We start from the raw sequence: 57671 nt of genomic DNA on the forward strand, positions 1-57671 counted from the left end.
CGATCGCGGAAAATCAAGATCGGTTTCACAATTCAGGCGAATGACTTCACATCCTAATGATTCCAGCAAATGAGGAATTGCTTCTGAACCTGCGCCATTTACCGCATCTACAACAATTTTATAATTCCGACTACGAATCGCTTTTGTATTAATACATTTGAGACTTACTATGTGAATAATATGACGTTGAATTGAATTTTGATCAGGAAGGTGTAAACCTCTGTCTTGTGCCTTAGGAATTGAAATTCCAGTATCCATTAATTGAAATAATCTACCGCACAATTCTGAATCAAAAAATGTACCGTCTTTGGTTATAAATTTTAGGCCATTCCATTCAGATGGATTGTGACTTGCGGTAACAACAATTCCGCCGGCAGCATCCGTGGAAGCTGTCATAAACTGAATAGTGGGTGTGGGTGCAATACCAACTTCAATTACATCCCTTCCGAAAGATAATAATGTCTGGATGAAGTAATCAGAAATATCCGATCCGGAAGGTCTTGGATCTCGGCCAACAAATATCACTCCCGGATTCAGGAGTTGGTGAGCGCCAGAGGCTGCGGATTTAATAAATTCGCGGGACAGATCTGAATCTGCGAGCCCTCGAATTCCTGATATACTTCGATTTATCATAAGGTTAAAATAAAAAAGGCTCGTAAAATACTACGAGCCTTTTCGGAAAAATGTTTCGTTCGATTTATCGTCTTTTAAGCCGATTAAGCCGAGAAATTCTTCGGATACTTTTTTTCCGGATTTCCCTTTTTTCATCACTCGGTTTAACGAAAAACGCTTTGCGTCTAACCTCTCTGAGAACACCTGCGCGTTCCCATTTTTTCTTAAAACGTCTCAGCGCACGTTCCAGCGGTTCTCCATCTCTTACTTGAATTTCAACCAATTCATTCACCTCCTGTCAATTGGTTTACCCTAAATAGGTTCTTAGTGATTTACTGCGGGATCGATGACGAAGGCGTCTTATTGCCTTCTCCTTGATCTGGCGGACCCGTTCGCGAGTGAGACTGAATTCTTCTCCAATCTCATTCAGAGTCAGCGCATAATCCCGATCAATTCCAAAATACATTTTTATAACCATCTTCTCCCTGTCCTTTAACGTAGCTAGGGATTGACGGATTTCATCTTTGAGCGATTCGCTCATCAATAAATCATCTGGCGGTGTTTCGCCATCATCTTCAATTACATCTAGAAGTGAATTTTTTTCTCCATCGCGAAAAGGTTCATTTAGCGATTGATGACGCCGGGAAATTCGCATTGCATCTACAACTTCATCACTCGTCATTTCCAGCATTCGCCCAATTTCATTATCACGTGGTGCACGCTCAACCTCTGCTTCAAGCTTCTCTGCGGTCTTAGTAATCTTAGAAATAGTTCCTACACGGTTAAGCGGAAGACGTACAATTCTTGAATGTTCAGCAAGTGCCTGCAAAATAGATTGGCGGATCCACCATACAGCGTAAGAAATAAATTTAAATCCTCTTGTTTCATCGAATCTTCCGGCAGCTTTAATTAGACCCAGATTCCCTTCATTAATAAGGTCAGTTAATGGGAGACCCTGCCCCTGATAATCTTTTGCAACTGACACGACAAATCGCAGGTTCGATTCAACCATTTCTTTGAGCGCAAGGCGATCATCCTTTTTGATTCGAATTGCCAATTCCACTTCGCGATCCGGATGAAGCGGTTCGTATTTTCCAATCTCTTCCAAATATTGACTGAGACTGCGATTTGATTCGTTAATAGATCTTCCAGCTTTTGCCATTATTATTCCTATATTTATTTCGTTTCGAGCTAAGAAATATACACTAAATAATAATACCACTCAAGCTATCCAATGAAAAAAATTTCTTGGAGTTTTCTTCATATGCTGAGGTTCTACAAAAACTACCATGAATTCATACTAATCCGACTATATTAGTCGTAAATAAGTCTTGGTCTATATTTTTTTGATTGGGTAAATTGCTAACCTTGAATAAATAGGAAAAATTATGCTTAAAATTACACGAAAAATTGAATACGCTCTTTTAGCTCTGAGACACATGCAAGCAAAAGAATTTGGCACAGTAACATCTGCATCAGATATTGCCGATCGGTACGCTATTCCAAATGAAATTCTAGCAAAAACTATGCAGCTTATGGCACGAGAAAAAATTGTAGATGCGGTGAAAGGCCCTCATGGCGGTTATCGCATTAAAGCAGATTTAAATAAAATCACCCTAACTGAATTTTTCGAAAAGGTTGAAGGGCCATTAGGATTAATGGATTGCTATTTTGATTCAGGGTGTGTTCAAATAGATTGTTGTACAATCCGTTCTCCCATTCAAAAAATTAATGACAGCCTACGAAAAATGTTTTCAAACATGACCGTAAGGGAAATTACATCCGTCTAATTTAAAAGGAAGACATCATGGCCAAAATCACAAAAGAGAATGTAATTGAAGTATTAAAACAATGTTACGATCCTGAAATTCCCGTGGACCTATGGAGTCTTGGACTTATTTATGAAATCGACATTCAGGATAATTACGAAGGTGCTCAATCTGACGTAAATATTGTTATGTCGCTTACCACTCCCGGATGTTCAATGGGGCAGCATATGGCGGAAGATATTCGCACCAAACTCGAAGCAAACGACGGTATTAATCAAGCATTTGTCCGAGTAACATTTGATCCGCCATGGGAACCGAAGATGATGAGTGAGGAAGCAAAAAATAAACTTGGATTTTCGCCTAGTCCTTCGACGGGACAAACTGGTGAAACATCTAACATTAATACGGAGTGGGAATAATGGAAAAAACAAAAAATCAAATTGCCAAAAATTATACTAATGCAGAGATTGTTATAACCGACAAAGCGGCAAAGCGACTAAAAGCAGTGATGGAATCAGAAGAAAAACCCGGGCACGCGCTTAGGCTCTCTGTGGTTGGCGGCGGGTGTTCCGGGATGAGCTACAATATGTCTTTCGAATCAGAGCAAAAAGAATTCGACAAGGTATTTGAAAGCAACGGCGTAACCATTTACTGTGATTTAAAAAGCTACCTCTACCTTAAAGGGGTTGTAATAGATTTTTCAAACGATATGCTTTCTGGCGGTTTTCAGATTAAAAATCCAAATGCAGAAAGAACTTGTGGTTGCGGAACGAGTTTCTCTGCATAAAAACATGACAATGAATCAAAACATATTAGATAAAGCCGTCAACCAAGACTATCAATACGGTTTTACGACAGAAATCGAGCAAGATACTTTTCTGCCTGGGTTAGATGAAAATGTCATTAAAAAAATATCTGATATTAAACAAGAACCGGAATTTTTGCTCGAATGGAGACTAAAAGCATTTCGCCATTGGATGAAAATGGAAGAACCAAATTGGGCTAAAGTGACCTATAATCCCATTGATTATCAGGCAATCAGTTATTATTCCGCGCCAAAAGATAAGCCCAAATACGAAAGTTTGGATGATGTGGATCCCGAACTTCTTAAAACGTATGAAAAACTCGGTATTCCTTTAGAAGAGCAAAAACAACTTGCCGGTGTTGCGGTAGATGCCGTATTCGATTCTGTTTCTGTCGCCACTACTTTCAAATCAGAATTAAAAAAACATGGAGTCATTTTCTGTCCTTTTTCCGAAGCAGTACGACAGCATCCTGAATTGATAAAAAAATATTTAGGGTCTGTTGTTCCGCATACCGATAATTTTTTCGCGGCTCTTAACTCGGCGGTATTTTCTGATGGAAGTTTTGTTTACATCCCAAAAGGCGTCAAATGCCCTATGGAACTCAGTACCTACTTTCGTATCAACGCATTAAATACAGGGCAATTTGAACGCACACTCATTATTGCCGATGAAGGGAGCCAGGTTAGTTATCTTGAAGGATGCACAGCGCCGATGCGAGACGAAAATCAGCTTCACGCTGCTGTTGTGGAACTCATCGCCCACAAAGATGCAACCATCAAATATTCGACAGTTCAAAACTGGTACCCCGGAGATCCAAAAACAGGCAAGGGTGGTATTTATAATTTTGTGACAAAGCGCGGTACTTGTCTCGAAGATAATGCAAGAATCACATGGACACAGGTAGAAACCGGATCTGCCATTACTTGGAAATATCCAAGTGTCATTTTAAAGGGCAATAATGCAGTCGGCGAATTTTATTCTGTAGCTTTGGCAAATAATTTTCAGCAAGCAGACACCGGAACTAAAATGATCCATATAGGAAAGAATACCAAAAGCACCATTATTTCAAAAGGTATTTCCGCAGGTCAGGGACAAAACACTTATCGCGGTTCAGTGAAAATTATGAAGAATGCAGAGAACGCTCGCAATTATTCTCAATGCGATTCTATTTTAATCGGAGATAAATGCGGAGCACATACTTTTCCCTATATAGATGTTCGTAATCCGACCGCCCAAATGGAACACGAAGCATCCACATCAACCATTGGCGAGGACCAACTTTTTTATGCAAACCAACGCGGAATTTCCACAGAAGATGCGGTTTCGATGATTGTAAACGGATTCTGTAAAGAAGTCTTTAGAGAATTGCCAATGGAATTTGCCGTAGAAGCACAAAAACTTATGGAAGTTAGTCTTGAAGGATCGGTGGGATAAAATTCCTCCAAGATTGAATACAATAATAATAACAAGAAAGGATACTAAAAATAATGTTTCGAATTAAATCGTTTATCTTTTTCAGTTTTGCAGTGCTGATACAATTTTATTGTGCAGGGCCTTCCCTTGCAATTACATCCAATGAACTTGAATCTCATGTTCAATTTTTAGCATCGGATAATCTCGAAGGACGCTTCCCCGGCACAGACGGAGGAATGTTGGCAGCAAATTATGTCAAAAACAAATTCATCAAATCGGGATTAACATTATTAGGTGAAGCTGGTTTCCAATATTTTGAAGTCACAACTGATGTTTCTTTGGGGGAATCAAACTCAATGCAAATTGGGGAATCATCTTACGAAGTGGAAAAAGATTTTATTCCTATTTCATATTCGCAAAGCAGCTCTCTTCAAGCACCGGTAACGTTTGTTGGTTACGGTTTTGATTTTAATACCGACAGTCTATCCCGGAATGATTATTCGAACATGGATGTCTCAGGGAAATGGGTTTTAATCTTGAGGGGGTCACCCGATGGAAATAACCCGCATGGAGAATACAACGCTTATAGTTCAATTCGACAAAAAATTACCGTGGCAAAAGATCATCAAGCAGCCGGAGTTATATTTGTTTCCGGAGTAGAGTTTGATGAAAAAGATGAACTGATTCCAATGCAATATGAACAAGGTTCCTCGGCGATTAGCCTTCCAATAATTCATGTACGAAGACACCTTGTAGATTCAGTATTAAAAGAATCTCATAAAACAATTGCATCATTAGAGGTCGAACTGAATTCTGATGAAAACATAATTAATGCCATTGAAGTCAATCAACTTGTTTCTGTAACAACTGATGTGGTTTATACTAACGTTCAAACACAAAATGTCATTGGATTTCTACCCGGAACTGATGAGTTATTGCAGGATGAATATATTGTTCTTGGCGCTCATTATGACCATCTCGGCTATGGCGGTCACCATTCCGGATCTCGCAGGCCTGATGAAAATGAAATTCACAATGGAGCGGATGATAATGCGTCTGGGACTTCTGTTTTAATCGAATTGGCTGAAAAATTTTCAAAAGAAAAACTTAATAAACGAAGTGTGATATTTATAGCATTCGGATCGGAAGAAATGGGGCTTTTGGGATCAAAATATTTTGTGAAAAGTAATTTGATTGATAAAAGTAAAATTCAAATTATGATAAATATGGATATGGTTGGGCGTTTAGATGAAACAGAACAAAAAATTAGTATAAGCGGAACCCAAACCGCCATCGATCTGGAGAAATCTCTTGAAGAAATTCTCAAGTCTCAACATATCCAACATTCATTTTCACCCGAAGGATATGGACCTTCTGATCATTCCAGCTTTTATGTAAACGATGTACCTGTATTGTTCTTCTTTACCGGGTCTCACAGTGATTATCACACTCCAACAGATGATGCCGATAAAATTAATTATATCGGCATGCAATCCGTTTTAGAATTAGTCTTTTCAGTAGCAATTCAATATGCAACTATGAATGATCGTTTTGTTTTTCAAGAAGCGGGGCCGAAAAAAAGAGAAGAACGTCAACGATTTAAAGTTTCACTGGGAATTATGCCGGATTATACCTATTCGGAAACAAAAGGATTGCGTATCGATGCCATTCTAAAAGATAAACCTGCCGAAAAAGGTGGATTGCTGGACGGAGATATTATTATTGAAATGAATGGTAAATCCGTTGATGATATTTATGAATATATGCAGAGGCTGACGGAGATTAAACAAGGTGATGAAATTGATGTAAAAGTCTTACGAGGTAAACACGAAATAATACAAAAGGTGCCATTTTAATATGAAAAAAGAAATAACCAACAATCAAACATGGTATCCGAATTTTTTGAGCGGGTACCTTGGGATAATATTGCTCATTTCCGGGTGCTCCAATTCCGATACTTTCACGCTTGGGGAAATCACACAGTTGACTTTTTCCGGAGACAATGGAGAAGCCTATTTTTCAACGGATGGTTCACATTTGGTATTTCAATCCAAGCGCAATGGAAATGAATGTGATAAAATTTATACAATGACATCTACCGGAGAAAATATTGTCCCATTAGTTCAAACGGATGGCGCATTTACATGTGCATATTATTCTCTGGATGATCAAACGATATTCTTTTCTTCTACTCTTGCAGATGGCCCTGACTGCCCCGATGTTTATAAACATCCAAATCCACATAAATATATTTGGCCGTTACGCAATTTTGAGATTTTCAGCTATAATACTAATGAAGGATTGAAACAACTCACACACGTCCCTGGTTACAACGCGGAATCAACTGTACATCCAACCGAAGAAAAAATCATATTTACATCTATGAGAAATGGTGACATCGATTTATACGAAATAAATTATGATGGATCAGAACTTACGCGCATTACTCATGATTTTGGATATGACGGTGGCGCATTCTACTCACCGAATGGGGAACAAATAGTATGGCGAGGATGGTATCCATCTACTCCAAAAGAAACTGAACAATGGAGTGAAAATTTGAGTAAGAAATATATCGATGCCGTTCCATTAGATATTTATGTTGCGAATAGAGACGGTTCTAATAAAGTAAGACTCACAAACAATGATGCAACCAATTGGGCGCCTTCTTGGCATCCCGATGGAAACCACATTGTGTTCTCTTCTAACATGGACGATTGGAATACCGAGTACAACACATTTGGTCATAATTTTGAAATTTATATTATAAATATTCGCACAAAAAAATTAGAACGTTTGACTACCAATACTACATTTGATTCATTCCCAGTCTTTTCAAATGATGGAAAGCAGCTCGTGTTTGCGTCTAACCGAAATGTAGAAAACCCTAGACAAACTAACATTTTTAAAGCAGATATAAATAACTAAGGAATTTTTCTTCGATGCTTGAAATAAAAAATCTACATGCCAGTGTAGATGAAAAAGAAATTCTCAAAGGAATCAACCTATCGGTAAATGCCGGTGAGTTACACGCCATTATGGGCAGAAACGGTTCCGGGAAAAGCACCCTTTCGCAAGTGATTGCTGGACGTGATACTTATACAATTACCCAAGGGAAAATTCTGTACAAAGGCGAGGACATAGCAGATTGGTCACCGGAACACCGCGCCTTGGAAGGAGTTTTCCTTTCTTTTCAATATCCCGTTGTCATTCCCGGCGTCAATACAACATACTTTTTGAAAGCGGCGCTTAATGCAAAATTAAAGTACCTTGGGAAACCCGAATTAGACGCAATGGAATTTTTAACACTCATCCGTGAAAAACTAAAACTAGTTGGAATGGATGAAAATTATTTATCGCGGGCGGTGAATGATGGATTTTCAGGCGGTGAAAAAAAGCGGAATGAAATTCTCCAAATGCTGACGCTGGATCCAACCCTTTCCATTTTAGATGAAACAGATTCTGGACTTGATATAGACGCGCTGAAAATTGTTGCTGAAGGTGTAAATAATTACCGAAACAAAGATCGAGCAATTGTGGTCATTACACATTACCAACGTATTCTGGAATATATGGATATTGACAAAATTCATGTATTAATGGATGGGGAAATTGTTAGATCGGGTGGAGCAAACTTGGCGCAAAAACTAGAGGAAAAAGGATATTCCTGGTTGGAGGAAAAATCTGCATGAATTCCTTTTTATCTGAATTTGAATTTTTTGCAAACCACCGAGAAAATGAAACGGCAGAATCGAAAGCGCTTCGACAAAAAGGCTTAGATCAATTCAATGAACTTGGTCTGCCAAAACGCTCTTGGGAAGCTTGGCAATATTCTGATTTTTCCAAACTTGAATCCGCTCATTTTCGTTTGCCAAAAGAAAATGCTTTTCCATCAACCATCCCAGAGTCCATCCCAATTACCAGCGATTTCAATAAAATCGTGTTTGTAAACGACTTCTTTCAAAAACAAATGTCATCCTTCCCGGATAGCATAATTGTACGGACAATAATGGATATATCGGCTGAGGAATCATCAGAAATATTGAGCAAGTTGAATACAAATGAGAATCCGTTTCACGCATTGAATACAGCATTAATGAGTTCTAAAATCTTAATTGAAATTCCCAAAGGGATCATTTTAGAAAAACCCATCCACATTCTATTCCAAACTACAGATATTTCAGATTTGCAAATGACTCATCCTAGAGTAAGAGTAAAAACAGGAAGCAATTCTGAAGCTACCATAATCGAACATTATATTGGAAAATGCAAAACCGAATATTTTCAAAATATCGTTACAGAATTTTCTCTAGCAAATAATGCTCGGCTAAATCATATCCGTATCCAAGAGGACGGGATTAACGCCACACATGTTGCATCAACCCACTACCAGTTAGAATCAGATGCGAGTTTACATGGAATGCATTTTGCTTCAGGTTCTAAATTATACCGTCAGGATATTTCCGTAAGCCTTAACGGCGAAGGATCAGAAGCCAATTTGAACGGGCTTTGTTTATCCAATGAAATGCAACATTTAGATCATTTTGTCACTATGGATCATGATCAGCCTCAATGCGTAAGCCGTCAGCTTTTCAAATATATTTTATCGGATTCATCCTCCGGCGCATTTAATGGACGAATTGTTGTGAGCCCGGATTCTCAAAAAACAGACGCAATTCAAACCAATAAAAATCTACTTTTATCCGAATCAGCTTTGATGAATTCAAATCCACAGTTAGAAATCTATGCAAATGATGTCAAATGCGCCCACGGTTCTACTTCCGGACAAATGGACCCTGAGGCAATTTTTTATCTTCAAAGCCGTGGATTAAATAAAAATGAAGCTCGATTACTTTTGATAAATGGATTCGCTCGTGAGGTCATCCAAAATATCCAAGACAAGGCAACACAGGAATATCTGGATAACCTTTTGAATGATTGGTTAGATAAACAGAAAAATAAAATGTGATGGAAGATATTCGTGAACTATATCAGGAAGTCATTTTGGATCATAATCAGAGTCCCAGAAACTTTGGTCCTTTGGAAACCACAACCCACGAACTTGAAGGGATCAATCCTCTTTGTGGTGACCGATTGAAACTGTATGCACATTTGGAAAGTGACAGGATTGTGGACATTCATTTTGAAGGATCGGGATGCGCCATTTTCAAAGCGTCTTCATCCATTATGACAGAGATTATTAAAGACAAAACGACGCAGGAAGCTGAAAAATTATTTCACCAGTTTCATGAATTGGTCACAACCGGCAAAGGCGAAATTGAATCTATGGGAAAACTAGCCGTAATGGCTGGCGTTCATCAATATCCTGCGCGGGTGAAATGCGCAAGCCTCGCATGGCATACTTTGAAAAATATTCTTGATAAATCCAACGAAACAGTTACTACTGAATAAATAATGTTTAATGACAAAAACGAATATGTAACTCTACTTCGCGATGTTGATGCCACTCAAGTCCCTATGGGAACGAAGGCTACCTTAAAAAAGGGAGACCGGGGACAAATCACCCAAGCGCTTGGAGGAAATTTCACAATCCTGTATCACGGAAACCTATTCCAAATTGATAAAAAAGATGCCGAGGCCATTGGAAAAAAAATAGAGGAAGAGGCCGCACCGCTTCCCATTAATCCGAATGGTAATGTAAATGAAGATAGTATTTGGGATGTAATGAAAACTTGCTACGATCCGGAAATTCCGGTTAATATTGTTGAACTTGGGCTTATTTATTCCTGTGAAATATCCAGCTTAGATGATGGTGGCACTGAGGTGAATATAAAAATGACACTGACGGCTCCCGGTTGTGGAATGGGACACATTATTGCAGAGGAAGTCAACCAAAAAATAATGAACATCTCGGGCGTGTCAGAAGTACATGTAGAACTAGTTTGGGATCCGCCATGGAATCAAATGATGATGTCGGAGTCAGCTCGTCTTCATCTTGGAATGTTATGAGTTCGAATTTCGATCCCACATCTATTCGAGAAGATTTCCCGATTTTTTCTGTGCATCCGGACCTCGTTTATCTGGACAACGCTGCTACAAGCCAAACGCCCAAACATGTCACAAATGCTGTCTTAAAATATTATGAAACATTCAATGCAAATGTTCACCGTACTATTTATTCTATTGGGAATAAAGCAACACAAGCTTTTGAACATGCTAGAGAAAATGTAGCGGACTTTATTAACTCAAAAGAACATCGCTCAATTGTTTTTACCAAGAGTGCCACGGAGGCTATTAATTTGGTCGCCAATGCATGGGGAAGGAAAAATCTAGCTAACGGTGACGAAATTCTAATCACTGAAATGGAGCACCATAGTAATATCGTTCCATGGCAATTGATTGCGAAAGAAACCGACGCAAATCTCAAATATATTCCGATTACAAAAAATGGCGAACTTGAAAATTGGGAATCTTGCATTTCGGACAAAACGAAAATTGTTGCAATTACACACCAGTCAAATGTATTTGGCACTATTAATCCAATTGAAAAAATTGTAGAAAAAGCACATTCTTTCGGTGCTGTTGTTTTGGTGGATGCCGCTCAAAGCGTTCCACACTCAAAAGTGGACGTACAAAAACTGGGGTGCGACTTTCTTGTTTTTTCCGGACATAAAATGCTAGGGCCAACCGGCGTGGGTGTGCTCTATGGAAAACCCGATTTATTAGAAGGAATGGATCCATTCCTTGGCGGCGGTGAAATGATTAAAACCGTATCCATGGAATCTTCCACTTGGAATGACATTCCGCATAAATTTGAAGCCGGAACACCCAATATTGCTCAAACAATCGGGCTTGGGACAGCCATTGATTATCTTAATGAAATTGGTATGGGTACTATTCACGACTACGAGCAGGAATTGCTCATTTATACTTTGAGCATTTTTGAAAATAATCCTGCCATTACTGTATATGGAAAATCTAAAAAAAGAGCTGGTGCCTTGAGTTTTAATCTTGAAAACATTCATCCACACGATGTAGCACAATTTCTCGATAACGACGGAATTGCAATCCGTGCGGGGCATCATTGCGCACAACCGATTATGAAAAAGATCGGCGTATCAGCAACCTGCAGGGCGAGTTTTTATATGTACACCACAAAGGAAGATATTCATCAGTTAGCAGAAAGTCTCGAAAAAATTGAATCTATTTTTGCTTGAAACAGGCTAAATGCATAGAGCGCTGAGAAAAAAGTTTTACATAAGGGCACAAAGTTTCAATTTCCCCTTTTCATCCTAAGCGGTTCCCTCGGCGGGCTTTGCGGTTACTGCTTTTTTTTTACCATAAAATTTGTAAACTTGCGCGGTTCACAATTTGAGTAAATGACAGGGAGCATCAAATGGCTAAGAAAAAATCTGAAGACATAAATAAAAATAAATATCTTGTTACGCTTCGCTGGTACATCGAGACTGACGAAGATCTGGTCGCAGGTGCAAAAGAATCCGATGATAAAATCCTCGACATTCTGCGGCATCGGACAGACGGAAGAAAAACGTGTTCAACTTGTCCAACGCGCCATCAAGAAGGATATGCTATTTTAGATTATCATTATTTTATGGGTAATAAGCCAACTTATATGTCTGTGGATAAAATTTTGGAAGATCCTAAGTAATGCAAAGGCGCTACGGATTTAAAAAGTTATGGTAACTATCAGTATGGATAATTTCCTCGACGGCGGGATTTTGAAGGAAAAATCATTCCGGAAACAGGCAGATGAAACAGACTGGTCGCAATACGAGGGCGAGCGGGTGTTGATTAAAGGCTGTGCAGAAGTGGCCATTCCCACATGGGCCTATTGTATATTAGCTGCTAAACTTTCCCAAGTTGCGGATCATGTTTTGTATGGTGAAGCATGTGCAGCAGTGAAAATTTTTGATCGAAAAGAATTATGAAAAACAGAGTTAGCTGGGAACATTATTTCATGAACATTGCGCAGGAAGTGGGCACACGTTCCACCTGTGACCGCAAGCATGTGGGGTCCGTTATCGTTCGTGATAAAACTATTCTTTCTACGGGTTATAACGGTAGCATTCGCGGGCTTCCGCATTGTGATGAAGCCGGACACGAAATGGAAAACAACCATTGCGTCCGAACCGTGCATGCCGAAGCAAATGCGATTGTCCAGGCGGCGGCAAACGGTGTGCGGATTGAAGGCGCTGAAATATTTGTAACGGCATCACCGTGCTACAGCTGTTTTAAAATGATCACCAACTCAGGTATTAAGAAAATCTATTTTGGCGAATTTTACAGGGACGAACGCATTCGCGAACACGCAGAAGAGCTTGGAATTAAACTCGTTCATTTGGAATGATTTATAAATCAGCGGTTGGTTCTCTTCTCTTTTTTAACCGCAAAGAGTTTTTTGTAGTCCGGTAATATTCTATAACACATGAACATTCAAACACTTTTTATTATCTCAGATAAAGTTTCCCGAAGTGTTTTCAAATTGAATGTATGTATCACGTGACCCTTTTCTTTGAGCCATTCCGTCATTTGAAATTCCCGACTGGTTTTATGTCCGGTGTATTGTTCGATGACGCGCTTGCCGGAAAAACCGATATTCCCCGCGTGTTCTTCAAATAATCGAATTCCCCTTGAGCCATATCCGATGGCAACGCCACCTAAAGTTGGATCAGTAACCAATGTTATGACATTAATCCCAGCTCGTTCTACCCTTGTTAAAGCAACATGAGCTTTTGGAATCCCAACCATAGAAGAGCAACCTTCGTGCATGCGTGCCCCTCCGCCGGCTACCTGCAAAATTATAGGCACTTTTTTTTCTATGGCAATTTCCGCCGCTCGCCAAATCTTTTCTGCCGAGGACATACAAAATGATCCTCCTAAAAAACCAAAATCTGTTCCCACATATACAACCGATTTCCCTTCAATTTCTCCTTCTCCGGTCATCATGGATGTCATAAGCCCGGTCTTTTCGCGGGTTGCCTTCAGTTTTTCATCATATCCGGGAAATGACAAGATATCTTTATCAGCGATATATTTTGTTTCCTCGTGCTCAGAAAAAGATTCTGCATCAAGAGCATACTGAATGTAATCCCACGCAGTCAACCTAGTATAACGGCGTAGGCAGGTTGGACACACGAAGTCATTTTCTTCTAACTGACTGTAATGCTGAGGATCATAAACTCTGTCGCCATTTACAGTAGTACAATTTGAATGCCGTTTAATAAATCCGCCGGACGGCTTTTGTGGTATGTTTGTTTTAACAGATTTAACAGATTCTAATTCCTCAGTAGAGCATTCATTCCACTGACCAATTTGCTTCCAGCGTTGAATTCGGTTTTTAATTACGTCATCATCGGGAACAAGGGCAAATGCGGGTAGCCATTTTTCAAGAGCTTGGGTTACTGCTGCTTTGGTTTCACTGGGAAATTTATGCGCAGGACCCGGTAATTCCGGTATTAACTCATCCACAATGCCAACTTGAAGACCTTCCTTCGAGGTGATCCACATCGCTTCTGCAGCTCGGTTGGCTTCCTTGCGGCTATGGAACAAAATAGAGGATGCTGCTTCCGGTGATATGACCAAATACGTTGAAAATTCAAGTGCCAATACAATATCGCAACCGGTTAAGGCAATCGCGCCTCCGCTGCAACCACGATTAATTATAATGGACAATGTTGGGCGATTTGCTTCCGCTAACGCCTGAATGGTATTTCCAATGCGCCAAGCAATTCCTCCTGATTCTGCTTCTTCTGTGGGGTCTGCGCCGGGTGTGTCTAACAATGTGATAATTATCCGGTCTTCTGCATCAGCGATGTTTACCGCTTCGGTAGCCCGTTCATACGATGCCGGTGTGGGCATTCCGTGGTTCCATTTATCTGATGCTTCAGGATGAACCATAGCCTCCCGGATTTCCTTGTAATTTGAGGATGGCCCACTCTGCTGACCGATGAGCATGAGTTTTATTCCACTAAATTCTGCGCGGTGGGTTTGAATCAGGCAAGATCCAAATGATTGACTGTCTAGACATTCTTCAACTTGGTCAAAACATTCAAGATAATCTAAATATTTAGGGCGTTCTGGATGGAAAGAAAGCTGATATTTTTCAAACTCAGTTAGATTAGCAATAGATTCAGCTGAATAATCAAAGGTTCCATCTTTCTCGAAGGGTAAATAAAAATGATTATTGATTGCCATACCGGTAGTGTTCTATTCTAATTTTTCTTTATCGGATTTCGGGGTTCTTTTTTTAACCGTTAAGAGCCCAAAGGGAAACGCTTTTAAATGCGTTCCGCAATTAACTCTGCAATATCCACCACTTCCATAGATTCATCTTTACTGGTTACTTTCCTAGCGTCGTCCATCATAATCATACAAAAATTGCAAGAAGTGGCAACTTTTGTTGCGCCAGTTTCTATCGCTTCCTCAAATCGTTCAATGTTGATCCGCGTACCGGTATTTATTTCGTACCACATATTTCCACCACCGGCGCCACAGCAAAAACTTTGATCTTTGGTTCGAGCCATTTCAACCAAATTTTCTTCATTATTAATGACTGCTTGTAGAACATTCCTCGGGGCATCGTATTCTCCTTGATGGCGTCCAATATAACATGCATCATGAAAGGTGATTTTTTCAGTAATATTTTTTTCTGGTTTTATCTTTCCTTCAGAAATCAATTGTGAGATAAACTGAGAATGGTGAATGACTTCCAATTCGGCGCCCATTTCGCTGTAATCATTTTTAAGTGTAGTAAGGCAATGAGGACACTGCGTAATTATTTTTTTAATGTTATATTTTTCAAAATTTTCCATGTTTTGCATAGCTTGCATTTGGAATAGATATTCATTCCCAATTCTTCGAGCAGAATCACCTGTACAAGTTTCTTCATTTCCCAAAACAGCATAATCTATATTAGCTTCATTCAAAATTTTTGCGACAGATTTGGATATTCCCTTACCTCTATCATCATAGGCACCGGCACATCCGGCCCAGTACAAATATTCTGCAGATTTCTTTTCTCTAATTAGCGGAACGTTTAACCCTTCCATCCATTTTTCTCGGTCTTGCGGAGACATTCCCCATGGATTACCATAGGTTTCAATTTTATTGAATGCATCCATGGCTTCTTGGGGAAATTTGCTTTCCATGAGAACTAAATTTTGACGAATATGTAGAATATCCACCATCGGTTCATTGCCAACCGGACACACTTCAACACAAAATCCGCAGGTTGTGCAGGACCATAACGCTTCTTCCGAAAGCAACCATTGATGTAATGGTTCTGTCGTTTCGTCCCCTTTTGCTAAAGATGTTAAGTGATCATTAAAATAATAACGTTTGTTAATTTCAAGTGCGGATGGTGACAATTCTTTCCCCGTTATATAAGCAGGGCAGGAATCCTGACAACGATTGCACATGATACATGCGTACCCATCCAAAAAAGATTTTTGAGGTAAATGTTCGAGTTTTGATGCCCCAAATTGTTCAACATCTTCCGCTTCCAGATCCATGATATCTAATGTAGCTGGAGAACGGCGCTCTTTTGCCGCCATATAATTAAGAGGCCCCATAAATAAATGAGCATGTTTTGAAAATGGGAAATAAGGTAAAAATCCTAAAATTAATCCCAATGCCAACCACCAACTCATATGTTCCCCAAAAGCTATCGCACTTTCTGTCATTCCCAACCATATCCACATAAATGATAATATTGTAGCCGCAGGCTGGCTCCAATCTTGGCCATGCAAGGCCACTTCAAATGAAGCACCTATCAATCGAAAACCAACATGGCAGAGAATAAACATCCCAACAATGAATGAATCACGACGCATGCCTTTTCGAGCAGATTCGTTCAATAAAACCGGCTCTTTTATCGTCAGATTTTTATCCTTGTAAATAAATCGCCTAAATATGAAATATTTTACTCCAACTATTACAAGGACACTAAAAATATCCACAAATAATCGATAAACCTTCCCAATAAAATGATTGGGTATAAAATGAAACCCGGGAATCATTCCATACAGAATATCAACCACATTTACAGCCATGTAGAGCGTAAACCCCCAAGCTACTGCGGCATGAATTCCACCAACAACCGGTCTTGTTTTGAAAAGAGTACGTTGGCTTAAAAATATTCCCAATCCTTTTGGAAAATGTGCAAATGCTTTTTTCCAGTCAAGGGGATCCGATCCCCGACTGATAACTTTAAACATTTTGCTGAACGTCATCCATGAAAGTCCTAGCGATAATAGGACCATCACAATAAACATGATTCGTTCCAGGTTAGATAGCAAAGGCGATTTAGATTAGGTTTGTAATGCTTTGGTTAGCTTCGGAATGATTTCTAAAATATCACCAACTACTCCGTAATCAGAAATTTCGAAAATTGGTGCATCGGTATCTTTATTTATGGCGATGATATTTTTAGATCCTTTCATCCCCACCACATGCTGGATGGCGCCGGAAATACCGAGAGCTAAATACACCTTCGGTGCAACAGATTGCCCCGAACTTCCAACTTGGTGAATAGACGGAAGCCATCCGGAGTCAACAACCGGGCGAGATGAAGCCAGTTCGCCGCCAATCGCCTTGGCGAGTTCGGTTGCCATGGGAATATTTTCTTCCTTTCCAATGCCACGACCGATGGAAACAATGATATCTGCACTGGTTAAATCAAGACCACCTACCTCTTCTTGGAAAGGACTTTCTGAAAATGCTGTTACGTCATCTTTTGAAAGAGAAATATCCATTGACCTGACTAATGCACTACCGGGAGTTACATCGTCCAATGAAAAAGCAGCCGACTGGAAACTAACAATATACTGGGACGAGATTGAGGTTACATCAGCAATAAGTTTGGCATTAAAAACCTGTTTTGTAAAAATGGCACTACCACTTTCCTCGCGAACAGAAATGTTATCTGACAGAAAAGGAATTCCAAGTTTTGCACTCACGCGAGGCATGAAATCTCGTACCTGATACGAATGTCCGGCTACGATAATCTGTGGTGACTCTGCATCAATAACTTTAGCTAATGCGGAGGAATACCCATCCGCAGAGTACATTTTTAACTGATCATTAGAAATGGTAATAACATCATTGAGATTCATTTTGGAAGCTTCAACACCAAGCGAATCGCATCCATCGCCAATCGCAACAGCGCCAAAACTGAGACCGAGTTTTTTTGCCAAAGACTGACCCGCTGCTACCGCTTCAAGACTTATTCTGTGGATATTGCCATTGTTATTTTCAAGATAAATCAAGATATCCATTATAGAACCCTCAATTCTGATTTTAGCACTTCCATTATCCTATCTACTGCCTGATCCGCTGTGCCTTCTATCATTTCAGTTTGTTTTGATGCTTGAGGCACGCGGAAATTTGCTAAAGACTGCTTTGCCGATGTCCCGTTTAATTCGGATTTTTCAATCAATTTAATTTCCTTCTTCTTCGCTCCCATGATGCCTTTTAGTGAAGGATATCGTGGCTGGTTCAATCCGGACTGAATCGAAAGACTTGCTGGAATCGGTAGAGTTACCCACTGAAACCAACCGGATTCAAGCTCGCGCTTTACCCGAATACTGCCGTCTGAAACTTCGGTTGCCATGACCAAAGTCGCCGTTGACATTCCTAACATTTCACCAATGAGAACACCTATTTGGCCGAAACCAAGATCATCAGATTGGAGGCCAGACAAGACCAGATCAAAATCTTCAGACTTCAAAGATTCTGAAAGCAATGCAGCTGTCACAAGCGGATCGGAGTCTCCATTATCTTCTTCCTTGATATGCATCCCATAGTCTGCACCTTTTGCAAGTGCTTCGCGGATTATTTTTTGAACCCGATCTGGACCCATGCAAATGGCAACCACCTCTCCGCCACCAGATTTTTCTTTTATTTGCATAGCTTCTTCCAAAGCGTATGAATCACTTTCATTCATTTCGAAAGCAACTGTGCCTTCGTCAATCCAATTTGATTCCGCGTTTACCTGAAGTGGAGAATCGGACCCCGGAACTTGTTTAATTAATACTGCTATTTTCATTTTTCTCTTTCATGGAATTTTAATGCCTAAATCGATGGTTAAAAATAAACATATGCTATTCGGAAAACTAAATAATAGATGAGCTCAGCATTTACAAATTCATCCAAACAGGTACATTATTGGCAAGCCCAAATACTGGGATTATAACAAAATATATAAGCAAAACAATGACAACAATAGCTAGAAAATTTAACCCAAACCCACATTTCGCCATTTCTGGGATTGACACATGACCACTCGCAAGAATGCTAGCATTAGGGCCCGTTCCGGATGGAAGCATAAATGCACAGGATGCAGCAATGGTGGCAGGCACCATTAATAAAAACGGATGAAACCCACCTGCTTTTGATAATCCCGCCAAGATGGGTAAAAAGACAGCAGCAGTTGCGGCGTTTGAATTGATTTCCGTTAGGAAGACCATACAAGCAACTATGATTAGGATAACCACAAATATAGGTATTCCTGTTAAATCGAGACTATTTCCAATCCAAGAAACCAATCCTGATTCCCGGAATGCTGACGCAATAGCAAGCCCTCCACCGATGAGCATTGGAATTCCCCATGGTATAGATTGAGCGTCTTTCCATTCCAGTAGGCGTTTTTTGTGACCGGTTCCCTTCTTTGATCCTGTTGGTAAAATAAATAAAGCGAAAGCAGCCAAAAATGCAACAGTTGCATCCTTTGTATAGGATTCAACACCCAAGACATCAGACCATCCCGGAATGATCATATCGCCTATGATAAGATTCCTGCGAAAAATGAAACCAAGTGCATATAACACACTAATTAGTGCGACACGTTTTTCAGCAGTTGACATTCTACCAAGCGCTTTGTATTCATCATCAATAATTTTGTCTGAACCACTCAAGCCACCTTCAATACGAAAATATTTTATCAGATAAAACCAAGCAATCGGCAGGAAAACAATTACAAAGGGAATGCCAATTTTCATCCAATCCAAAAAGACGACTTCCGGAGAATCAGGGAAAATTTCTTTCATTGTGCTAACAAACTGGAGATTCGGAGGAGTCCCAACCAGCGTACCTGTTCCGCCAATACTTGCTGAATACGCGATGGCTAACATGAGTCCCGCGCTAAACCCTGGATCGGAAGAACCGTGTGTTTTTTCATGTTGAATAATTGCAAGCCCAATGGGGAGCATCATAAGGGTAGTAGAATTATTGGATGTCCACATTGATAGCAACGCTGTTGCTATCATAAAACTGAGAACAATTCTCTGACGACTGGTTCCAATCAATTTAATTGTTCCAAGTGCAATCCTCTTGTGCAATTGATTGGCTTCTATCGCTCTCGCCACAAAAAATGCACCTAATATAAGTAAGACAATATGATGCCCATATGCCCCGGCAATATCTTTTGCATTTAGAATTCCGAGTAAAGGGAACAATGCAATTGGAATGAAGGCTGTCGCAAAAATTGGGATAGCTTCCGTGATCCAAAAAATAGCCATCAATGCAGATACTGCCGCTGCCCTCATCCCGTTTGGATCCATCCCTTGAGGTGGAGGAAGCAAAAGAAGCAGAGCAAAAACTGATATACCAATGATTAGACCGAGTTTATTTCTCATAGCTTTGAATTGCATATTGGCATTAAAAACATAAAAGAATTTCTTGAATTTTATCCTAAAATGTCAAAACTTATGTTTACCATGGATTTCATGATTGATACTGTACTGCCAAATGGCTTATTTATTTTTGGCACATTAATCCTATTATGGAGTATAAAACGTTGGCTTGAGCGACGGGACTGGAAATAATTTTACCTAAAAATGACCCATTAAAAAAAATGATTGTCCAAGTCAAGTATCTTAACCTATTTTCACTAGTTCTAAGACGTTCCTGCTTGCAGATGCTCGCAGGCTTAACACTAACCATAAACGGAGGAAATCCAACATGAGAAAACAATTGCTAACAGGTATTACTCTAGCACTCGTGCTGTCTGCTTCATTGCCGGCAGAATCAATTCAAGGGAATTTTGACTTGAATTACGTAACTGTTCACTACACATACGAAGTTCGTGACTCATCTAGTGCTGACGACTCACTTGCTACTTACGCCATAACAGCATCGTGGCCAAGCTCAGCAAGTCCGATGTACACGCACACTTTAAAAGGTTTTTCGGTTGGAGACACTATTGCAACTACTTTAGTTCCTTTAGTAACTCCCGAATTATTAGCTGCTTTTGGTTACATTTTAACCGGTGATCCTACCGCGCCAGGTGTAGCTCTGAATATTGATATGAACGACAATGGAAGATTTACTATCAATGATGGGAGTACATATCCAACAACATCAACCATTAATTGTTCAACCGCTGCGGTTATTCCAAACGTTGCTGAATTTGGAACTTGGTTAAGCACCCAGGGCTTTACAGATCCAACTGATTCTAAAGCCTATAAAATGGGGTGGGGTATTACTCTTTCCGGGATTTTTGCTCAATTTCAACCTGCGGATCTAATTAATGATACTTTAGGTGTTCAATTTGGACCAGGTACTGCGATGGAAAACTGGGGAATGTTAACGGCTCACTATAGTGATGATGCCCATACACAACTTAGTTGGCTTGATGTTTATTGGGAAGCACACGACGGCGTCAGTAGTGGTTTGGGTGTAGATAGTGAAGGGAAATTTAACGGACATACTGGGGTTCCTGTTGTTTCTGTAGATACAACAACTATCCCATATATTGCTTCATTAAACCCTGCCATAAATGTATCAACAGATTACGGTATGCTTGGTGGTCCAGGTATTAAAACGGATTCAGTAGGTGCGACAGGAGATACAGTCTATACAGGCGTTTTCCCTGCCAATCATGGATACCTGTTCGATCCTATGGGTGATGATGGGATTCCATTTTCCGGCGATGAAGCATTGCAATTTACGGGATATTATTTTACTAAAAATTTCCTGACAGCTGCCGGTACGTTCGGAGCGGTCGCAACACCTATTATCACTGCAAATCCCCTTGACTTTGATAGCGCTTTTACCGCTGCAGCAACTGCAATAGCCTATACTTTTGCAGCAACAGCTGCAGATAGTGCTGCCGCACCTACAATTGGTGCAGGTGTTGGTGCCGCAATGACTGCATCGGTCGCCGCTGATTTGAGTAATTTGGGTGCCATTTCAGCATCTGGACCAACACAATCGCTCGGTGGCCTTGCAAGTGCTTTAGCAAGTGGCGCCTTCAGCGTGAATGTAAATGACTCTGATCATGATATGCTCTTAGATGGTACCACAGCAAATGGCAGATTGATTTACGAGGTTGACAATGTTTGTATTCCAGATAATACTACTCAACGAGTTAATCCTCATTTCCTATATACTGGAGTTATGAGTGTGGATCGTGATGCGCCTATTGCAAGCGAGTTTAAGCTCTTGGGTAATTATCCAAATCCATTCAATCCAGTTACCAAAATCAAATTCGCGCTTGATAGATTCTCAGATGTAACAGTGAAAATCTATTCACTCCTTGGTGAAGAAGTTGCCACACTCTATCAAGGCAATCTGGTAGCCGGTACATACGATGTAAAATGGTCTGGTAAAGACAATCAGGGATACAGCGTCCCAAGTGGTGTGTATTTTTATGAAGTAAAATCTGATAATCGCACTGCACAGGGCAAAATGTTGTTGCTTAAATAAATAAACTAAATAAAATCAACAAAATAAAAAGAACAGCTTCGTTAAAAGAAACGGGGCTGTTCTTTTTTAATAAACTATGAATATCAGAAGATTATTTTTTATATGCTTGGTAACAACAATTGCAATGGCGCAAAAAGGCACCATTTCGGGATCTATAAACGATGCTAACAATGGCGATCCTTTATTAGGTGCAAATGTAATTATAAAAGAAACGTCACAGGGCGCATCTACAGATACCGACGGACACTTTACAATCTCGAGGGTGAACCCGGGCAATTATACTTTAATTGTTACTTATATCGGTTATCAAACATTAAAAAATAAATTGGATCTGGGCGATGGAGAGACCATAAATGTTGAATTAACCCTTGAACCTGAAGCCATTCAGATGGAAACTTACGTCGTTACGGCATCAAGGAGACGAGAACGTGTTGAGGATGCTCCGGCAGCAATTTCGGTTATTTCCAAAAAAGAGATCCGACGAGAAAGCAATACAAATCTTGGCAGTTATTTAAAGGGAGTTAAAGGCATTGATTTCACCCAGTCCGGAATTGACAGTTACAATATGACTGCCAGAGGATTTAATTCTTCATTCAGCTCTCGACTACTGACCCTAACAGATGGCCGAATGGCCAATGTGCCCTCACTAAGACTTACGGCTTACAATGTTATTCCGGTATCCTTTGAAGATGTTGAACAAATTGAGGTTGTTTTAGGTCCTTCTTCTGCCCTTTATGGTCCAAATGCACACAGTGGTGTGTTGAACATTGTTACTAGCTCTCCCATCAGAACCCAAGGAACGAGCATCAATATCCAAGGAGGTTGGATGGATCAAACAGATGCTGACTTATTAAAAAAGATCACCTTTAGAACCGCTCATAAGGTAGGCAATTTTGGCTTTAAAATTTCAGGCGTTGCTTTGGCTGGGAAAGATTGGGTTCATTTTAATGAGGACGAATGGGAAGGGCATGATCCTGTATTTATCGGCCGCCCAAATTTAAAACATGATCGCTTGGACAGAGGTGGAATTCCAGGCGAAAATGGAAACCAAATGTTTACTTATGAAATGATCAATGAAGTGGATGATGCTGATGAATCCTGGGTTGGTTTCCTTTGGGGAGACAAGATCGCTACTGCAGGTGGTGAAGCTGGTTCACCCTTAATTACTCAAGAGATGGTTGATAAAGCTGCATCTGATGCGTTTAATCGTTTTACCTTAGATAACAGAATAACGCTTTGGTTTGTCACAGCAGATAAAATTGGTAAAACCTATGCTGATGGTATCGATAATAATGGCGATGGAGCAATTGATGAAGGTATTGATTTAGGTATCGATGATGAATCTGAAGCCTGGTATGATGGTGTCGATAATGATGGAGATGGAGAAATAGACGAAGCAGATGAAATAGGTTCTTCTTGGCTTGATAGATTCGGTAGCTATTATCAAGGAACTGATGCATCAACCCATAAATTTGGTTTTGGTGATTATAAATATGATTCTGAAGGCAACCTAATTTTTGACACAAATGATAACGGTCAATTTGGTGATAATTGGGGGTCAGATGGATTGGATAATGATGATGATTGGGGTCCCTTTAAAGATGACATGGGGAACACGTTTGATGTACCATACGAACCTTTCGTTGATCTAAATAATAATGGTCTATTTGATGCAGATGTAGGAGAAATTTGGGTAGATATTTTTGGAAATCAAGTTTTATTAGACTATGGATTAGATGGAATACCCGGCACAGGAGATTATGGAGAAGGAAATGGAGTTTGGGACGGAGAATCGTTCGATGATCTTAACAATAATGATGAATGGGACGATTCGTTTGATAACAATGACTTAGATGGAGATGGCTTGCCTAGCCAAGGGGAACTTGGAGTAGATGAATTTGATGAAATGGATTTTTCAGTCAATTATGGAGATTTACCGCAAAAATATATGGATGCAAATGATGATGGTATCAATGATTATCCTACTTTTAACGTCAGGAATTATCGTTATGACATGCGCCTAGATTGGGAACCAAACTCTGATTTAACCGTCAGCTTATCCCATGGATTCGCTTGGGCCAGAAACATTAACATTACGGGGATTGCGCGATACCTTGCTGATGGGTGGGTTTATCGTTATTACCAAGCAAGGATTCGATGGAAAAACTTTTTCCTACAAACTTACCTGAATTCCAGTTATTCTGGTGACCCCTCTCACCCGACTCGCAACTTGGCTACAGGATCTCTTATTTATGATCGCTCAAAAAAATTCAGTGCACAGTTACAACATGTTAATGAGTGGAAAGATGGAAATATTCGATTTGTATGGGGATTGGATTATTTTCTTACCTTGCCAGATACACGAGGCACTATTCTTTCCGATAAAAATTATACTGATAATCGCGACAACAACGGTACTGGAGAATCTGGTTCACCCTATATTTTCCACGATATTAATGATAATACATGGTATGAAGATGGCGAAGCCTTTTCGAAATGGGCGACTGATAACGGGACTGCAACAGGTGCATTATTAGATTCAACGGATGCTGTTCTTGGGGCGATTGCAGATGGACTTGACAATGACGGTGACAGCGACGATTTTACAGATTTAAATTCCAATGGTATTCCTGATTTTTTGGACTCAGATGGAAGTGGCGAATTTGAATTTGGTGAAACAGTAGAACCCGGAGTGCGCTGGTTGGGCGGACAAAGATTTATTGTTTATGCAGATGGACTTGACAATGACGGTGACGGTTTAATTGACGAGAATATTGATGAAGGCATCGATGAGGCGGCTGAGGATAATCGTTATACTGTCAACGAAATAGGTGCATATTACCAGGTAAATTGGAAGTTTAGTAAAAAATGGGAATTTATCCAGGCCACTCGGTTCGATGTACATGACCGACTATCAGATATGATTGAGTTCAATAACCAGGGTGAAGGAATGGGCTACAATCCTCTTGATTGGAAATTTGATTTTAGTAAAACTGACGGACTGCAAGTTTCGCCAAAAATTGGTCTTGTTTATCGTCCAATGGAAAATCAGAATTTTAGATTAACATGGGCTACTGCATTTAATACACCCTCAAATCAAGCATTATTCTTAGATATTTATGTAACGCGTGTTTCGATTTTTAAAGTGTATGCACGAGGTGCTGATGGCGGTTACAACTTTCCTAGAGATTCCCAAGGCAATCCCTACTATTATGATATTGATCGCTTTACTTATTTACCAATTGATACGAGCAATAGTATCCTCTTTTATCCTTCTACCGATCCTAGAATTGATGGGTTTTATGGTCAAACCCTAATTGATCTACCGGAGATTGAACCGGAAACGGTTAGGTCTTGGGAATTTGGTTATAAAGGAAGACTGAACAATAGATTGTTCGGAACTCTAGATATATATACAAGTCATTTTAGCAGTTTTGTCAGTCCGGTCACATTTATTACTCCCATTGTAATAGAAAAATCTATATTGGAAAGAGATTACGACGGTGATGGTCTTAATAATACAATTGACGAATTAGAAAAGAATAATATAATCGACCAGGATGATTATGATGAGTCTTTCAATCATTGGCGGGGTGGGATTCAAGGGATTACAGCTATGGACACCACTCCCGGGTTTACGCCACCCGTTGTTGTGGGTTACTTGAATTATGGCGAAGTTGACATGTGGGGCTTGGACGCGAGTTTAGTTTATTTTATTAATCCAAGGCTAAACTTAGATCTTACATATTCCTTTTTGGGTATGACAGAATTCTTTAATCCAATCACGAAGGGGAAAGACCCTATAAACGCACCGCGTAATAAAGCGGGGATGAAACTTCAATACAATCTACAGAAATGGCCCATTACCACATCATTAAATGCTAGATACGTGGACGGATTTAAATGGTCATCCGGTATTTATTTTGGTGATATAAAACCTTATACCATTTTTGATTTACATATTGGTTACAAAATAAATAATTATGCGACTGCCAATCTCTCAATTTCAAATCTGTTGGATAATAAACATACAGAAATTATTGGCGGTCCATCCTTAGGGCGAGTGATCGTTCTTAGATTACAAAATAGTTTTTAAAATAAAAATCCCCACTTCCGCGGGGATTTTAAGTGAAATATTAATTTGGTAGAGATTCTTTGGGCGGTTTTACACCGAAATCCGAAAATCCATCCTGACCTGGTGATTTGATTCCACCATATTTCTTTTCAAATTTCTGAAGGTTGTCTTGAAGGGCTAACAAAAATGCTTTTGCATGCGGCGGAGCCATTACAATTCTTGAGTGTACTTTGGCCTTCGCAACACCCGGCAACAGTCGTGTAAAATCCATAACTAATTCTGCCGGTGAATGCGTCACAACGACAAAATTTGAATATTCCCCTCCACTGACTTTATCGTCTAATTCGATATTGATTTGCTGAATATTTTTTTTCTTATCAGTCACGAGTTATTCCCCTCTATTTACTATTCTTAAAATCACGGCTATTGAATTCTTCCCAATCTTCCTCAATTCCCTTGAATTCTTCATAATCAATAGCTTTATCTTCCTTCTCCTGTTCGCGGCTTTTCTGCTGAACGACTTCATTTTCAAAAAGGCTGAAAGTATCCTTCCTCTTTTCAAATTCTGCCGGATCCACATCCTCTTCATCATCAGGTTCAAGTCGCTCAATATCTTCACTATAAACATTTGCATCAAAGAAATCAAGATCTTCAACAATTCCGTTTGTCATTAAATATTCGAGAAAATCGAGAAACTTACGATCACGCAGATCTACCTTGCATGATTTGCAACTCAAAGATTCCTTCAAAGAAACCTCTTCGAGAGTCTTTTCACAAACGGGGCAAATAATTCCTTCTAACATTCCTTTATCATCCTAAATTTCGACGAGAATATAATCGGGAGCATAGGTCGCGTCAACAGGTTTATTTAAGTTTTTTTCAGTTTATAATCCTAATAATTTTTGAATACGTAAATATCCCATTTCAATAAAACCTTCTTTGTCTCGTTCAATAAATACATTAAAAAACGATTCTTTTTCTTCTGATTGAAATCCAATCCTCAAATGAGCGTTTGATGCACAAACCAATTGCGCCGTTACGGGGTGAAAATCCGGATTTAAATCTACTGCAGCATCAAATTTCCTGGATAAAATCCGGTTCAAAGCTGAAGATTTCAATATTCCGAATCGATTAATGTCAGTATTTGAATATCCTCGAAAATCATCCACTAAATCAATCCCAATGTTATTCCTATTAACTTCATCTCCAACAATGCGAAGTGTTATATGCCCCGTTTTTCCGATGGAATCTTTTAACGCATTGATGAAGGCCAACGCAACCCGACGCTGATCTACCGGTTCCGGAATGGCAATTAACAAAGATGAAATTCCTGGATCATTCTGAGTGATTGTGAGCTTTTTTGATAACCGACTTCGATGTCGTTTCGCATTGTGGAATCGAAGTGCTATCCGTGTTTTAAGAGGCAATTTCATCCTCGAATATACCTTTCTCATAAAAAGTAACCTGTGTACTTTTACTGAATTATGGTCAAATTGATGATAAGAAAATAACGTTTTTATTTAATCAAGGCATACAAAATGAGAATTAGCAAAAAACTACTCTGGGGCGGATTTGGCTGGGCGCTTGGCGGCCCACTTGGCGGCATTATTGGTTATACACTTGCATCTATGTCGGATAACAAGTCCTATAGATCTTATTCTTACCAATCGGGAAGCCGAATGCCAAACACAAAACCCGGTGACTTTATTTTATCTTTACTTGTTTTGCTCGCTGCAGTGTTAAAGGCCGACAAAAAACTGTTAAAATCAGAACTGGATTACGTAAAAAAATTCCTCACAAATCAATTTTCATCTCAGCAAGTTCAAGAATTTATGACGTTATTCAAGGAAATTTTGGAACAGGATTATCCTCTCAGGGATGTCTGCCGGCAAATCCAAAGATCCATGGACCATCCGAGCCGATTAGAATTAATCCATGTATTATTCGGTCTTTCAAAAGCGGATGGACAAATTCATCCTTTAGAAATTGAGGTTATTAATAAAATATCCAATTATCTAAATATAAATGAAAAGGATTACGCATCGATCAAAGCAATGTTTATCGGAGATGTAAATGGCTCTTACACCGTTCTTGAAATCCATCCAAAAGTAACAGACAAAGATGTGAAAATAGCCTATCGAAAAATGGCAACAAAATATCATCCCGATAAAGTTGCTCATCTGGGAGAAGAATTAAAACTTCTTGCCGATAAAAAATTCAAATCAGTAAATAAAGCCTACCAAACGATTAAAAAAGAACGTGGAATTAACTGATGCCTGAAAAGTCGGGGCAATTCCCCTTTACCCGCGGCCTCTATCCGAATATGTATAAAGACCGCCTCTGGACCATGCGTCAATATGCCGGATTTACGTCTGCGGAAGAATCTAATCGACGGTATCGTTTTTTATTAGAGCAAGGTGTTACAGGTTTATCGGTTGCTTTTGATCTGCCCACACAAATAGGGTTTGACTCAGACCATAGCATGGCCACAGGCGAAGTCGGCCGGGTTGGCGTTCCCATTTCCACGATTGAAGATATGGAAATCCTGCTAAAAAATATACCATTAGACCAAGTTTCAACATCCATGACCATTAATGCAACCGCTCCAATTCTATTAGCCTTTTATATTGTAGCCGCAGAAAACAAAGGCATCAACAAAGCAAAACTTCGCGGCACTATCCAAAATGACATCCTGAAAGAATATATCGCTCGTGGAACCTATATTTATCCACCGGATGTTTCTATGAGGCTGGTGACAGATATTTTTGATTATTGTTCTAATCACCTGCCAAATTGGAATTCTATTTCTATTTCCGGGTACCATATTCGGGAAGCCGGGTCCACCGCGGCGCAGGAATTGGCCTTTACCTTTGCTAATGGAATCGCATATGTCCAGGCTGCTATTAATTGCGGATTGGATGTAAACACCTTTGGAAAACGCCTATCTTTCTTTTTTAATGCTCATAACGATTTCTTAACTGAGATAGCAAAATTTCGCGCGGCACGGAAACTCTGGGCCACCATCATGAAGGAACGTTTCCATACAACAAATGAAAAAGCTATGATGTGCCGGTTTCACACCCAAACCGGTGGCTCTACCCTCTCGGCACAACAAATTGATAACAATGTTGTGCGTACTACCATTCAAGCGCTTTCTGCTGTATTGGGCGGAACACAATCACTGCATACTAACTCGCGAGATGAGGCGTTGTCTTTACCAACTGATGAATCGGCAAAATTGGCGCTCAGAACACAACAAATAATCGCTCATGAATCCGGAGTTACACAATTTGCAGATCCACTTGGCGGAAGTGAAATAATTGAAAAACTTACTGTAACTCTTGAAAAAGAAGCACTATCGATCATAACAGAAATTGATGAAATGGGCGGAGCGCTTTCTGCGATTGAATCCGGATGGGTGCAAAATGAAATTGCCCGAAGCGCATATGAATATCAGAAAAATGTAGATTCAAAAAAACAAGTGATTGTTGGAGTGAATAAATTTATGGACGACACGGAACCTGATTTCGAATTGCTTGAAATCAGCAGTAAGGCTGAAGAAAAACAAATTACTCGGCTTATTGCATTCAGAAGTTCTAGAGATTCTTCAGAATGCTCCAATGCTTTGGCTAAACTCCGATCACACGCAAAAGGTACTGATAATCTCATCCCCTCAATTATTGAATGCGTACGAAAAAAATGCACATTGGGAGAAATCTCTGATACATTAAGAGAAATATTCGGCGAACATCAAATATAACTGTGGCTTTTTCCCAACTCGTTCAAGCCAATCTTTCTACCCAAGTTATCGGAAGGAAAATTGAATATTATCAAATTCTAAAATCCACCAATTCCGAAGCATGGAATTTAATATATGCCGGCGCTCAACATGGAATCGTGGTGATTACCGATCATCAGACCAGGGGAAAAGGAAGAGGAAAAAACTCGTGGGTTTCAAGCCCGAATAACAGTTTGACATTTTCCGTAGTCCTAAAGCCAAATGAAATACCATATTCTTCGCTATTTTCACTTTCTGCGGGGATTGCAATTGCAAAAACGTTACAGTTTTTTGGAATACAGTCGAATCTCAAATGGCCCAATGATATTTTGATCCATCAAAAAAAAGTAAGTGGAATTTTATGCGAAACAAAATTCCGAGCGTCAAACCCATCCGCTTTGGTAATCGGCATTGGATTAAATGTGAATGAAAAAGTTGAAGATTTGCAAACAGAATTATCCGAATCTTCAACATCCATGTCCATAGAATCCGGTATGATCTTTCAGCGCGAACGGGTAATGGCAGAAAGTCTTAATTTTCTTGAGGAATATCTTTTTAAGTCTGATGAAGAAATTATTAAAGAATGGGCCCAATTTTGTGGACATATTGGGAAAAACATTTCCTTTAGAGATGGTAAAGAAAAAATGCGCGGAAAATTTATCGGCCTGACTAATTCCGGGGCGGCAGTTGTCAATATAAATGGTACAGAAACAGAATTCTCTTCTCCAATTATTACGATCGAGAATTAAGAATAATTTGTGATTAGTACCGGTGGTAGGGCGACACCTTTATTTCAACTTCGAACTCCGGAAATTTACTTTTAACAGAATCTCGGATTTCATTTTCGCATGTTATAAAGTTAGTATGAGTAATGTTAGAAGTGAGATTCATTCCAAAAAGAATAACTTGGTGTTCGGGTGTATCTACAACTCGAATATCATGAACATTGGTGATCTGATCATTAGATTCACAATAGTGATTCAAATGATCCCTTAATTCATTAACAATTGGATGTTGAGGATGAATTGGATCCATATGAACTGTAGGTTCTACGTTTAGGTTTTTCTTAACGACATCCTCAACTTTTTCCGAAATATCATGTGCTTGAGCCGGAGGTTCATCGGCATCAATTTCAATGTGCATACTAATAAATTTTTCACGGCCGTAACTGTGAACCGTAATATCATGAATACCTAATACTCCATCCACTTGGACAACCATTTCCCTAATGGTTTCCAATTCGTCCTCTGTAGGAGGTTTGCCAAGCAAGTCGTCCACAGCATCTCTTGCAATATGAAATCCGGTCCAAAGAATAAATGCTGCAACACCCAGTCCGGCCCAGCCATCAAAAGACAGATAACCCATTTTACTTGCGATTAAAGCAAATACCACAATCAAAGAAGATAGTGCATCAGAACGATGGTGCCACGCATCTGCATGAAGCGTTCCGGAAGCAATTTTTTTCGATAAAAATTCTCCATAGCGTGCAGTGATCTCCTTAATGATTACCGTAAAACTTATCATGTAAATCATCCACCATTCCGGATTGATAGGTGTCGGAACCATGATTCTTTCAAATGATGCTTGAACAAATTCAATCCCTGCAACACCCAAGAAAACCGCAATAATGAGCGTAGCTATATACTCTGCCCTTCCATAGCCATAAGGATGGGTTGGGTCCGGCGGTTTCTTGGATTCATGAAATCCCCAAATGACTACAAGCGAACCGATGACATCTGCCAGAGTATGGAATGCGTCGGCAATGACACTGATCGCGCCAGCCATTACACCGATCATTAATTTGAGCACAAAAAGAATGGTATTGATTAAGACTGAAATCCAGCCTTGAAAAACACCGATATTTATCCTGTAAACACCTGCGGGTTCTTTTCCCTTGGGCACCCAATATTGTGTGAAGCGTTCAAACATGTTTTTAAATCATCCCCTTTATTTTATGCAGTTTATTATCCCCACCTTGTACCAAAGCATAATCAAACCCATTTTTTAGACACGCAAACCCATTCCTGCCGTCTTTCCGAATAGCAATATAAGCAACTTGAAAATCGGGATTGCCATGATGTTTTTTTATCACGCGCTTCAATGCTTCTTCACATGCTTCCGTTGGTTCGTAACCTTGCCGCATGAGTTCCACCACCAAGAAACTTCCAGTCGTCTTGATTACTTCTTCACCTAATCCTGTTGCGGCGGCGCAGCCAATTTCATTATCAACAAAAAGGCCGGCACCAATAATAGGACTGTCCCCCACTCTGCCATGCATTTTATAGGCCCAGCCACTGGTGGTGCATGCGCCGGCCAAGTCACCATTTTTATCTTGGGCTAAGACTGAAATTGTATCGTGTGTTTCATGGGGTGTCATTTCGCGACGTTTCTTTTTCCACTTTTCCCATGCTGCTTTAGATTCATCCGTAAGCAGATTCATTTCTTCAAATCCTTGTGAAACAGCAAATTGTCTTGCCCCTTCTCCCACAAGCATTACGTGTTTTGTATCTTCCATCACTTTTCGTGCCACTGATACAGGATGTTTAATATTCTGAACAAAAGCGACTGACCCTGCATTGCCGGTAGAATCCATGACACAAGCATCTAAGGTTACATTCCCTTTTTCGTCGGGAAGACCGCCAAAACCGACGGATGTACTTTTGGGATCCGCTTCGGGAATACGTGCACCCGCTTCTGCTGCATCCATGGCATTGCCACCATTTTGAAAAGAAATTAATCCTGCTTCATTGGCCGGGAGACCGTGGTCCCACGTGGATAAAAGAATTGGATCATTTTTATTGGTTTTGAGTTCAGTGTTACCAAATACTGCCTTTGGCGCAAACAACCCAATTGCACCTGTTTTTAAGAAATTTCTGCGTTTCATACCCATATTGCTAAAATAGCTCCCATGATTAATAGACCCACAAATTGGTAGCCTGTATTGATGAAATAGAATTGCCAGGATTTATCTTCGTATGCAACGGTGTTGAGTGAATAAGTGGCAATATAACCCAGCCAAAGCCAGAATCCGGTTGTGAGTCCGATAGCAAGATTAGACATTCCCGAATCTGTAAAAACTACTTTCATAAAATCAACAATGTGGGCTGTGACAAAAGCCATTACTAATCCACCGATAAATGAAATAATAAATGGTTTGGCGCCGGGACCTTTTTCCTTCATCTCTTTCAGCTTTTCATCAGAGAAGCCCATGGCCTTGATCCACGGATTAGCAAACAACACCGGTGAATACCATAATCCGCCAATGATGAAAAAGATTATGGCCGAAACAAGTACAGCTAAATAGTTAATGGTTGGTTCATACATAATGATCTCCTTGATTAATAGGACGCAATTTATCATATGGAGACGTGGCAACACCATGTATTTACAACACATCGCTCATCGATTATGAACAAAACAATTTGGGCAAAATGCTATTTATTTTTTGTTGAGAAATTGCTACATTAGTCTATCCTATGAAGGGATAACCAAACCAGAAGGAGAATAAAATGCTATTTCATGCAACCATTACGCATAGTTACCAAACCTGCCATTCACATGATGAAAATAAAAAAGCGAGAGTGATGGAGGCCATTCAAAACGCAGATGAAATTGGATTAAATGTCCATGGGGTTTATGTGGACCCACCCGGCCATGCGTTTTACATGGTTATAGAAGCAGATACTATGGACCAAATTGTACAATTTTTTGACCCAATGCTAGAATTGGGTGATGCGGACATTCATCCTGTCATGAGTATGCAGGCTGCTTTGGATGCAATATCAAAAGGTGAATAAAATGACTCTTAACACACTTTTCAAAATAAATACAGTGGTTGCTGGACTGTTTGGCATTGGATTCGTCATTGCACCCATTGCAGTCATGACACCTTATGGTATATCACAGGAGGCCATGGAAGCATCTGTAAATATGGCCAGATGGTTTGGCTCTGCCAATATTATGATAGCGCTAATCGTATGGTTTCTGAGCAATTCACCCGACTCCGATGCAAAAACTGCTGTAGCAAAAGCATTAAGTATCGGCTTTGGCATTAGTGCTGCGGTCAGTATCCTCAATCAATTGTCAGATGAGATTGGCGCTCTTGGTTGGTCAACTGTTGCCATTTTTGCGATTTTTCAATTGGCGTATGGCAAATTCGGTTATTTAAATAACCAAAATTAATGAGATTTAAAACCCATGCGAAGGATAATAAATCCTTCGCATGGGTTTTAAACTACTACCGGATCTAATATGACAGCTTTTGGTAATTTTTTTAGATTTTTTCCTGCAATATACAAGTCCATGGCTTTTTGAGCATTTAGCCAGAATTCTGCTGTAGTATTAAATGTCGCTGCCAATTTTAAAGCCATTAAAGCACTTAATCCTGTGCGCTCATTCACAAGTCGGTTAACCACTTTAACATCACACCCAACATGGTCAGCCAGTTGTTTTTGACTCATATTTAATGGAGCCAAAAATTCATCTTTTAGAATTTCACCAACAGATGTTGGTTTTCTTTGAATTCGAATCATAACATGTCTCCTATTTTTTATTAATGATAATCAATAATTGCCACATCAAAAGGCCCCATTGAATTCCATTTAAAAACAATTCGCCATTGATTATTTATTCTGATACTGTACCAACCTTTCAATTTCCCTTTTAATAGTTCTAAACGATTGGATGGGGGCGATTTCAAATCAGAAAGAATATTTGCATAATTCATCATATCTAATTTCCGCTTTGCAATTTTAGTAAGATTTCTCCATCCAACTTTTTTCTTGACGATTCCAAAAACAAAAAATGTTTCCGTATTCTTGTCTGAAAAGGACTGAATCATTATCTAAAGTTACCTTGCATAGGTATACCCGTACAAGGTATATATTCTATCAATAAGGTATAAAAATTTATAATCAAGAATCGTAAGCGGCAATTCCCGTTTCAGCTTGCCCAATTATTAAGGTATGCATTTCGTGGGTGCCTTCGTAAGTATAAACCGATTCAATATTTGCCATGTGGCGCATAATGGGGTAATCTTCTGTAATTCCGTTTGCCCCCAATATTCCGCGAGATATACTGGCAACATCTCGGGCTAATTCACAATTGTTCCGCTTTGCCATGGAGACTTGCTGAAAAGTCATGGTGCCTTCATCTTTCAATCGTCCCAGTCGATAAACCAACAACTGCGCTTCGGTGATTCGCGTCACCATTTCCGCCAACTTGGCTTGGGTCAATTGATATCCGCCGATAGGCTTGGAGAATTGTTTCCGCTCTTTAGAATATTCCAACGCGGTATTGTAACAATCCACAGCACAGCCAACCATTCCCCAAGAAATGCCGTAGCGTGCTTGGGTCAAACAACCCAATGGCCCTTTCAATCCTTCAATGTTTGGAAGCCTTGCAGAATCAGGAACTCGGACATTCACCATTGAAAGTTCAGATGTGACAGACGCACGTAAACTTAATTTTCCATGGATATCGCTGGACGTAAATCCATCCATTCCTTTTTCTAATAAAAATCCACGAACAATGCCTTCTTCATCTCGAGCCCAGACCACAGCCACATCAGCCACAGATCCATTGGTAATCCACATTTTGTTGCCGTTGATGATCCAGTCGTCCCCGTCCCGTTTACATCGGGTGGACATGCCACCTGGGTTTGAGCCGAAGTTGGGTTCTGTCAGTCCAAAACAACCGATTTTTGTACCGGCACCCAAACCTGGGAGCCACTTGGCTTTTTGTTCATCCGAACCATAGGCGTGGATGGGATACATAACTAATGCACCTTGCACGCTGGCAAAAGAACGAAGTCCTGAATCTCCTCTTTCTAATTCGTGAAGGATGAGTCCGTATGCCACATTGCTCACACCGGCGCCACCACTTTCTTCCGGCAGAGATGAACCCATAAAGCCCAGTTCGCCGAGCTTGGAGACCAGTTCCATGGGAAAGGTTGAATTCTCATAATGTTCATTTATAACGGGCATGAATTCCGTTTGGACGAAATCGTAAGCTGTTTGCTGAATCAGCAATTCTTCTTCTAACAGCAGATCTGTAATGTTATAAAAATCGGGTCCTAATTTTTTCATAAATTTTCCTTTCTAATTAACCACAAGTTGTGACATAAAATCCCGGACAGTAAAATTCTCACAATTAAAAATCAATTCTTTGAGAGCTGTTAATTCATTTTCATTGAATTTATCTCCGGAAAGAGAATTAAATTTATTTTCCAAATCATCCATAGTCATGGGTTCTCGAGGATCCCCTTTGGGATATTCAAGGTATTCGGAATATTCATTTCCGTCGTTTGTAGTAATCACAACCCTTGATGGCTGCTTTTCCGGAAACATTTTTTCGAATTCCTGTGAAGGTTCGCCCTTGATTTTATCTATTACTTCAAAGATTTTTGGATCGTTTAATTTCTCATCAGAAAAAGAATCGGTAGTGATTTTTTTATCAACAATTGCTGCTGCCATACAATAAGGCAGCGAATGATCTGCTGTTTCTCTTGATTCAGGACGGTATTTTGTAGGATCAAACAAAATATCATATGCTTGAGCAAAAGCAGTTACTTTGACTTCTTTAATGTCTGTGTAAATCAAATCATTGTTGATCATGGCATTCAAGGCACAGGAAATGTGCGTATGAGTTAGGGCTTCCGTGGGGAATGCTTTCATACCGCATTCCAAGATTTTATAATCTTTCCCCAGATTTCCCACTAATGCTTCAACATCCCATCCCCAAGATGAAATGCCATCACGTCCTTCCATATCCGTCGGGTTTAATAATTCATCTTTCGCATTCCACCCGATGAATGCATCCATGAATCCTTCTTTTCCTTCAAATACTTTCTCCGTTCCGGAATACCCTTTTTGTGCCATAAGTGCTGCAAATACACCGCTTTGTACCGCCATGGGATCCACTGTATTTTTCATCATGGTCAATTTCCCGGCTGTAGGACAGCCGATGGTATGATTATGACATCCGCTGATACCGATGGCATTTACCATTTGATCAACCGTCAGCTCAAGAATTTTCCCTGCAACTATGGGCGATACAAATTGGGTCAAAGTCGCATGATGCCATTTCCGTTCACGAACACCGGGTTTTGCAAATAAACATAGTCTTTGCTCGAATTCGTATGCCAGAACGATAGCAACTATCACATCCTTCATAGATGAATCCACTTTTTCTGCAGTACTCAATGCGGCCGGGATTATATCACTGGGATGGCTGGGGTCGTCTTTCCAATAAATATCGTTGAAATCCAGGGCACGAATCATGAGCGAATTGATCAAGGCAGTATTCACCGCTGGTAATTCATCGCCAAAACCGATTACTTTGGATTCTGATGAACCGCCCATTTCCCGATATATGTCCAGAATCACATTTACATCGTGTGTTTTCATGCTACCAAAGGCACAACCCAATGAATCGTAAAGATACCGTTTTACCTCAAAAATGACATTTTCCGGTAAATCCTCGTATTTCAGGTTAACGGCAAATTCAGAAATTTGTCTTGCAATTGATTTATCCATTTTTATCCTTATTTACAATGAATTTTACTAATCAAGCGAAAAGGTGTTTTCTTTTCTTTTAATTCGTGTTTTTCGTTTATTTCGTTGTTAATCAAAGTTTTTCGATGATTGCGTTAGCCATTTGTGATGTTGATGCAGCGCCATTTTCAACCACATCAGCCTTCCCCCGCATTTTTGCCATATCATATGTTCTGATTTTTCCTTCGGCTACAACATCGGCAACTGCTTTCCGGATTTTTGATGCAATGTCCTGTTCATCAATGAAGTCCAGCATCATGCAGGCGGATTCAACCATGGCAATTGGATTAACTATCGAAACAGGATAATCCGCATATTTCGGTGCACTTCCATGGGTTGGCTCAAACACACCCACACCTGTTTCAGGATTGTATTGGGCACTGCAGGCAAAACCAAGCCCACCAATAAGTCCCGCAAAACCATCAGAAACAATATCGCCAAACATATTCCCGGCAACAATCACACCGTAATTTTCCGGATTTTTAGTCAGCCACATCATTTGAGCATCAATGTTTGTATTCCAAAGTGCGATATCGGAAAAATCTGCTTTTTGAATTTCCTGTGCCATTTTATACATCATTCCAGACGTTTCTCTGATAACATTAGGTTTTTCACAAACAGTGACAGATTTATAGCTGTATTTTTTAGCATGTTCAAACGCAGCCCGCAAAATTCTTTCTGTGGCATTTTTAGTGAATATCCTCGTTGATACAGAAATTTCCTCTTTGGGTGAGTCACCGAAATTCTGTTGAAATTTAGGATGAGTCATGAGTGCATCATATACCTGCGGTGGTGGGTCACTCCACTCTACTCCGCCATATAACCCTTCCGTATTCTGGCGAAATATTGCTACATCCACTTCTGGCTCATCAATTACATCTCCAACACCTCTGCGTATGAAATTCAACGGATTTCCAGTATACGTCCGACACGGGCGCAAACAGATGTCCAGTCCAAAATGTTGACGCAAACCCACAATCGGACTGGAATACACCAATCCTTTTTCCTGTAAATCAGATGAGAGTTCATCAAACGCTTCATCCTTGGGTTTGGATGTAATAGCACCAAATAGAGCGATTTTATGTTCTTCAAGCAAATCAAGGGTTCTTTGTGGCAAGGGATTTCCTTCTGTTTTCCAAAATTCCCAGCCGATATCTCCTTCAACATAGTCAGCTTCAAATCCAGCCGAATCCAAGACGCGTAATGTTTCTTCTAATACAACTTTACCGATACCGTCTCCGGGCATTTTTACGATTGTTCTATTTGCCATTTTTTCTCCTTATTAACAACGAATTAAACGAATATAACGAAACAATTAAGAGCATCTATCATTGATTGATTTCATGATATTATTTGAAATTTTATTTATTTAGTACTGACAGCCGTTTAAATTGAATAGGTATTTTACCAAAATTTATTACATACCAACTTCGTAATCTGATGCTTTCAAGTAATTGACTAATTGAGCATAATGATTGGGATGAAGTGTTTCCACTGCTTTTAATTCTAAAATAATTTTATTCTCTACAACTATATCTGCAAAATACTCACCAACATTTTCACTCCGAAAAAACACATTGATTAACTTTTGTTGTTCCATTTTAAGTCCAATGGATTTTAAAGCAATAATCAACGAATTTTCATACACTTTTTCAAGAAAACCAATCCCTAATTCCTTTTGAACTTCAATGGCAGTTTTAATGATTAAATCTGATAAATTTTTATGTAATATTTTCATTGTTTATATTTCAATAACCAAATTCGTTTGTTTCGTTTTGTTCGTTGTGAATCTCACATTTATTCCATTCGTTTGCTTCGTTTTATTCGTTGTGAATCAAATTCTTTTCTTCACCCAGTTTTCTAATCCACCCGTCAAGATTAATTCTTGTGCGGCTGTTCCAACTGCAGAAATTGAATATTGTATATCATCTACTTGCAGCACCGATGATGCGAAATCAATTGAAGCAAGCAAACCTGTTTTAACTGTCAATTTTTTGGTACCGAATTTTTCTTTCAAATCTTTCACAAGGTCCGGCGCTTCTATGACCAAATAACCATTGTTCAGTGCATTTCGCTTATATGTCTGGCTAAAAGAACCAGCAATAACGAGTTGAATACCTCTATATTTTAACGAAGTAGCAGCTTGTTCTCTTGAACTGCCGGAACCAAAATTAAACCCACTGACCAAAATATCATTTTCTTCAACAATTTTTCCAAATTCCGGATCATAATTTTCCATGACAACAGCAGCCATTTGGTCAGGTGTCAAACCATCTACATAAGTATATTTTCCGGGATAAATACCATCAGTATTCAAATTATCCTGATGGCAGAATATCAACTCTCCGGATAATTTTTCAGGAAACCCCTCTAACAACGAAACTGAACTTTTTTCTCCGGAAGGTTGACTATTTATTTCAATATTACTTATAGGTTCAGTATCTGGATAAAATTCTGGGACTGTTATTTTACCGGCTATAGCCGAAGCAGCAACTACTGCTGGTGATGCCAAATACGCTTTGGCGCTTCTGCTGCCCATACGACCTTTAAAATTTCTGTTCGTTGCAGAAATTCCGACTTCATCATCTTTCAACAATCCAATCCCTAATCCAATGCAGGGACCACAGCCCGGTGGTAAAGAAATAGCACCTGCAGCCAATAATGTTTGCCAGTCACCCTTTTCTTCACTTGCTGCCTTGACTTCGCTGGAAGCAGCGGCAATATAAAATTCAACGTGTTTAGCTACTTTTCTACCTCGCACAATTTCAGCTGCTTGAGTTAAATCATCTGTCCGGCTATTCGTACAACTCACCAAATAGGCTTTATTAATTGAGATATTTCGATTAGACATTTCTTTTACCGCCGTCATGGTTTTTACATTATCCGGTCCGGCAACATGGGGGGTAACAGTGGATAGATTTAATGTTAATTCTTTTGCATAAAATGCACCAGCATCTCTAGAAAGATGTTCATCTTCCAACTGCTGAATACGGTCAAGATTTATTCTCGGATGCTCGCCATTTTTACTTTCTTCGTCAGAAGGAACACCTTCCAACCCCCGTTTAGAAATAAATTCTGCTCGGTTTCGTAACCATTGAATCGTCACATCGTCAATAGGGAATAACCCCACAAGGGCGCCCCATTCGGTGGTCATGTTGGCAATGGTTAATCTATCATTGATGGATAAAGAATTAATTCCTTCCCCGGAAAATTCTAATGCATGGTTTAATACTTCATCATGATTAAAAACCCCAGCAAGTGTAATAATTACATCCTTTCCAGTTACTCCGGAAGATATTTTTCCAGTCAATTCAACTTTAGCAACGGTTGGTATTTGCCACCATGTTCTACCTGTCGCCCAAATGGCGGCTGCATCTGTTCGAACTACAGGTGTTCCCAAGCATCCCAAACCGCCGTACATATTTGCGTGGCTATCGGAAGCAACAGCCATTGTCCCGGGAAAAGCGTAACCTTCTTCACACATTACCTGATGACCTATTCCTCGCCCAGCCGGATAAAAATCTACTCCCATTTTTTCCGCAAATGTTTCGATTTCGGTATATTTTTTCATATTTGACGAAGACGTATCCTGCACATTATGATCTAATGCAAACATGGGTTGGCGGGGGATGGCTATTCTGGCAGCGCCTATTGATTTAAACTTTTCTGATACGGGCGCTGTATTATCGTGGGTCAAAATATGTTCTGGTTGAATCGAAATATAATCCCCAGAATGAACTTCGATCCCCTGCGGTAAATCCACAGTATATTTCTGTGCTATTTTTTCAACTAGATTTTGTGACATTTTTTACGCTTTAAATGGTTCAAAACTCACAAAATCAGCATGGTGTACAATAATAGATTCTACCGTTCGTTTACCTAATTCGCCTTCTTTTGAATGAGTACCGATAATATGCTGAACATCTGCCGGTAAATCAAATCTCGCAGCAATGGCAACTCCGCTGAATGGGTGGCGGACTTTGCTACCGTAATCACTTGTAGATAGTTTACCGTCAATCATTTCGTATTCTAACAATTTCCCCACGTCGATTAAAATGGCACCGGCAATGAGTATATCCATATTAATCTCAATTTCATCACCAAAATTTTCCTGCATACGTTTAGCAATATCAACAGCCAGATGGACACAGGTTCGCTTATGATTCATAAAGGTTACGTTACAATCTTTTATTAAGAGTGAAAATGGAATTTCCATCAAGTCATCTGCTGACAATACACTATTATCGATTGCCCATTCCCATGCTGCGGATACCTTTTCTTTTAATTCTTTATTCTTTATCCAATCTATTTCAGGCCAAATTTTTAATATGTTTTCTTTATTGCTCATAATCATTCCTTTACTTTAAAAATCGAATCTATAACCGTCCCGTCAACCCATTTAACAACGCTGATCACTTCATCTGTTAGTTCTGGTTTTTCAGGGGCACCACCAATAAGGTCATCTACTTCCGCTTTTATCTCCTCAATTTTTCTGATTGGTAAACCGCTGTTTTTTGTTGCCTTTATCAAATCTTTCCGTAACGGATTAATGGCTATGCCCCTTTCGGTAACAATAACATCAATCAATTCTCCAGGACCGACCAAAGTTGTGACTTCATCCACAATTATGGGAATACGATCTCGAAAGGCCGGGATGGGTAATATAGTACATTTACTGAAAAGGCAATTTTGCCAACCACCAATTCCATGAAGCATTCGACCGTCCGAATGTGTCACTACATTGGCATTAAAATTTACATCCACTTCTGTAGCACCCAGCACTACTACATCCAGCATGGAAGCAAAATTTCCTTTTCCATGCCAATTATAACTGGTAAAAGGCGATGTATCCACATGGCCCGAATTTTCTCTCATTGAGTGAACGCCATCTAAATCAAATGTTTGACCATCCAGAATAAAATCAGTAAGCCCTTCTTCCAGCATTTCCACTAGATATTTGGTGGAACCACCGCGGATGAATCGGGCTTTGATGCCAGCATCTTTCATCATTTCTTTCAAATAGATGGCAAATGCCAACGCAGTGCCGCCGGCACCGGCTTGAAAGCTAAAACCGTCTTGAAGAATATCGGCAGCTTGAACAAATTTTGCTGTCAGTTCAGCAATATATAATCTATCCGGAGAGCGGGTGAGTTTGGTTGTCCCTGACACAATTTTTTCCGGATCTCCTACCTTATCCATTACAACTACATAATCCACATTCTGCCCCTGGATCTGCCAAGGCACACATGGAAATGGCACCAAATTATCTGTCACAACTATGACTTTATCGGCATACAGAGTGTCCACCAGACCAAACCCCAATAATCCGCACGCGGATGAACCGCGATCTCCCGTGGCGTTCCCAAATTCATCAGCAGTCGGCGCGGCAATAATAGCAATGTCAATGTGAACTTCTCCATCTTGCACCGCCTGCCAGCGGCCGCCATGACTTCTTAAAACGCCTGTTCCGCGCATTCCTCCTTTTGATGCAAAATCACCCAGAGGTCCATTTAATGAGCCCTCAATCCAATCAATGGTTCCGTTTTTAATATGGTCAATTACAGGTTTATGGCATGGAAAAGCAGCCGAGGGAAACCAGCGTAAACCTTTTACACCCATGTTTGCGGCAATATCGAACACTTGATTCATAACTAAATCTCCATTACGAAAATGGTGATGATTCGAAATAGTCATACCGTCCTTTAATCCGCATTTTTTCAATGCTTTTTGCAAAGATCCGATTATTTTATTCCCATCCTTTGGATAGCCAGAGCAAGAGCGAATAGGCGGCGCTGCTTTTGGACCCGATGGTTTATGTTTATCAACACCCATAAATGGAGTTTGTTTAATTCCATTTATTTCAACAGGAACTAATCGGCTAACAGAATTTTGCACCATTTTTGGCTTTTTCATTTTTTCTTCCAATCTTTTGATAACAGCTCCGAAGCAATGGCCAAATCAATGGTCTGCTGTGCTTTTTGTACAACAGGAGCATCTATCATTTTACTCCCCAGTGAAACCACACCAAGTCCTTTTGCTTCGGCTTCATCAAACGCCAATATAATTTTTTTTGCTCTTTCAATTTCTGAATCAGTTGGTGAAAATTCTTCATGAATTGGCTGAATTTGTCTTGGATGAATACAGCCCTTACCATTAAAACCAAGAGCCTTGGCTTCTCTGGCCGAAATTCTTAATGCTTCCTCGTCACTGATATCAACTGATACAGTGTCAATTGCCTGAAGACCTGCAGTGCGGGCAGCATTGATGATTGTGCTGCGTGCAAATAAAGATTCATTACCTTCATCCGTACGCACGATTCCAAGATCGGCAGTGTAATCTTCCAATCCAATCGTCAGTGCAACGTTATTTGGTGAAGCTTCGGCAATTTCCAATGCATGCATCACACCTTTTGCGCTTTCAATTATAGGCATAAGAAACACCGGTTCTTTCCGTCCGCATTTTTTACTGATATCCGAAATTTTTTCATCTACAGCTATAATCTGTTCCCTACTTTCCGCTTTTGGAATAAGCACCAAATGAACATTGTGAGGGACAACAAACTCAAGGTCTATTAATCCCATCTCTCCCTGATTGATTCTCACCATGCGTTCAGCACCAAAAAAGTCTAATGTCCGCAGAGCATTCCGAACGATAAACCGAGTGGATTCTTTTTCTGACGATGCTACAGAATCTTCCAAATCCAAAATAATTCCATCCGGTTTGTGAATGCCGGCATTCAGCATAAGTTTGGGCTGATTTCCTGGAATATATAATCGACTACGACGAAAACGATCTCGATTTGATTTTCCTTTGCAATGAGGTTTCATTTCCGGTAAAGATTCTTCCGCGATGCCTGGATGAGCAGCTTTAATCACTGCTTCAATACGGGCGGCAATGACAAAAGGTAATGCGCCAAAATCTTCTAAGATGAATTCACCGGAATTAATCCCTAAATCTTTACAAACCATCTTCGCCTGGTTAAGAATAGATTCTCTAAATAATATATCAACCTTGCTTGATAATAAAAAATCTAATGGATTAGAACTTGGTGAATAGGTAATTTTTAAATCAGATTTGGGTTTGTCACCCTTTGTCCCGGCAAAATATTCTTTTTTCATAATCTATCGTTGAATTTGAATTCTGTCTTTTAAAGTGACGGGGAATTTATGACCGACTTTTCACCCATTCCAAGAAATGCAAAACGAATTAAAAATTTTAACCAACATACTGTGTACCAATTGTCATTTTAACTTTTTCCTTTCAGATAATAATTTTACTGCTTTAGCAATGCGACGCAAGCGGGTTTCCTCTTTTTTCGCACCTTCAATCCATTCTACATACAGTTTTTTATAAGATGGTGCCAATCCATCAAAAAATTCAACAGCTTCAGGATTCATAGCATCACGGAAATCTTGCGGTACTTTTACAACCCTTTTTGCTGTATCTTTTTCCATCTTGACAGAAACCGTATCCCCTGCATATTTGCTAATTTTTTTACGAATTTCTTTTTTAACCACCAAGTTATGTTTCCCGCCACCCAATGGTAAAAGTGTACTTTGGAAAGAGACACCATCAATAGTTCCCTTTACTTTCACTTTTGCTTTTGAACCATATTCCTTTTCAACGCTGAACGGAACAGTCAAAAAAGTCCAAGCACCGGAAATATCATAGGTGATGAGTTTTGTTTTAAATTTCTTCATTGTTTAGCCAAAGAGGACAGAGAGAGATTATATATTGGAAAACCAATCTTTATTTATTTGGACTATTTCTTCTATTTCAACATTAGAACCTTAACCACCTAAATTATGTAAAGGTTCTAATAAAGGATTAAATAGATCGTCATAATTATAGTCAAAGTATTCCATTTATCTTCTTCTAAATAATTTATTCTTCGTGTTCTCTGTGGCTCTGCAATTCAAATCAATCCATGGTCTGCAAATGAATACACATCATCTCCGGCAATGATTAAATGATCGTGGATATATACATCGATGGTTTTTGTTGCTTCTTTTAATTTTTTGGTAATGGTTAAATCATCCTGGCTTGGATTGGGATTTCCACTGGGGTGATTATGAACTAAAACAAGTGCAGATGCATTATTATTAAGAGCTCGCTTTATTACTTCCCGGGGGTAAACGGCTGAAGTGTTCAACGTCCCCTCAAAAAGTTTTTCCATTTTTAGTATTTGATTTCTACCATTCAGATAGATCACCAAAAAAACTTCGTTGCTTTTGTCACGTAGTGAATGCTTTAAATAATTCAACACATCACCTGAAGATCGAATATAATCCATGTCAAGAATTCGATCAGCTAAAAAGCGACGTGCCACATCTTGTGTCAACTTGAGACCAAAAATATTTTTATCACCAATACCTTTTATTTTTTTCAAATCCTTGGAATCTGCTTCTAGAACAGCTTTTAAGGAACCAAATTTTTTCATGGCATCTTTTGCTGGCTGTTTACAATCGGATCGAGGTGTCCCCAACGTGAGTAGAAGTTCAATTATTTCATAATCAAGAAAACCGTCCAAGCTACTTTTGAGAAATTTTTCTCGAAGACGTTGTCGGTGACCTGAATTATTTGAAGTGTTCATGTGTTTTAAGTATTGAAAGTGTTTAAGTGAGAAACAATAAGGACAAGGACCTCACCACTTTAGCAGATTATTACTCCCTCTTATTTTTTTAATGAGATAAGTTTTTTCTTAAACTCTCGCAACTCCCGCACGTTCCCAATCTCAATTTCACCCGAATCCCATTTGAGTTTGAAATCTCTTTCAGAATCAGAGCCTCCCTGTTTTTTGTATAATAGATATAGATCAGCTGCTTCTCTGGGTTTACCTTTATGAAGGGTCGCAGCTACTTGATACGCAATATCTTCAAGTATATCATCTATTACGCGGTCTGGAAGTTTTTTCTCCAACAATCCTTTTTCAATTTTAGAAAATCGCATCCCATGAATCACATAATCCTGATATGCCTCCCATGCAAAGGGTGCGACCTTTTTAACCGATTCGGCCATCGCGTCAGAAAAAACACGAATCTCAAACTGGGCGTGGCTATCGGATCGTAAACCGATAAAGTGTAATAAATTGTGTAAATCATTTTTCCAATACCATTCCGTATAGATATTTACAGGCAGTAACGATCGTGCCAATTCTCGTGCCACACCTGCTTCATTTAACTCTTGGTATAGGGCAAAACTTCTTTCTGAATTCTCTTTAAAGTATGCCAATACCTTTTGCTTTAATTCAGGCGGGACTTCTCCGGATCGGCCTTGTTTATTCAACGCACTTTGGAATTGAATATTTTCCGGATCAGGATAATAAAATTCATCACGAGCTTCGGAATAGCGTAGAGAATATTCATTAATATTTGCTGTACGATGACGTACCCATTGTCGGGCAACAAAAATTGGCATTTTACAATGAAATTTGAATTCCACCATTTCGAATGGTGTGGTATGCCGATGACGCATGAGATAGCGAATGAGTCCGCGATCTTGGGAAACTTTGCTTGTCCCTTGTCCATAGCTAACCCGCGCTGCTTGCACAATGGCATTATCTCCACCCATGGAATCCACGAGCCGAACGAAACCTTTATCTAAACATTTGATGGCATCTTTTGGTATGTTTGTCATTATTAATATCCTGTTAAAATACTATACGTTTTGTCCACTGCAACAATTTCACCGGCAATTAAGCCCGGTTCAATAAGCGTCTTTTCTTGATTGAAACTAACAAGATTCCCTTTTAGGTCAATCAACTTTCCACCGGCTTCATTGATAATGCAATTTCCTGCGCAAATGTCCCATTCGTTTTTCGGACGAAGAGATGCAAATATGTCTGCCTTCCCTGCTGCAGTCAGTCCCAATTTATAAGCGACAGAACCCACAGCCTTGAGTTTGCCAAATGTACCGTTATATGGTGCCCAGAGCCCTCGTCGTGTTTCAGATCGACTATTCAGAATAACCATTTCACTTACATTTTCCTTGGTGGCACACTGAATTGGATCATCGTTTAAAAATGATCCCTCACCTTTGGATGCTGTAAACATTTCTTTTGTTACAGGATTATAGAGCACGCCCACAATCGGGAATCCATTATCCACAAGCGCCACACTTACCACAAAATTTGGAACGCCCTCAATAAATTCTTTCGTCCCATCCAATGGATCCACAACCCAAACCCGATCTTTTTCCAAACGATCAGGTGAATCTACCGTTTCTTCTGAAAGCCAACCATATTTCGGTCGAGCGTTCATCAACAATTCTTTTAAACATGCATCAGCCTCATGATCAGCAGTAGTTACGGGGTTATGAAATCCCTTTTCTTCAATCTCATAATCGGACTTATAATATTTTAAAATAAGATTGCCAGCTTCAATGGCAGCATCTTTGGCAAGATTTAATTCAGAATTCATCCATGGAAATTAATCCATAGAAAATATAAATTAATCAACTTCTTCCCACTGAAAAATACCTGGATTCGGGGTGTGAATAATACCAGCCACTGACGGAAGCTGCAGGATACATGGCGCGACTTTCTGTTAAAGAAATACCTGCATTTTCTTCCACATTCAAGAGGGTCCAAATTTTATCTTTTTCCGAGTGGTCCGGGCATGCAGGGTATCCCGGGGCGGGACGAATACCTACATATTTTTCCTTTATTAAGGAATCGTTGCTTAAAGATTCTCCCAAATCATATCCCCAAAATTCTTTTCGTACTCTTTCATGTAATCGCTCTGCAAAGGCTTCCGCCAATCGATCAGCCAAAACTTTAACCATTATAGCATTGTAATCATCATGTTGATCTTCGAATTCTTTTACGATAGTTTCGATTCCATGACCTGTAGTCACTGCAAATGTGCCAATAAAGTCATCTTTGGGTGCAATAAAATCTGCCAGACAAAAATTCGGTTTATTTGCCCCTTTATCCACCGTTTGTCGGGGAAAATTGAATTCTACACAATCTGTAATTACGGATTCATTTTCTGCATGTGCAGGATGAATCCCCATCGCCCCTTTTGCTTTGAGCAATTTTTCAGATACTATTCTTTTCAATAGAGCTTGACCATCATCAAAAAGTTTTTGCGCTTCATTCCCATACTTTTTATCGGTCAATATTCTCGGATAAACGCTTTTTAATTCCCATGCATGGAAAAAAGGTGACCAGTCAATATAGTCCACCAGTTCGTCCAAAGGGTAATCATCAAAAACTTTTATACCTTGAAATTTTGGTGTTGGCACTTGATATTTTTCCCAATCAATTTTATATCTCCTTGATCTTGCTGTTCCAATATCAAGGCGTTTTATTTTGGACCCTTTTGCACGTGTTTCCCGAATTTGAGTGAAATCTGCTCGAGTTTTTGCGACAAACGTTTCTTTTTCGTCTGCATTTAATAGTTTGCTCACAACACCCACCGCTCGAGAGGCATCAATCACATGAATGGTCGCACCGGAATAATTTTCCTCAATTTTTACAGCGGTATGTTTGCGACTCGTTGTGGCACCGCCAATCAATAGTGGAATATCAAACTCGAGTCGTTCCATTTCGTTAGCCACATGAACCATTTCATCCAGACTAGGCGTGATCAATCCTGAAAGACCTATAATATCGGCACCTTTTTCTTTCGCAGTAGAAAGGATTTTGTCCGATGGCGCCATGACGCCAAGATCAATAATATCGTAGCCATTACATCCGAGCACAACCCCAACAATGTTTTTCCCAATATCATGAACATCGCCTTTCACCGTAGCCATAATAATTCTGCCGTTGGACATTCCCGACAATCCCAACTCGTCTTTTTCTTTTTCAATAAATGGCAACAAGTGTGCGACTGCTTTTTTCATTACTCTCGCTGATTTCACAACCTGGGGTAAAAACATTTTCCCGGCGCCAAACAAATCACCCACCACATTCATCCCATCCATAAGTGGGCCTTCAATCACATGAATTGGACGTTCATATTTTTGACGCGCTTCTTCTGTATCTTCGACCACAAAATCCGTAATACCATCTACCAGTGCATGGCTTAATCTTTCCTCAACAGAATTTTCCCGCCACGATAAATCTTTTTTCTGTGACTTCTTAACACCGCGGTATTCATCGGCAATTTCTACAAGGCGTTCTGTTGCATCTTCTCTTCGATTAAATAAGACATCTTCCACCCGTTCTTTTAAATCAGGAGGAATATCATCATAAACAGTAAGTTGACCTGCATTTACAATTCCCATATCCATTCCAGCTTGAACCGCATGATATAAGAATGAAGAATGCATGGCTTCACGGACACCATTATTGCCACGGAATGAAAAAGAGAGGTTCGACACGCCACCACTAATGTGAACACCTGGAAGTGATTCCTTAATGGTGCGGGTTGCATCAATAAACGCTTTTCCATACCCATTATGTTCTTCAATTCCGGTGGCAACTGCAAAAATATTGGGGTCAAAAATAATATCTTCAGGCGGGAAGCCGACCTCTTTCGTTAATACTTTATAGGCATGAGTGCAAATTTCTACTTTTCTATCATAAGAATCTGCCTGCCCTTTCTCATCAAAAGCCATTACGATTACAGCTGCGCCATACTTCTTTATAATTTTTGCCTGACGGATGAACTCTGCTTCGCCCTCTTTCATGGAAATTGAATTTACTACCCCTTTTCCTTGGAGATTTTTTAACCCTTGTTCCAATACAGTCCATTTGGATGAATCCACCATGACTGACACTTTGGCAATATCCGGTTCTGCTGCAATTAATCTTAAAAATGTTTCCATGGCTTGCTCAGAATCGAGTAACCCTTCATCCATATTTACGTCAATAATCTGTGCGCCATTTTCAATTTGTTGTCGTGCAACAGAAAGCGCCTCTTCATAATTATCTTCTTTAATCAATCGGCGAAATTTGGCTGAACCGGTAACATTGGTTCTTTCACCGATATTTACAAAATTACTCTCGGGACGAATGGTGACCGGTTCAAGTCCGCTTAATTTAGTCAACGGTTTAATGTCTGGAATCTTACGCGGTGTTAATCCTTTAACTGCTTTAGCAATTGCATTAATATGTGGCGGTGTTGTACCACAACATCCACCGACCAAATTTACCAACCCACTTTCAGCAAATTCTTTAATGATGTCCGCCATCGCCTCCGGTGATTCATCGTATTCACCAAATTCGTTGGGAAGACCCGCATTGGGATAAACAAAAACGGGAATATTTGCAATTGTAGATAATTCATCCAACCAGGGGCGAATTTGTTCGGCACCTAATGCACAGTTGAGACCCACGGCGGTTAAATTTGCATGACGAATAGAATGCCAAAATGCTTCGACTGTTTGCCCGGATAGGGTACGACCGCTGGCATCGGTGATTGTACCCGAAACTAAAATTGGAATATCAACGCCGCGCTCTTCCAAAAGTGTGCTAACTGCGAAAAGTGCTGCCTTACAATTCAGCGTATCAAAAACAGTTTCAACTAAAAATAAATCGACCCCACCATCCAATAATCCTTTAGCCTGATCGTAATATGCATTTTTTAATTCATCAAATGAAATATTTCGAAATCCCGGATCGTTCACATCAGGACTCATAGAAGCAGTGCGGTTGGTTGGACCCAATGCACCGGCAACATATCGCGGTTTATCTAAATATGTTTTTGCAACAGACTTAGCAATTTTGGCGGCTTCATAATTGATCTCATATGCCAGATTTTCCATTGAATAATCTGCTTGGGATATAGCATTTGCGTTGAAGGTATTGGTTTCAACGATGTCTGCCCCCGCATCAAAATAGGCTTTATGGATTTCCCCCACAACATCGGGACGTGTGAGGCAAAGCAAATCGTTATTGCCTTTCAGATCCTTCGGGTGATTATTGAAACGATCTCCACGAAAATCTTCTTCTTTAAGGTTATATGACTGGACCATGGTTCCCATGGCACCATCAAAAACCATAATACGATTGTTGAGTATTTTTTTCATCTTTTTCATAATAAAAAAACCCGTTGCTAAATCAGGGTTTAACCTTTTTAGCACCATTCTTTCACGTCGCGGCAATAGGGCATAAATTACGACTATGGTCAGTTTACGTCAATGTTATGAATGGTTTCAAGAACTTAACATTATTAATGAAATCTCTTGGGTTGACACATTAAATCCCTTATCTTGGGGTTAGGATGAAGTCGTATTGAGGAACCGGACTCTTAACTTAAGCTTTTTTCAAGGTTCACAGTTTTTTTGTCGAAAATAAAAATTCACAAAAACATATCCCTCCTCAACTAACTGACGGCCTTTGGACAGACTGAACCGCCCCTTCTTGGGGACTGTCCTTCGTCAATCACGTATATCATCCGCCCTAACAGAAAGCAATGCGTTTTGCGCAATTGCTAAAGGAGCGAACATGAAGAAAGAAATCTATATAAACGAAAGTATGGGTGAAACCCGTATTGGTATTCTCGAAGATGACCGATTGGTAGAGGTTTACGTTGAGAAACAAGATCAGCAACGAATGGTCGGGAATATATATAAAGGTAAAGTTGAAAATGTTATTCCCGGCATGCAGGCTGCCTTTGTGGATATTGGGCATGAGATAAATGCATTTTTACCATTTTCAGAAATTGAGAACACCGATTATTTAATCGAAGAAGAAGACGATGATAGGACCAATGGCAAAGGTCGGAAAACAGGGAAAAACAGTCGGAATAGAAAAAATGATGGAAATATTCGTGTTGATCTGACAACCGGTCAAGATATTTACGTCCAAGTCATTAAAGAACCATTTGCCGGCAAGGGGCCAAGAGTAACCACTGAAGTCGCCATACCAGGGAGATTGCTTGTTCTGGTACCAAATGGAAACTATATCGGTATTTCAAAAAAGATTTGGGATAAATACGAGAGAAGACGACTAAAAGGGATTACATCTCAATTAAAAGATAGAGGGTTTGGGCTTATAGTCCGAACTGTTGCCGATGGTAAAAGCGAAGAGCTTATCCGAAACGATTATGAAAACCTCATGGATGCCTGGGTAAAAATGGAATCAAAATCAAAACGTACCAAAGAACCTGGGATAGTCTTCGAGGATATGGAGACTGCGTCTAGTGTCATTCGTGATTTACTTACTTTTGATGTCAATAAGATCGTAATCGATTCAAAAAAAATATATCGAAAGATCCAGAATTATCTAGAGGATGTAGCACCAAACATGGCGTCTCGTTTGGAGAGATATAAAATCAAGGCACCTCTTTTCGAGAGTATGGGCATTGAGGCGGAATTGGATAAACTACTTCGCCCAAAAGTTTGGCTAAAAAGTGGTGCTTACCTTATTATTGAAAAGACTGAAGCAATGGTGGTTGTAGATGTGAATAGCGGGCGTTTTATTGGGAAAAAACAACATGAAGAAAATTCCTTAAAAATAAATCTTGAGACCACTCGGGAAATCGCTCGCCAACTTCGATTACGTGATTTATCCGGCCTGATCGTGATAGATTTTATTGACATGCGGGAAGAATCTAACCGAAAAAAAGTGTACCACGAGCTTCGGAAAGAATTGCGGAAAGATCGCGCAAAGGTCGCTGTCAGTCAAATATCTGAGTTTGGACTATTGGAAATGACACGTCAACGCATTAGAGTAAGCTTATTAGATTCTATGAGCGAAGGCTGTCCAACTTGTAGGGGGGCCGGTAGGATTTTATCTAGAGAAACACTCATTACGAGAATTGATCATTGGCTTAGGCGATATAAAGGAAAGTTCAAAGGAATCAAATTAAAATTAGAAATTCATCCAGATATCGGAAATTATTTATTAGAAGAAAAACGTAAAGTTTTACGCGGATTAATGTGGCAAAATTTTGTCCACATCTCTATCGAAAACAATTTGGAAGTGGGTCGTGGTGAATTCAGATTCATTTCTGTAAAAACCGGAAAAGACCTCACCAAAGAGCTAGGGGTTGAAAAGGACAAAACTTCAGCATAAATTCGCCGGCTTTATTAAGGAATAATTATGTATGCAATCGTAAATATCGCAGGAAAACAAATCCGAGTTGAAAAGGGCGCTAAAGTAAAGGTCGCAAGCTTGGAAGGTGATCCTGGAACAAAAGTACAATTTGACTCCGTCCTTCTTACTGATGACGGAAAAAAGGTTCAAACTGGCAATCCAACCATCAAAGGTGCATCAGTTTCTGCTAGTATTCTTGAACATGGTCGGGATAAAAAAATCCTGATCTACAAGAAAAAAAGACGGAAAGGATACAATCGGAAAAATGGACATCGTCAGGGGTTTACCCTATTGCAGATTGATAAAATTGGAATATCAGCTGTTAAGAAAAAGGCTAGCCCTAAAAAAGAAGTCAAACCGGACAATAATGAAAAAGAGGATAGTTAATCATGGCACATAAAAAAGGAATGGGAAGCTCAAGAAATGGGCGTGATTCTAATGCAAAAAATCTTGGCGTAAAAGTTGCCGACGGGCAAACAATCCTTTCTGGAGGAATTATTCTAAAACAACGCGGAACAAAATTTCATCCGGGGCAAAATGTTCGCCGAGCTGGTGACGATTCACTTTTCGCAATAGCAGATGGCATCGTCAAATTCAGTACTAAAGGTAGTAACAAAAAGCTTGTTAATGTCATTACTGACTAACATCAAATAATAAAAAGTGATTCTAAAAACCCTGTCTCCTTTATTGAGATGGGGTTTTTAAATTCTACCTGAATTTTGAAGGGAAAAACATATTATGGCACGTAAAAAAATAGTACTCATTGGTGGCGGACAAATCGGTGGAAACCTTGCACTTCTTGCCGCTCAAAAAGAATTAGGCGATGTTGTAATCTTCGATATCCCTAAAGCAGAAGGAATGGTACAGGGTAAAGCACTGGATTTAATGCAACTTCGACCTCATGATGGCCATGATTCGAATATTACCGGAACTTCTGATTATAAAGATATTAATGGCGCTGATGTTATAATCATTACCGCTGGTATTCCGCGAAAACCCGGGATGAATCGGGAAGATCTGCTTGGTATTAATCTCGGAATTATTAAAGATGTTGCAGACAATATTAAAAAACACGCGCCCAAAGCCTTTGTGATTGTCATATCCAATCCATTAGATGCAATGGTGTATGCATTTTATAAAGTTTCCGGATTCCCCAAAAACCAGGTTGTTGGTATGGCAGGTGCCTTGGATAGTGGAAGATTCCGTACTTTTATTGCAATGGAAACCGGGTTGTCAGTGCAAGATGTGACCTGCATGGTGCTGGGTGGTCATGGTGACACCATGGTGCCAATTACTCGACTCGCAACAGTTGGTGGAGTGCCGGTAAAGAACCTAATTTCAAAAGAAAAGCTAGATGCAATTGAAGAACGTACTCGTTTCGCTGGCGGAGAAATTGTCAAACTTTTTGGAAATGGGTCTGCTTTTTATGCACCTGCACAATCCGCAATTGAAATGGCTGAATCTTTTATTCGAGATAAAAAACGAGTTATTCCTTGTGCTGCTCTTTGCGAGGGGGAATTTGAGGTTGATGGGTATTTTATTGGTGTTCCTACTGTAATCGGTTCCGGCGGAGTAGAGAAAATTCTTGAATTCGACTTAACCGATAATGAAAAACTTGAACTGAATAAAACGCTCGAGGCTGTTAAAAAAACCGTTTCAGAAACCAATCTTTAGTCCAAATATAATTTAAACCAGAAGCCGTAATATTTAACAATTCGGTTTCTAGTAAGTTTATTGACAACCATTTTTCATATGGTGAGTCAAACGCTCTGTGAAAACATTACAAATTGGACGACAAGACCACACAACTAATCATCAACGCCCAAGCTGGAGATTCAGATTCTTTCCACCAGCTCGTTGCATTACATGATAGCCAAATTATGACATTGGCATTTCACCTTTCAAAAAACCAACACGATGCTGAAGACCTTTATCAGGATGTTTTCATGAAAGCATGGAAAAATATATCATCATTTCGGATCGAAAGTGAATTGTACACTTGGCTTTATCGAATTACGGTTAATACTTTTTTAACCCATCAGAAAAAAAGAACAAAAATGAATATTCAGGATGTGGATTCAGATTCCGGGTATGATCCACTTGACTGGATTTCAAATTCTTCCGATAAAAATAAACATTCCGAAGAAATTATTTCTGCGGTTCAAACAGCTGTGAAATCATTACCGGATAAACAAAAAACTGTATTTATCCTTAAACATATGCAGGAATTGAAAATTCGTGAAATAGCAAACATCATGGATATTTCTGAAGGCACCATAAAAAAATATTTGTTTAGAGCAATGGAAAAAATTCGCATTCAGCTCAAGGAATACAGATATGTCTAAACTCAACGAAACTTTAAAAGAAAAGGCGTACTTCTATATTTCTGATGAAATGTCAGAAAAGGATCGGCTAGAATTCGAAAAAACACTTGGGACCGATAAAGCACTCTATCAATTTGTGGAAGAAATCGCATCATCTCTTAACTTGACAAAAACTACTTTTACAATACGGCCAACTCATGAATTTCTTCAAAGTCAACAGTTGATACTTCGAAACACCTTAGAACAGGAAAAATCACAAACAAATCGGTGGGCTATCCCAGATTATTTCATGCGCTTCGCCAATGTACGCCAACCGATGTGGGCGGTAGCAGCCTATGTAGCAATTGCTTTTTTTATTGGTCAATTATCTTTCAACTCTTCAATTCACAAGGTTGAATCAACGTCAACTAATTATCCAAACATTTTGGAACTGATCGAGACTGGCGCCTTAAAGCAGGTAAATATAAAAGAAATAAATGGCGCAGGTTCCATCCAATTTGGAATGAGAACTTCCAAAATTTTCGATATTAGCGGAAATCCTGAAGACGACTATATTCAAAAGATTCTCCTTTATCTTCTCCTGAAGGATACAAATCCGGGGAACCGACTAAAAGCGGTAAAATACCTGAATGATGTTCCCCAGCATGATACCATGAAAATGGCACTAATGTCCTCTATTCTTTCAGATCCAAACCCGGGAGTCCGATTGCGATCTCTGAAATTGCTCAACAAATATAAAGTTGATGATCTTCTTTCAAATGCTTGCCTGAAAGTTTTATTAGAGGATGAAAATGAAGCGGTTCGAATGGGTTCTCTTGAAATTTTAGCTAAATATCCATCAAACAATATTGTACCTGCTCTTCAGGTAGTTTCCATGATGGATGAAAACGAATTCATTCAAAACCGATCTATAGAAATTCTTGATTCTATTGAGGAATTTCAAATTGGTGAAAAAATTGAGTCATTGCAATGAAGATAATTTTAACAATAATTATGTTAAATCTTCAAGTGAGTATCGCCCAAGATATTTTGAAATCATTTAACTTGGATGGGTTTAACCGATTTAAAGGAAAAACCACGTATCATTTTAAATCGAAATTAGGTGATTTAAATGAACGATCTTTAATTGTAAACCGCGTAAAAGGAGATGTTATTATTCAGGGTACTGCCGGGGACGACATAATCATTATTGAAACTATGAATATTAAATCACTTTCTAAAAAGAAAGCTGAAAAATTATTCGAACAATCAAAATCAAAAGTGTCTCGCAATCTCAATTCTGATCTCTTTAAGATCGAAGGTATTCTTATGAAATCCCCCAGGGTTAATTTTAATTACGCTATTGAATTGCCAAGTCATTTTAACCTGGAATTACACACATCAGGTGGAAATATCGGATGTGATCAAATTGTAGGCGCCATTCAATGCCAGACTAGCGGCGGCGATATCGAGCTTGTGAATTTATCTGGACGCGTAGACGGGAAAACATCCGGAGGTGATATTTTAATTAAGGATTCAGAAGGGTCATTTACAGTAACAACTTCGGGTGGAGAAATTGAAATTGCCAGAGTAGATGGATTATTAATCGTCAAAACATTTGGCGGAGATATTGACGCAAACCATATTACCGGACAACTGACTGTTACTACAAGCGGGGGAGATATTGAA

56 protein-coding genes and 1 pseudogene (2 of these 57 cut by a window edge) are annotated in these 57671 nt (G+C 39.5%); 28 read left to right on the forward strand and 29 right to left on the reverse strand.

Going from position 1 to position 57671, the window contains the following annotated elements; all coding sequences use genetic code 11:
- From HOD97_01345 to HOD97_01355, 3 genes are all read right to left on the reverse strand, one after another.
- Positions 1–633, reverse strand: the 5' portion of a protein-coding gene (locus HOD97_01345) for a phosphoglucosamine mutase (protein ID MBT4280254.1). The gene continues 705 nt to the left of window position 1, outside the view; 633 of the gene's 1338 nt are visible here — the first part of the coding sequence; the start codon lies at positions 631–633; the stop codon falls past the left edge of the window.
- Between the two features lie 64 nt (positions 634–697).
- A complete protein-coding gene (rpsU, locus tag HOD97_01350; GenBank protein MBT4280255.1) occupies positions 698–895 on the reverse strand; it encodes a 30S ribosomal protein S21 in 198 nt (65 codons plus the stop codon).
- Between the two features lie 24 nt (positions 896–919).
- The gene (locus HOD97_01355; GenBank protein MBT4280256.1) at positions 920–1774 is read right to left on the reverse strand and encodes a sigma-70 family RNA polymerase sigma factor; all 855 of its coding nucleotides are present in this window, start codon (positions 1772–1774) and stop codon (positions 920–922) included.
- Between the two features lie 226 nt (positions 1775–2000).
- On the opposite strand from HOD97_01355, the gene HOD97_01360 reads away from it, so the two are divergent.
- From HOD97_01360 to HOD97_01425, 14 genes are all read left to right on the forward strand, one after another.
- Entirely contained in the window at positions 2001–2402 is a 402-nt protein-coding gene (locus tag HOD97_01360) for an Rrf2 family transcriptional regulator (GenBank protein MBT4280257.1), read from the forward strand.
- A gap of 17 nt (positions 2403–2419) precedes the next feature.
- Complete coding sequence (locus tag HOD97_01365; protein MBT4280258.1) at positions 2420–2800, forward strand: metal-sulfur cluster assembly factor; 381 nt, start codon at positions 2420–2422, stop codon at positions 2798–2800.
- Positions 2800–3168 carry an iron-sulfur cluster assembly accessory protein gene (locus HOD97_01370; protein MBT4280259.1) on the forward strand — a complete coding sequence of 123 codons (369 nt, stop codon included), beginning with the start codon at positions 2800–2802 and terminating at the stop codon, positions 3166–3168. Before HOD97_01365 ends, HOD97_01370 begins: the two co-directional genes overlap by 1 nt.
- A 4-nt stretch (positions 3169–3172) precedes the next feature.
- Positions 3173–4621, forward strand: coding sequence for a Fe-S cluster assembly protein SufB (gene sufB, locus HOD97_01375; protein ID MBT4280260.1), 1449 nt, complete (start codon positions 3173–3175; stop codon positions 4619–4621).
- Positions 4622–4674: 53 nt separating this feature from the next.
- The gene (locus HOD97_01380) at positions 4675–6456 is read left to right on the forward strand and encodes a M20/M25/M40 family metallo-hydrolase (GenBank protein ID MBT4280261.1); all 1782 of its coding nucleotides are present in this window, start codon (positions 4675–4677) and stop codon (positions 6454–6456) included.
- A gap of 1 nt (position 6457) precedes the next feature.
- Positions 6458–7528 (forward strand): hypothetical protein, encoded by a 1071-nt coding sequence (locus HOD97_01385; protein MBT4280262.1) that lies wholly within the window; start codon positions 6458–6460, stop codon positions 7526–7528.
- A gap of 14 nt (positions 7529–7542) precedes the next feature.
- Positions 7543–8292: a Fe-S cluster assembly ATPase SufC gene (sufC, locus tag HOD97_01390; GenBank protein ID MBT4280263.1), complete on the forward strand. Its 750-nt coding sequence runs from the start codon at positions 7543–7545 to the stop codon at positions 8290–8292.
- Positions 8289–9569: a Fe-S cluster assembly protein SufD gene (gene sufD / locus HOD97_01395; protein ID MBT4280264.1), complete on the forward strand. Its 1281-nt coding sequence runs from the start codon at positions 8289–8291 to the stop codon at positions 9567–9569. Before sufC ends, sufD begins: the two co-directional genes overlap by 4 nt.
- Positions 9566–10012, forward strand: a complete 447-nt coding sequence (locus HOD97_01400; GenBank protein ID MBT4280265.1) for an SUF system NifU family Fe-S cluster assembly protein — start codon at positions 9566–9568, stop codon at positions 10010–10012. The genes sufD and HOD97_01400 overlap by 4 nt, the downstream gene beginning before the upstream one ends.
- A gap of 3 nt (positions 10013–10015) precedes the next feature.
- The gene (gene sufT / locus HOD97_01405; protein ID MBT4280266.1) at positions 10016–10570 is read left to right on the forward strand and encodes a putative Fe-S cluster assembly protein SufT; all 555 of its coding nucleotides are present in this window, start codon (positions 10016–10018) and stop codon (positions 10568–10570) included.
- On the forward strand, positions 10567–11778 hold the full coding sequence (locus HOD97_01410) for a cysteine desulfurase (protein MBT4280267.1): 1212 nt from the start codon (positions 10567–10569) through the stop codon (positions 11776–11778). The genes sufT and HOD97_01410 overlap by 4 nt, the downstream gene beginning before the upstream one ends.
- Before the next feature lie 179 nt (positions 11779–11957).
- Positions 11958–12230, forward strand: coding sequence for a hypothetical protein (locus HOD97_01415; GenBank protein ID MBT4280268.1), 273 nt, complete (start codon positions 11958–11960; stop codon positions 12228–12230).
- 43 nt (positions 12231–12273) lie between these two features.
- The gene (locus tag HOD97_01420) at positions 12274–12510 is read left to right on the forward strand and encodes a DUF2480 family protein (GenBank protein MBT4280269.1); all 237 of its coding nucleotides are present in this window, start codon (positions 12274–12276) and stop codon (positions 12508–12510) included.
- Complete coding sequence (locus HOD97_01425; GenBank protein ID MBT4280270.1) at positions 12507–12929, forward strand: dCMP deaminase family protein; 423 nt, start codon at positions 12507–12509, stop codon at positions 12927–12929. Before HOD97_01420 ends, HOD97_01425 begins: the two co-directional genes overlap by 4 nt.
- 86 nt (positions 12930–13015) lie before the next feature.
- Here the strand turns inward: HOD97_01425 and HOD97_01430 are convergent, their stop codons facing one another.
- The 5 genes from HOD97_01430 to HOD97_01450 all read right to left on the reverse strand — a co-directional run bounded on the left by HOD97_01430 (position 13016) and on the right by HOD97_01450 (position 20214).
- Positions 13016–14776 (reverse strand): acetyl-CoA carboxylase carboxyl transferase subunit alpha/beta, encoded by a 1761-nt coding sequence (locus HOD97_01430; protein ID MBT4280271.1) that lies wholly within the window; start codon positions 14774–14776, stop codon positions 13016–13018.
- Positions 14777–14859: 83 nt separating this feature from the next.
- Positions 14860–16812, reverse strand: coding sequence for a (Fe-S)-binding protein (locus HOD97_01435; GenBank protein ID MBT4280272.1), 1953 nt, complete (start codon positions 16810–16812; stop codon positions 14860–14862).
- A gap of 78 nt (positions 16813–16890) precedes the next feature.
- Positions 16891–17856, reverse strand: coding sequence for an electron transfer flavoprotein subunit alpha/FixB family protein (locus HOD97_01440; GenBank protein ID MBT4280273.1), 966 nt, complete (start codon positions 17854–17856; stop codon positions 16891–16893).
- Positions 17856–18626, reverse strand: a complete 771-nt coding sequence (locus tag HOD97_01445; GenBank protein MBT4280274.1) for an electron transfer flavoprotein subunit beta/FixA family protein — start codon at positions 18624–18626, stop codon at positions 17856–17858. Before HOD97_01445 ends, HOD97_01440 begins: the two co-directional genes overlap by 1 nt.
- Positions 18627–18717: 91 nt before the next feature.
- The gene (locus tag HOD97_01450) at positions 18718–20214 is read right to left on the reverse strand and encodes a DASS family sodium-coupled anion symporter (GenBank protein MBT4280275.1); all 1497 of its coding nucleotides are present in this window, start codon (positions 20212–20214) and stop codon (positions 18718–18720) included.
- Between the two features lie 325 nt (positions 20215–20539).
- Between HOD97_01450 and HOD97_01455 the strand changes: the two genes are divergently transcribed.
- Positions 20540–22285: a T9SS type A sorting domain-containing protein gene (locus tag HOD97_01455; protein MBT4280276.1), complete on the forward strand. Its 1746-nt coding sequence runs from the start codon at positions 20540–20542 to the stop codon at positions 22283–22285.
- Between the two features lie 76 nt (positions 22286–22361).
- The gene (locus HOD97_01460; protein ID MBT4280277.1) at positions 22362–26381 is read left to right on the forward strand and encodes a TonB-dependent receptor; all 4020 of its coding nucleotides are present in this window, start codon (positions 22362–22364) and stop codon (positions 26379–26381) included.
- A 40-nt stretch (positions 26382–26421) separates the two neighbouring features.
- On the opposite strand, the gene HOD97_01465 is transcribed toward HOD97_01460, so the two are convergent.
- The 3 genes from HOD97_01465 to HOD97_01475 all read right to left on the reverse strand — a co-directional run bounded on the left by HOD97_01465 (position 26422) and on the right by HOD97_01475 (position 27793).
- A complete protein-coding gene (locus HOD97_01465) occupies positions 26422–26745 on the reverse strand; it encodes a DUF3467 domain-containing protein (protein MBT4280278.1) in 324 nt (107 codons plus the stop codon).
- 13 nt (positions 26746–26758) lie between these two features.
- A complete protein-coding gene (locus tag HOD97_01470; GenBank protein MBT4280279.1) occupies positions 26759–27163 on the reverse strand; it encodes a hypothetical protein in 405 nt (134 codons plus the stop codon).
- A gap of 81 nt (positions 27164–27244) precedes the next feature.
- Positions 27245–27793 (reverse strand): hypothetical protein, encoded by a 549-nt coding sequence (locus HOD97_01475; protein MBT4280280.1) that lies wholly within the window; start codon positions 27791–27793, stop codon positions 27245–27247.
- Between the two features lie 105 nt (positions 27794–27898).
- Between HOD97_01475 and HOD97_01480 the strand changes: the two genes are divergently transcribed.
- The 3 genes from HOD97_01480 to HOD97_01490 are packed head-to-tail and all read left to right on the forward strand — an operon-like array spanning position 27899 to position 30887.
- The gene (locus tag HOD97_01480) at positions 27899–28633 is read left to right on the forward strand and encodes a DnaJ domain-containing protein (GenBank protein MBT4280281.1); all 735 of its coding nucleotides are present in this window, start codon (positions 27899–27901) and stop codon (positions 28631–28633) included.
- Positions 28633–30120, forward strand: a complete 1488-nt coding sequence (locus HOD97_01485; GenBank protein MBT4280282.1) for a methylmalonyl-CoA mutase — start codon at positions 28633–28635, stop codon at positions 30118–30120. The genes HOD97_01480 and HOD97_01485 overlap by 1 nt, the downstream gene beginning before the upstream one ends.
- A 2-nt stretch (positions 30121–30122) precedes the next feature.
- Positions 30123–30887, forward strand: coding sequence for a biotin--[acetyl-CoA-carboxylase] ligase (locus HOD97_01490; protein ID MBT4280283.1), 765 nt, complete (start codon positions 30123–30125; stop codon positions 30885–30887).
- A gap of 13 nt (positions 30888–30900) precedes the next feature.
- On the opposite strand, the gene HOD97_01495 is transcribed toward HOD97_01490, so the two are convergent.
- Genes HOD97_01495 through HOD97_01505 form a run of 3 tightly spaced genes read right to left on the reverse strand, consistent with a single transcriptional unit; the run spans position 30901 to position 33462 of the window.
- The gene (locus tag HOD97_01495) at positions 30901–32067 is read right to left on the reverse strand and encodes a cation transporter (protein ID MBT4280284.1); all 1167 of its coding nucleotides are present in this window, start codon (positions 32065–32067) and stop codon (positions 30901–30903) included.
- 4 nt (positions 32068–32071) lie between these two features.
- Entirely contained in the window at positions 32072–33022 is a 951-nt protein-coding gene (locus HOD97_01500; GenBank protein MBT4280285.1) for a N(4)-(beta-N-acetylglucosaminyl)-L-asparaginase, read from the reverse strand.
- Complete coding sequence (locus HOD97_01505) at positions 33019–33462, reverse strand: DUF1761 domain-containing protein (GenBank protein MBT4280286.1); 444 nt, start codon at positions 33460–33462, stop codon at positions 33019–33021. The genes HOD97_01500 and HOD97_01505 overlap by 4 nt, the downstream gene beginning before the upstream one ends.
- Positions 33463–33647: 185 nt before the next feature.
- Between HOD97_01505 and HOD97_01510 the strand changes: the two genes are divergently transcribed.
- Together HOD97_01510 and HOD97_01515 are read left to right on the forward strand one after the other, a co-directional pair.
- Positions 33648–33935 (forward strand): DUF3303 family protein, encoded by a 288-nt coding sequence (locus tag HOD97_01510; protein MBT4280287.1) that lies wholly within the window; start codon positions 33648–33650, stop codon positions 33933–33935.
- A gap of 1 nt (position 33936) precedes the next feature.
- Positions 33937–34320 (forward strand): hypothetical protein, encoded by a 384-nt coding sequence (locus HOD97_01515; GenBank protein ID MBT4280288.1) that lies wholly within the window; start codon positions 33937–33939, stop codon positions 34318–34320.
- A 47-nt stretch (positions 34321–34367) separates the two neighbouring features.
- Here HOD97_01515 and HOD97_01520 read toward each other — a convergent pair whose 3' ends face one another.
- The 15 genes and pseudogenes from HOD97_01520 to metH all read right to left on the reverse strand — a co-directional run bounded on the left by HOD97_01520 (position 34368) and on the right by metH (position 51677).
- Entirely contained in the window at positions 34368–34670 is a 303-nt protein-coding gene (locus HOD97_01520) for a HigA family addiction module antidote protein (protein MBT4280289.1), read from the reverse strand.
- Positions 34671–34690: 20 nt separating this feature from the next.
- On the reverse strand, positions 34691–34978 hold the full coding sequence (locus tag HOD97_01525; protein ID MBT4280290.1) for a plasmid maintenance system killer protein: 288 nt from the start codon (positions 34976–34978) through the stop codon (positions 34691–34693).
- Between the two features lie 73 nt (positions 34979–35051).
- Entirely contained in the window at positions 35052–36224 is a 1173-nt protein-coding gene (locus HOD97_01530) for an acyl-CoA dehydrogenase (GenBank protein MBT4280291.1), read from the reverse strand.
- A gap of 12 nt (positions 36225–36236) precedes the next feature.
- Complete coding sequence (locus tag HOD97_01535) at positions 36237–37673, reverse strand: MmgE/PrpD family protein (GenBank protein MBT4280292.1); 1437 nt, start codon at positions 37671–37673, stop codon at positions 36237–36239.
- A 91-nt stretch (positions 37674–37764) separates the two neighbouring features.
- Positions 37765–38961 carry an isocitrate/isopropylmalate dehydrogenase family protein gene (locus HOD97_01540; protein MBT4280293.1) on the reverse strand — a complete coding sequence of 399 codons (1197 nt, stop codon included), beginning with the start codon at positions 38959–38961 and terminating at the stop codon, positions 37765–37767.
- Between the two features lie 91 nt (positions 38962–39052).
- Positions 39053–39429, reverse strand: a pseudogene (locus HOD97_01545) (GxxExxY protein).
- A 96-nt stretch (positions 39430–39525) separates the two neighbouring features.
- Positions 39526–41496 (reverse strand): homoaconitase, encoded by a 1971-nt coding sequence (lysF, locus tag HOD97_01550; GenBank protein ID MBT4280294.1) that lies wholly within the window; start codon positions 41494–41496, stop codon positions 39526–39528.
- Between the two features lie 3 nt (positions 41497–41499).
- A complete protein-coding gene (locus HOD97_01555) occupies positions 41500–42039 on the reverse strand; it encodes an HDIG domain-containing protein (protein MBT4280295.1) in 540 nt (179 codons plus the stop codon).
- A gap of 2 nt (positions 42040–42041) precedes the next feature.
- Positions 42042–43589 (reverse strand): citrate lyase subunit alpha, encoded by a 1548-nt coding sequence (citF, locus tag HOD97_01560; GenBank protein ID MBT4280296.1) that lies wholly within the window; start codon positions 43587–43589, stop codon positions 42042–42044.
- 11 nt (positions 43590–43600) lie between these two features.
- A complete protein-coding gene (locus HOD97_01565) occupies positions 43601–44809 on the reverse strand; it encodes a citrate lyase ACP (GenBank protein ID MBT4280297.1) in 1209 nt (402 codons plus the stop codon).
- Between the two features lie 123 nt (positions 44810–44932).
- Complete coding sequence (locus HOD97_01570) at positions 44933–45391, reverse strand: DUF1905 domain-containing protein (GenBank protein MBT4280298.1); 459 nt, start codon at positions 45389–45391, stop codon at positions 44933–44935.
- 215 nt (positions 45392–45606) lie between these two features.
- Positions 45607–46284, reverse strand: coding sequence for a DNA repair protein RadC (gene radC, locus HOD97_01575; protein ID MBT4280299.1), 678 nt, complete (start codon positions 46282–46284; stop codon positions 45607–45609).
- 80 nt (positions 46285–46364) lie between these two features.
- On the reverse strand, positions 46365–47327 hold the full coding sequence (locus HOD97_01580) for an FAD-dependent thymidylate synthase (GenBank protein MBT4280300.1): 963 nt from the start codon (positions 47325–47327) through the stop codon (positions 46365–46367).
- A gap of 2 nt (positions 47328–47329) precedes the next feature.
- Positions 47330–48109 (reverse strand): 3'(2'),5'-bisphosphate nucleotidase CysQ, encoded by a 780-nt coding sequence (locus HOD97_01585; GenBank protein ID MBT4280301.1) that lies wholly within the window; start codon positions 48107–48109, stop codon positions 47330–47332.
- A gap of 34 nt (positions 48110–48143) precedes the next feature.
- Complete coding sequence (metH, locus tag HOD97_01590) at positions 48144–51677, reverse strand: methionine synthase (GenBank protein MBT4280302.1); 3534 nt, start codon at positions 51675–51677, stop codon at positions 48144–48146.
- Between the two features lie 409 nt (positions 51678–52086).
- Here metH and HOD97_01595 point away from each other — a divergent pair, with 409 nt between their 5' ends.
- The 7 genes from HOD97_01595 to HOD97_01625 form a co-directional block, all read left to right on the forward strand.
- Entirely contained in the window at positions 52087–53658 is a 1572-nt protein-coding gene (locus HOD97_01595) for an Rne/Rng family ribonuclease (protein ID MBT4280303.1), read from the forward strand.
- Positions 53659–53685: 27 nt separating this feature from the next.
- A complete protein-coding gene (rplU, locus tag HOD97_01600) occupies positions 53686–54066 on the forward strand; it encodes a 50S ribosomal protein L21 (GenBank protein MBT4280304.1) in 381 nt (126 codons plus the stop codon).
- A 2-nt stretch (positions 54067–54068) separates the two neighbouring features.
- Positions 54069–54323 (forward strand): 50S ribosomal protein L27, encoded by a 255-nt coding sequence (gene rpmA / locus HOD97_01605; GenBank protein ID MBT4280305.1) that lies wholly within the window; start codon positions 54069–54071, stop codon positions 54321–54323.
- Between the two features lie 94 nt (positions 54324–54417).
- Complete coding sequence (gene mdh, locus HOD97_01610; protein ID MBT4280306.1) at positions 54418–55353, forward strand: malate dehydrogenase; 936 nt, start codon at positions 54418–54420, stop codon at positions 55351–55353.
- A gap of 113 nt (positions 55354–55466) precedes the next feature.
- Entirely contained in the window at positions 55467–56024 is a 558-nt protein-coding gene (locus HOD97_01615) for an RNA polymerase sigma factor (GenBank protein ID MBT4280307.1), read from the forward strand.
- Positions 56017–56976: a HEAT repeat domain-containing protein gene (locus tag HOD97_01620; GenBank protein MBT4280308.1), complete on the forward strand. Its 960-nt coding sequence runs from the start codon at positions 56017–56019 to the stop codon at positions 56974–56976. The genes HOD97_01615 and HOD97_01620 overlap by 8 nt, the downstream gene beginning before the upstream one ends.
- Positions 56973–57671: the 5' portion of a DUF4097 family beta strand repeat protein gene (locus tag HOD97_01625; GenBank protein ID MBT4280309.1), read on the forward strand. 546 nt of this gene lie beyond the right edge of the window; 699 of the gene's 1245 nt are visible here — the first part of the coding sequence; it begins with the start codon at positions 56973–56975; its stop codon lies off the right edge, out of view. Before HOD97_01620 ends, HOD97_01625 begins: the two co-directional genes overlap by 4 nt.

The sequence above is a fragment of the Candidatus Neomarinimicrobiota bacterium genome (genome assembly GCA_018651745.1).
GTDB lineage: Bacteria > Fidelibacterota > Marinisomatia > Marinisomatales > TCS55 > JAAZYX01.

Excerpts from the sequence above, each read along its gene's own strand:
- citF (MBT4280296.1), bottom strand. The coding sequence starts at position 43,589 with ATGGTGCAAAATTCTGTTAGCCGATTAGTTCCTGTTGAAATAAATGGA.
- HOD97_01355 (MBT4280256.1), bottom strand. The coding sequence starts at position 1,774 with ATGGCAAAAGCTGGAAGATCTATTAACGAATCAAATCGCAGTCTCAGT.
- HOD97_01565 (MBT4280297.1), bottom strand. The coding sequence starts at position 44,809 with ATGAAAAAAGAATATTTTGCCGGGACAAAGGGTGACAAACCCAAATCT.
- HOD97_01515 (MBT4280288.1), top strand. The coding sequence starts at position 33,937 with ATGACTCTTAACACACTTTTCAAAATAAATACAGTGGTTGCTGGACTG.
- HOD97_01620 (MBT4280308.1), top strand. The coding sequence starts at position 56,017 with ATGTCTAAACTCAACGAAACTTTAAAAGAAAAGGCGTACTTCTATATT.
- lysF (MBT4280294.1), bottom strand. The coding sequence starts at position 41,496 with ATGTCACAAAATCTAGTTGAAAAAATAGCACAGAAATATACTGTGGAT.
- rplU (MBT4280304.1), top strand. The coding sequence starts at position 53,686 with ATGTATGCAATCGTAAATATCGCAGGAAAACAAATCCGAGTTGAAAAG.
- HOD97_01470 (MBT4280279.1), bottom strand. The coding sequence starts at position 27,163 with ATGTTAGAAGGAATTATTTGCCCCGTTTGTGAAAAGACTCTCGAAGAG.
- HOD97_01485 (MBT4280282.1), top strand. The coding sequence starts at position 28,633 with ATGCCTGAAAAGTCGGGGCAATTCCCCTTTACCCGCGGCCTCTATCCG.
- metH (MBT4280302.1), bottom strand. The coding sequence starts at position 51,677 with ATGAAAAAGATGAAAAAAATACTCAACAATCGTATTATGGTTTTTGAT.
- sufD (MBT4280264.1), top strand. The coding sequence starts at position 8,289 with ATGAATTCCTTTTTATCTGAATTTGAATTTTTTGCAAACCACCGAGAA.
- HOD97_01570 (MBT4280298.1), bottom strand. The coding sequence starts at position 45,391 with ATGAAGAAATTTAAAACAAAACTCATCACCTATGATATTTCCGGTGCT.
- HOD97_01595 (MBT4280303.1), top strand. The coding sequence starts at position 52,087 with ATGAAGAAAGAAATCTATATAAACGAAAGTATGGGTGAAACCCGTATT.
- HOD97_01580 (MBT4280300.1), bottom strand. The coding sequence starts at position 47,327 with ATGACAAACATACCAAAAGATGCCATCAAATGTTTAGATAAAGGTTTC.
- HOD97_01420 (MBT4280269.1), top strand. The coding sequence starts at position 12,274 with ATGGATAATTTCCTCGACGGCGGGATTTTGAAGGAAAAATCATTCCGG.
- HOD97_01435 (MBT4280272.1), bottom strand. The coding sequence starts at position 16,812 with ATGACGTTCAGCAAAATGTTTAAAGTTATCAGTCGGGGATCGGATCCC.
- HOD97_01365 (MBT4280258.1), top strand. The coding sequence starts at position 2,420 with ATGGCCAAAATCACAAAAGAGAATGTAATTGAAGTATTAAAACAATGT.
- sufB (MBT4280260.1), top strand. The coding sequence starts at position 3,173 with ATGACAATGAATCAAAACATATTAGATAAAGCCGTCAACCAAGACTAT.
- rpmA (MBT4280305.1), top strand. The coding sequence starts at position 54,069 with ATGGCACATAAAAAAGGAATGGGAAGCTCAAGAAATGGGCGTGATTCT.
- HOD97_01530 (MBT4280291.1), bottom strand. The coding sequence starts at position 36,224 with ATGAAAAAATTAGGACCCGATTTTTATAACATTACAGATCTGCTGTTA.
- HOD97_01370 (MBT4280259.1), top strand. The coding sequence starts at position 2,800 with ATGGAAAAAACAAAAAATCAAATTGCCAAAAATTATACTAATGCAGAG.
- HOD97_01455 (MBT4280276.1), top strand. The coding sequence starts at position 20,540 with ATGAGAAAACAATTGCTAACAGGTATTACTCTAGCACTCGTGCTGTCT.
- HOD97_01415 (MBT4280268.1), top strand. The coding sequence starts at position 11,958 with ATGGCTAAGAAAAAATCTGAAGACATAAATAAAAATAAATATCTTGTT.
- HOD97_01450 (MBT4280275.1), bottom strand. The coding sequence starts at position 20,214 with ATGAGAAATAAACTCGGTCTAATCATTGGTATATCAGTTTTTGCTCTG.
- radC (MBT4280299.1), bottom strand. The coding sequence starts at position 46,284 with ATGAACACTTCAAATAATTCAGGTCACCGACAACGTCTTCGAGAAAAA.
- HOD97_01480 (MBT4280281.1), top strand. The coding sequence starts at position 27,899 with ATGAGAATTAGCAAAAAACTACTCTGGGGCGGATTTGGCTGGGCGCTT.
- HOD97_01510 (MBT4280287.1), top strand. The coding sequence starts at position 33,648 with ATGCTATTTCATGCAACCATTACGCATAGTTACCAAACCTGCCATTCA.
- mdh (MBT4280306.1), top strand. The coding sequence starts at position 54,418 with ATGGCACGTAAAAAAATAGTACTCATTGGTGGCGGACAAATCGGTGGA.
- sufT (MBT4280266.1), top strand. The coding sequence starts at position 10,016 with ATGTTTAATGACAAAAACGAATATGTAACTCTACTTCGCGATGTTGAT.
- HOD97_01410 (MBT4280267.1), top strand. The coding sequence starts at position 10,567 with ATGAGTTCGAATTTCGATCCCACATCTATTCGAGAAGATTTCCCGATT.
- HOD97_01445 (MBT4280274.1), bottom strand. The coding sequence starts at position 18,626 with ATGAAAATAGCAGTATTAATTAAACAAGTTCCGGGGTCCGATTCTCCA.
- HOD97_01525 (MBT4280290.1), bottom strand. The coding sequence starts at position 34,978 with ATGATTCAGTCCTTTTCAGACAAGAATACGGAAACATTTTTTGTTTTT.
- HOD97_01385 (MBT4280262.1), top strand. The coding sequence starts at position 6,458 with ATGAAAAAAGAAATAACCAACAATCAAACATGGTATCCGAATTTTTTG.
- HOD97_01505 (MBT4280286.1), bottom strand. The coding sequence starts at position 33,462 with ATGTATGAACCAACCATTAACTATTTAGCTGTACTTGTTTCGGCCATA.
- HOD97_01520 (MBT4280289.1), bottom strand. The coding sequence starts at position 34,670 with ATGATTCGAATTCAAAGAAAACCAACATCTGTTGGTGAAATTCTAAAA.
- HOD97_01535 (MBT4280292.1), bottom strand. The coding sequence starts at position 37,673 with ATGGATAAATCAATTGCAAGACAAATTTCTGAATTTGCCGTTAACCTG.
- HOD97_01555 (MBT4280295.1), bottom strand. The coding sequence starts at position 42,039 with ATGAGCAATAAAGAAAACATATTAAAAATTTGGCCTGAAATAGATTGG.
- sufC (MBT4280263.1), top strand. The coding sequence starts at position 7,543 with ATGCTTGAAATAAAAAATCTACATGCCAGTGTAGATGAAAAAGAAATT.
- HOD97_01440 (MBT4280273.1), bottom strand. The coding sequence starts at position 17,856 with ATGGATATCTTGATTTATCTTGAAAATAACAATGGCAATATCCACAGA.
- HOD97_01495 (MBT4280284.1), bottom strand. The coding sequence starts at position 32,067 with ATGTTTGAACGCTTCACACAATATTGGGTGCCCAAGGGAAAAGAACCC.
- HOD97_01430 (MBT4280271.1), bottom strand. The coding sequence starts at position 14,776 with ATGGCAATCAATAATCATTTTTATTTACCCTTCGAGAAAGATGGAACC.
- HOD97_01540 (MBT4280293.1), bottom strand. The coding sequence starts at position 38,961 with ATGGCAAATAGAACAATCGTAAAAATGCCCGGAGACGGTATCGGTAAA.
- HOD97_01585 (MBT4280301.1), bottom strand. The coding sequence starts at position 48,109 with ATGAATTCTGAATTAAATCTTGCCAAAGATGCTGCCATTGAAGCTGGC.
- HOD97_01500 (MBT4280285.1), bottom strand. The coding sequence starts at position 33,022 with ATGAAACGCAGAAATTTCTTAAAAACAGGTGCAATTGGGTTGTTTGCG.
- HOD97_01360 (MBT4280257.1), top strand. The coding sequence starts at position 2,001 with ATGCTTAAAATTACACGAAAAATTGAATACGCTCTTTTAGCTCTGAGA.
- HOD97_01380 (MBT4280261.1), top strand. The coding sequence starts at position 4,675 with ATGTTTCGAATTAAATCGTTTATCTTTTTCAGTTTTGCAGTGCTGATA.
- HOD97_01460 (MBT4280277.1), top strand. The coding sequence starts at position 22,362 with ATGAATATCAGAAGATTATTTTTTATATGCTTGGTAACAACAATTGCA.
- HOD97_01475 (MBT4280280.1), bottom strand. The coding sequence starts at position 27,793 with ATGAAATTGCCTCTTAAAACACGGATAGCACTTCGATTCCACAATGCG.
- HOD97_01425 (MBT4280270.1), top strand. The coding sequence starts at position 12,507 with ATGAAAAACAGAGTTAGCTGGGAACATTATTTCATGAACATTGCGCAG.